Genomic DNA, 57,671 nt, shown 5'->3' on the forward strand with positions numbered 1-57,671 from the left:
CAATGCCTGGGTGCGACCGCCTTGGCGATCTCCATCAAAAGCTGACTCTGCTGATACGGCTTGCGCAGTCTCGGCAGATTCGCTTCCGCGCCTTCCGGCAATTCTGCATAGCCTGTCGCCAGAATGACGGGCAGCATGGGCCTGAGCGTGCGCGCGGCGGTGGCCAGTTCGAGGCCGGTCATTCTCGGCATTGAAAAATCAGTGAGCAGGACATCGACTTCGCGGCCGCTTCGCAAAATCTCGAGCGCGGCTTCACCGGAGTTCGCTTCGATGACCTCTTGTCCGAGATCCTGCAAAAGATACGAAGTGCTGGACGCGATGAGCGGGTCGTCATCGACCACCAGAATGGTCGCGCGTACCGGCGGCGTTTCGGTGGAAATGTTGTCCGCTGGTCTGATCGGCATCTCCGCTTCGGTCACTGCGCTCTCGGAAACCGGAAGCCAAAGCGATGCACACGTGCCTTGTCCCACCATGCTTTCGAGACGCAGCGCCCCTTGTAACTGCCGCGCGAGACCGTGAATCATCGAGAGGCCAAGCCCCGTGCCCTTGCCCACTTCCTTGGTCGTGAAGAACGGTTCCGTGGCTTTCGCGAGCGTCGCGGCGTCCATGCCTGTGCCGGTGTCGCTCACCGTGACCCGGACATAATCGCCCTCGGTCAGTTCACCATCGCCCGATGAATGGGCGAGCGCCACGCTGATGACGATCACGCCGCCATCGGGCATCGCGTCGCGCGCATTGACGACGAGGTTCAGGATCGCGAGTTCGACCTGATTTACATCGACGAGCGTGAACGGAATTTCGTCCGCGGTATTGATCGTCAATTCGATCATCGAACTGATCGAGCGTTCGAGCAGGTCCGACATGCCGTGCACCAGCGCCGGCATCCTGACGGGTTCGACCTTGAGAACCTGCTGTCGTGCGAACGCGAGCAATCGCTGGGTGAGCGCCGCGCCGCGTTGCGCGCCCTTGAGCGCACCTTCCACCAGACGTCCCGCCTTCTCGCCCGGCGGCACCTCCTTTCGCACGAGCTCCAGGTTCGCCATGATCGCCATCAGGAGATTGTTGAAGTCGTGAGCGATGCCGCCCGTCAACTGGCCGATCATTTCGAGCTTCTGAATTTGCCGAAGCAGATCTTCCGTGTGTTCACGCTGCCGGATTTCATCGAGGACGGCCTGGTGCGCGTGTTCCAGTTGCGCCGTGCGCTCCAGCACCTTTCCTTCGAGTGACTCGTTCAAGCGCCGCAACTGATCCTCGGCGGACTTTCGCGGCGTGATATCCGACGATACACCGACGAGTTGCGTGATCCGTCCGAGCTCGTCGCGCACGACGCGCGCCCGGATATCGACCCAATGCACGGTGCCGTTCGGCCAGACATTGCGATATTCGATGGCATAGTCGCAGCCCGTTTCGATGCTGCGCATGACGGCCGCCTGCATGCGCTCCCGATCTTCCGGATGAACGCTCGCGCGCAGTTCCTCGTACGTGAAACTGTCGTTCTCTCCGCGCCCGAAGATCGCCTTGCAGGTCGCGGATGCCGTCAGTGTCGGCGTAGCGAGGTCAAGGGTCCATGAGCCGAGTTGCCCGGCGGTCAGCGCGGTGCGCAAACGCGCTTCGCCTTCGTGCAGTTCGCGAATCCGGGCCCGCGCATCGAACTGGCGATGCCGCCCGCGCACCGCTGTCTCGACCACGCTCACGAAGGTCGTCGGATGAAACGGCCGTTCGATGAACGTGACATTGCCGAGCGCTTGCGTGAGCCGCTCGGCCATCGGCCTGCGGTCGGCTCCGCCGCTGCGCCGCGTCAGGACGACGAACGGAAAGTCCGACCAGGGCGGCTGGGACGACACCCATCTGGAGAGCGCGGCAAGATCGACGCCGTTCAGCGCTTCGTCCGCGACGATCGCACAACAGACTTCGTCCGCCAGCTTCGAACCCAGTTGCGGCACGTCCGCGCAAGCCGCCGCGTCGATTCCGGCCGCCGCCAGGAGTGTCTGCGCGACGGCGAAGTCGCGCCCCGAAGGCGTGAGAAGGAGCACCGGACATCGATCGAATTCGAACATGCGCCCTTAGCCTGCCTTCGGATTAAGCAATGGCGCCGAGTTCCCGACGAACGTGGGCACACCGCGCAGCACCCCCTGAAAGTCTTCGAGAGGCGCGCCCAGCACCAGCCCTGTCTTGCCGATGCGAAACTCGCGTATCGATTCTTCGTGCGCGCCCGTGCGCTTCTTGATGACCGAAACGGCGCGCCGTACCCGGCCGAGCGCCTCGAAGTAGCGCAGCAGGATGACTGTATCGGCGAGATAGGTCACATCGACCGGCGCTTTCATGTCGCCGACGAGACCGTGCTGCGCGACCGTCAGAAACGTATTCGCGCCCTGCCGGTTCAGATACTGCAGCAACTCGTGGACATGGAGCACGAGCGCGTTCTCTTCGGGCATGGCGGCCTGATAGCCGTTGAGGCTATCGACGACGACCGTTTTCGCGTGCGCGGTATCGACGCTCGCTCGCACCCGATGCGCGAACTCGCCCGGCGACAACTCCGCGGCATCGACCTGTTCGATATGCAGACTGCCGGCGTCTCGCATCGCTTCGAGGTCGATGCCCATGACCCGGACCCGGTCGAACAGCAGTCCGAGTTCTTCGTCGAACACGAAGAGCGCGGCCTTCTCGCCTCGCCTCACGGCAGCCGCAATGAACTGCAGCGCGAAGAGGCTCTTGCCGGTGCCTGCCGGTCCGAGAATCAGGGTGCTCGATCCTTGCTCGACACCGCCGCCGAGCAATGCATCCAGTTCGGTCACATCGCTCGTCATCTGGGTACGCGCGAAGCTCGTGCGATGTTCGCCCGCGACGAGCCGCGGAAATACCGACACGCCGCCCCGCCTGATCGCGAAGTCGTGATAGCCGCCGCGAAACTGCGGCCCGCGATATTTGAGCACTTTCAGACGACGCCGCTCCGCCCCGTACTGCGGCGACAATTCCTCCAGCTTGATGACGCCATGCGCCACGCTATGAACCGTCTTGTCGGCTGCTTCCGAAGTCAGATCGTCGAGCAGCAGCACGGTAGCGTCGCGCCCCGCGAAGTAATGCTTAAACGCGAGAATCTGCCGGCGGTAACGCAAGGAGCTTTGCGCAAGCAAGCGGATTTCGGAGAGGCTGTCGATCACGACGCGCTTCGGCCTGACCCGCTCGAATTCGCCGAGTATCAGCCGCGTCGTCTCACCGAGTTCGAGATCCGAGGAATAGAGCAGCGTTTGCTGCTGATCCGGATCGAGCAGATTTTCAGAGGGACTCACTTCGAAGATACTGATGTCGTCGCCGAGGCGCCAGCCGTGTGACAAAGCGCCATTGCGCAGCTCCGATGCCGTTTCGGAGAGCGTGATGTAGAGACATGGCTCGCCCGCTTCCGCACCGTCCATCAGAAAGCTGAGTGCGATGGTTGTCTTGCCGGTGCCGGGACTGCCTTCCAGCAGGAACACGTTCCCTCTGCTCAGACCGCCGACAAGGATGTCGTCGAGTCCGGATACGCCCGTTCGGGCATATTGCGGCGGTGCGATATTAGCGTTCATCGGTTGCTCCGAGCTGCTTCATCGCCAGGCGAGAAAGCCGATATCTTGGAATGTGCGGCAGTGCGTCCGCGAGCGATGCGCGAGCGTCGCGCAGATCATGGGTGCATTGCAATTGAAGCCAGAACAAGGCCGAGATTCCGCAGAGCGCCTCCAGCCGCACGGCCATCTCGGGGGTGAGACTCGCGCTGGCGTCGAAGATCCGGTGCAGCGTCTGACGAGACACGCCCAAGTCCCGCGCCGCCTGGCTCACGGAGAGACCAAGACGCGGCAGCACGAAGTCCTTGAGAAGAACGCCAGGGTGGCGAATCTCGCGGGGTTGTTCAGCAATATGGGAAATCGCTGCAACGGTCATGTCGGGTGTAACCTCCTGCGTGACACCCTGCGGAGCATATCACGAGGCTCGGGGCCGACAGCGCGAGCGTGCTTTTCCGTGCGGTTCCGATTCGATGGAGCCGCTCCACGAAGAACTGCGCGGTGTCGGGGGCACGCATTTTGCCTCAGGGACAGGATCACTGAAAATGCGGAGACACTGCCGTGACCATGGACGATACCCGCCGCGCCGTGGAGCGCGAATCAGTAGCCGAAGCGAACTTCGCCACCTACGCCGATCCGCTGGTGCACGAGGCCATCGAGGAAGCGTCAGCGCTCAAAGAGACAGCCGACGCCGAGAAACTGCACAAGCTGCGCGTCGCCTTGCGCCGGCTGCGCACGCTGCTGTGGGCGTACCGCCCCATCCTCGACGAGCAGTTCGACAACGAGCAGCGCGCCGTTTTGAAATTTCTCGCGAGCGCGGCGGGGAACACGCGCGACTGGGACATCCTGATCAGTCTCGTCGGAAAAAAGAGCGACGAAGAACTGTTGAGCGCATTCAAACAAAACAGAGCGCAAACCGCGGACCAAAGTCGCGAGACGCTTCTGAACTCGGATTTGACGAAGCTGCTGCGCGCAGCAATCAGCGAAGCGAACCGTGAGTTGAACACCTCCCCGGCGCGTACGCCCTTGACCAAATTCGCGCGTAAGCGCGTATCCACGGCGCAGAAGCGGCTCAAGAAGCGGATGCGGCACGCGTCGAAAGCGGGCCGCTCGGATTACGACTCGTATCACGACGTCCGCAAGGCCGGGAAAAAGGTCCGCTATCTCATCGAATTCTTCGAACCGCTCTTGCAGAAAAGTCAGCGCAAGGGGCTGAAGGATCTGAAGCGGATACAGAAGCGCTTCGGCGGCTTGAACGACGTCGTCGCCAGCCGCGCGCTACTGACGGCGCATCGAGCCTCATTGCCTGAAGGAACGAGCGCCGACGCAGCGCTTCGGTTGCTCAAGAAGGAACAGAAGCGGCGCCTGAAGGCGGCGTCCAGGCTGCTGTAGGACGGGTATCGCCCTGACACGATCGACGAAAGGATTTCGATGACGCTTTTATGTCACACAGTCAAATTCAAATTGGTCGCTGGTTAATTTATCGTTGGCGAATAGGGCTGCTTTTGTAATAGCATTGGCGCACGCTGCGCGTGTCAAGGTTCAGGCTTCGGTTCTCTCGATCGACGCCGGGCTGCGCGCAGCCGGAGACTTCCAGCAATCGACACCAGAATAAAACGCGGAGTTCAAGTCTTGAAGAAACGCGCCACCGTCATCTGTCGAAAAGGCAAACGAATCCTGCTCGTCGCGAGAGAGTCAAAATGGGCTCTGCCGGGTGGCATGCTCAAACGTGGCGAGCATCTGTCCGACGCGGCGCTTCGTGAGCTCAAGGAAGAAACGCAGCTCTCCGGCAAGTCGGCGAAATATCTCTTCGACTTCAAAAGCAAGCAGAAACATCATCACGTCTTCTATTGCGATATCCCGAGCCGGGCGAAGCCGCGTCCGAACAATGAAATCTCCAAATGCCGCTGGGTGCAGCTCGAAGAACTTCGACGGCTCATGACCAGCGCGCCGACCGGCGATATCGTGAAGCTGGCCAGTCAAAAGAGAAAGAAGTAACCCTCCCGCCGCGAGAGGTGCGCGCCGGAACATCCCCGTTCTAAGATCAGCCCAGCGCACTTCCCAACACATCAGGCATCGATCAGCGATCGCTCGCGGCGCTCACGCCGATCTCGAGTCGTTTCCGCGCATCCGCCTCGACTCCTTCTGACGGTCGAATCGATGCCACCGGAGAAACACATTGAGCTATACCGCCCCATTGAAGGACATGTTGTTCGTGATCGACGAACTCGCCGACGTCGCGAGCGTTGCCGCGCTGCCGGGCTTCGAAGACGCCACGCTCGAAACCGCGCAGGCCGTGCTCGACGAAGCCGCGAAGTTCAACGGCGAAGTGCTTGCGCCGCTCAACGCCGAAGGCGACAAACATCCGAGCGAATGGCATGACGGCAAGGTCACGACGACGCCCGGCTTCAAGGAAGCATTCCGGCAATACGGGGAAGGCGGCTGGCAGGGCGTCGTGCATCCGGCCGATTTCGGTGGACAGGGGCTGCCGAAGCTCATCGCGACGCCGTGCATCGAAATGCTGAACGCCGCGAACATGTCGTTTGCGCTCTGCCCGCTCCTGACCGACGGCGCGATCGAAGCGCTGCTCACCGCAGGCTCCGACGAACTGAAGCAGCGCTACCTGCCGAAGCTCATCTCGGGCGAATGGACTGGCACGATGAACCTCACGGAGCCGCAGGCAGGCTCCGATCTGGCGCTGGTGCGCACCCGCGCCGAGCCGCAAGGCGACGGCACCTACAAGGTCTTCGGCACCAAGATCTTCATCACGTACGGCGAGCACGACATGGCGGAGAACATCGTCCACCTCGTGCTTGCGCGCACGCCGGGCGCGCCCGAAGGCGTCAAGGGCATCTCGCTCTTTCTCGTGCCGAAATTCCTCGTTGACGAAGACGGCTCGCTCGGCGCGCGCAACGACGTGCATTGCGTGTCGATCGAACACAAGCTCGGCATCAAGGCGAGCCCGACGGCCGTGCTGCAATATGGCGATCATGGCGGCGCGACCGGCTATCTGATCGGCGAGGAAAATCGCGGCGTCGAATACATGTTCATCATGATGAACGCGGCGCGCTTCGCGGTGGGCGTGCAGGGCATCGCGGTGTCCGATCGCGCGTACCAGCAGGCCGCCGCGTATGCGAAGGATCGTGTGCAGAGCCGTCCCGTCGATGGTTCCGCGAAACAGTCCGTCGCCATCATCGGGCACCCCGACGTGCGCCGCATGCTCTCGACGATGCGCGCCCTCACCGAAGGCGCCCGCGCGCTGGCCTATGTCGCGGCTGCGCACTCCGACTTCGCGCATCACGCCGCCGACGCCGACACGCGTGCGTTTCATTCCGCGATCTACGAATACCTCGTGCCGATCGTGAAGGGCTGGAGCACGGAAATGTCGATCGACGTCACGAGCCTCGGCGTGCAGGTGCATGGCGGCATGGGTTTCATCGAAGAAACCGGCGCGGCGCAGCATCTTCGCGACGCGCGCATCCTGACGATCTACGAAGGCACCACCGCGATTCAGGCCAACGACCTGATCGGTCGCAAGACGGTCCGCGACGGCGGCGCGGCGGCCCGCGCGATCCTCGCGCAGATCGACGAGACGCTCGCCGCGCTCGAACAGCACGACGGCGCGGCGTTCGACGCGATGCATCGGCGGCTCTCGGCCGGACGCGCCGCGCTTGCGAGCACCGTCGATTTCGTGCTGCGCCAAGCGAAAGACGATCCCAATGCCGTGTTCGCGGGCGGCGTGGCTTATCTGAAGCTCGCGGGCATCGTGCTGTCGGGCTGGCAGATGGCGCGCGCGCTGATCGTGGCGAATGCCCGGCGCACCGACGATCCCGCGTTTTACGGCGCAAAGATCGCGACGGCGCATTTCTTCGCCGATCACGTGCTGCCGCAGGCCGTCGCGCTGGAAGCGTCGATCGTGAGCGCCAAGGGTGATCAGGGCATGTTCGCGCTCGCCGAAGACCAGTTCTGAGCGAGCGGCGGGGATCGGGCGGTGCGCTTTGCCGCCCGATCCTCGCCCTTGATGACTACCCCGCCAGCAGAAAGTCTCGCACCAACGGACCCACCACACTCGTCTGCGTGATGAGAAAGAGATGGCCGTCCTCGATGACGTGCAGCGTCGCCTGACGAATGCGGCTGGCGATGATCTTCGCGTTGACGAGCGGGACGATCGGATCGTCGTCGCCATGCATGACGAGGGTCCGCTGACGCAGGGAGCCGAGCCAGAGCAGGCTGCTCCATCCACATGTGGCGAGTAGCTGATACACGTACCCGCGTCCGCCCGGCGCCTGAATGTGGCGGCCGTGTTCCTCCAGAAGTTCGGGATCGCGCCGGTATGCGCCGCCATAGATCTCCGCGCCGACTTCGCGCAGATAATCCGGATCGCGATAACGCCGCGAGCCGATCAGCCTCGAGAGCACGGAAAGCCGTCCGGGCACCATGATGACGCCCGGCGACGTGGCGGCCAGCACCAGCCTCCGGCAGCGGTACGGATACAGATACGCGAATTGCTGCGCGAGCGCGCCGCCCCACGATACCCCGAGCACATCCACTTGCCCGTCATAGCCGAGATGCGAGAGCAGCTTGTCGGTGAGCACCGCCAGCGTGGAAAAGCGATACGGCACGAGCGGCGCGGGAGAGCCTCCCACGCCCGGAATATCGAAAATCACGACTTCCACGTCGCCGAGTGCATCGACGAACGGCTGTACCAGTTCGAGATTGGCGCCGATGCCATTGAAGATCACAAGCGGCGGCGAAGCATCGCTGCCCCGCCAGATGCCGACGCGAAGCAGTTGACCGTCCATCGTGACGGTCTGAATGTCCATCGTGCGCACAGTTTTCATCGTTCTTTTCCATGTGGATATAAACGGAACGCCGCGCGGGCGCGCGGCGTTTTTTTTCGATGCGCTTGTCGGCTGTCGACTGCGTGTCTGGAACCGCTGATCAAGCCTCCAGAACATAGGTTCCCGGTGCGTCGGCGAGCCGCTTGTGCCGTCTGTTGCCGAGCGACTTCGGCGCCGCGCGCAGTTCGCCGGAACGCCCGGCGAGCCACTCGCGCCAGTCGCTCCACCACGACCCCGCTTCGGGCTTCGCGCCGGCGAGCCATGCGTCGGCGTCTGCGGGCAATTCATCGTTGCGGAAGAACTTCGCCTTCGGATTGCCCGGCGGATTGATCAGGCTCTGGATATGGCCGCTGGAACTCAGCACGTAGCGCGTTTTTCCGCCGAATGCGCGCGCGGTGTTGTAGACGCCTTTCCACGGCGTGATGTGATCGGTCATGCCCGCCATGACGTAGGTGTCGCAAGTGACCGCGGACAGATCGACCGGCGTGCCGAGGACCTTCAGCGCCCGCGGCGTGCTCAGCAGATTGCCCGTGAAGATATCGAGCAACTGGCCGTGCAGCTTCGCGGGCAGACGCGTCGCGTCGTTGTTCCAATACAGAACGTCGAACGCGGGCGGCGCTTCGCCGAGCAGATAGTTGTTGATCCAGAAGTTCCACACCAGATCGTTGGGTCGCATCCACGCGAACACGCGGCCCATTTCCTCGCCGGCCAGCACGCCCTTGGCCTTGCTGTTGCGCTTGGCGATCTCGACGGTCTCGGGCGTGGTGAAAAGCCCGAGTTGCGACGGCGAGGTGCTGTCCAGCACCGCCACCATCAGCGTGGCCGCATTGACCGACTTGTCGCCGCGGCTGGCCAGATGGCCGAGCAGCGCCGAGATCGTCATCGCGCCGGAGCACGCGCCGTGCAGGTTCACGTCCGGGTTGCCGGTGATGTCGCGCACCGCCTGAATCGCTTCGATGAGCGCGGCGACATACGTGTCGATGTCCCAGTCGCGATGTTCCTCGCCCGGATTGCGCCAGCTCACGGCGAATACCTGAAACTCGCTCTTCACCAGATACTCGACGATGCTCTTGTTCGCCGACAGATCGAAGACGTAGTACTTGTTGATCTGCGGCGGCACGATCAGTTGCGCACGCGCGTAGACGTTCGGCGTCGCCGGCGTGTACTGAATGAGTTCGAGCACTTCGTTGCGAAACACGACCGCGCCCGGGGTCGTGGCGAGATTGCCGCCGACCCGAAACGCGCGCTTGTCGACCTGGGACGGCATGCCCTTGTTGCCGAGCGTATCGGCGAGCATGTTTCTCATGCCCGCGACGACGCTCGCGCCGCCCGACTCCACCGCCTTGCGAAGCGCCACGGGATTGCCCGCCAGCGTGTTGGTCGGCGCGAGCGCGTCGGTCACGAGCGACATCACGAATTGCGCGCGCTCCTTGTTCCGGTCGTCCAGCGCAGAACGCTCGACGAATCCCGCAAGCGCATCGCGCCAGGCCAGATAGCCCTGCAACGTCGTGCGATACAGCGGCTGATCGCGCCATGCCGGATCGGCGAAACGTTTGTCGCTCCGTTCCGGCGTGGACGTTTCCTTGCCGCTCACCGCCGACGTCAGATCGCGCGCGAGCGCCGCGGTCTGGTCCAGCAGCAGCGCGGGATGCAGCATCGCCTGCGTGCCGATCTGCCGGGCGGCGGCGAGCATGTCGATGGCGCGCAGCCCGACGAACGGGTTGGGCCCGAGCATGCCGTCGGTTGCGCCAGCCGTGATGTCGTCGTTGCCGCTGTTCATGTTTGCTGCCATCTCGATCTCCGAACTTTCATCCTTGCTCACCCGTCACGCCAGAATCATCACGAGCGTCTGGGCGATCAGCGCGGGCTTTTCCTCGCCTTCCACCTGCAACGCGTTGTCCGCCCTGACGATGATCCGCCCGCCGCCCTTCCTTTCGACATCCGTCAGCATCACGCGGCTTCTGACGCGGGAGCCGGATCGGACCGGCGCCATGAAGCGCACCTTGTCGAGCCCGTAGTTCAGGGCCGCCGACGCATCCGCCGGGATGATGCCCACTTCGATCGCGAGCGTCGCCAGCAGCGAGAGCGTCAGGTAGCCGTGCGCGATCGTGCCGCCGAACGGACCCTCGCGCTTCGCGCGTTCCTCGTTCATGTGTATCCACTGCGTATCGCCGGTGCAATGCGCGAATGCGTCGATGCGTGCCTGGTCGACGACGACCCATTCCGACACACCCAGTTCACGGCCGACGAACTCATCGATCGTCGCCATGCTGTATCCAGTCTTGCTCATGCTTTAACTTTCCTTCGAGCGATCACGCGAACTGTTCGCGCAGCCGCTTCTTGTTCAATTTGCCGACGCTCGTCTTTTCGAGCTGATCGACGATCCTCACGACCTGCGGCACGGCGTACTTCGAAATCCGTCCGGATTCGCTGAACCCGAGCACGTGATTCCGGATGTCCTCTTCCGACACGGGCGGCGTGAACTGCGGCTTGCGCACGATCAGCGCCACGGGCCGTTCGCCCCACTTCTCGTCCTTCACGCCGATCACGGCCACTTCGGAGACGCCCGGATGCAGCGAGATCAGGTTCTCGATCTCCAGCGACGAAACCCACTCGCCGCCGGACTTGATCACGTCCTTGATGCGGTCGGTGATCTGGAGATACCCGTTCGTATCGATGTTCGCGATGTCCTGCGTATGCAGATAGCCGCCTTCCCAGAGCTTTTCCGACGCGTCGGCATCCTTCAGATAGCCTTGCGTGAGCCACGGCGCGCGCACGACGACCTCGCCGCTCGCACGGCCGTCGTGTGCGACGTCGCCGCCTTCCTCGTTCACGATGCGCAGATCGACGAGCGGCAGCGGCAGACCCGTCTTGCAGCGCAAGGGCACCTGCTCGTCGAGGCCGAGCGTCTCGCTGCCGGGCTTTAGCTGCGCGAGACTCATCAGGGGACAGCTCTCGGACATGCCATAGCCCGCGAAGATATCGATGCCGCGATCGAGCGCCGCGCGCGCGAGGCCCTGAGGCAGCGCGCCCCCGCCGATGACCACTTTCCAGCCGCTGAGATCGACGCTCTTTGCTTCGCCGCAATTGAGCAGCATGTGCATGATGGTGCCGACGCAATGCGAGAACGTGACGCCTTCATCGCGCACGAGAGCGACGAGCCGCTCGGGCACGTAGCGGCCGGGATAGACCTGCTTCACGCCCAGCACGGTGGCGATGTACGGCATGCCCCACGCGTGGACGTGGAACATCGGCGTGATCGGCATGTACACGTCGCCGCGATGAAAGCGCTGTCCCGAAACCGGGCTCGCGAGCGCGGCCATCCCCGTGATGGTGTGCAGCACGAGCTGGCGATGCGAGAAGTAGACGCCTTTGGGCAAACCGGTCGTGCCCGTCGTATAGAACGTGGTGGCGCGCGTGTTCTCGTCGAAGTCCGGGAAGTCGTAGGCGGCCTCGCTCGCGGCGAGCATGCTTTCGTATTCGTCCGCGAACGGGATTGCGTGCGCGGCGGCGGCGCTGCCTTCGTCTTCGATCAGGATGAAGGTGCGCACCGATTCGAGCTGATCCCGGATCGATTCGATGACCGGCAGGAAGTCCGTGTGGACGAGCAGGATCTGCGCGCCCGCGTGGTTGATCGTGTAGGCGATCTCCGCCGGCGAGAGCCGCACGTTGACCGTTTGCAGTACGGCGCCCATCATCGGAATGGCGAAATAGCATTCGAGATAGCGATGGCTATCCCAGTCCATCACCGCGACGGTGCTGCCCATGATCGCGCCGTGCCGCTCGAGACCGTTGGCGAGACGCCCGATGCGCTCCCGCATCGCGCGGTAGGTGAGGCGCGTTTCGCCGCGATACACGATCTCCTGATCGGGCGCGTGCGCGAGCGGTGTGTGCAAAAGTTGCTTGATGAGCAGCGGGTACGCATACGCCGACTGGGTGGGTTCGAACATGTCGTGATTCACTTGAGTTTCCTTGATGCAGGGCCGCGCGCCGCGTGGACTACTGCGCGAAATTGCGCCTGATAGCCAGTTTGTTCGTCACCGACACGACGCCGGGAACGCCTTTCGCCAGCGCGCCGACCTTCTCGATCTGCGCGGCGTCGCTCACCGTGCCGGTCAGCGTCACCGCGCCGCTCTTCACGCCGACGCCGATATCGCCGGCGTCGATGCTCTTGTCTTTCGCGAATTCGGCGTAGACGAGCTTGCGCAGCGCGCGATTTTCCTTGCGCGTGGCGACAGGCGCGCTCGCGCTCGACGCAACCGAAGGCGCGCTCGCGGCCGCGATGGTGTCGCCGGCATAAGAAGCGGCTCCGATCGACGCCAGGACGATCAACGCCGCAAAACCTGATCCGAATGGCTTGATGCTCTTCATGGACTGTTCCATTTATTGTTCACGGGATTTTCGTGTCGCGCGGCCGCGCGTCAGAAGTTGTGGCGGACGCCGACCATCGCAGCCGTCGTCGACGTTCCGGGCGCGACAGGCTGCCCGTACACGATCGTCTGGTTCATCGTTCCGTGGTTATCGACATAGCCGACCTGCGCATAGGCGAGCGTGCGCTTGGATAGGCTGTATTCCGCGCCCACCGCGAACTCGCTCGAATGATTCGTCGAGTTGTTGTTGTCCTTCAGGTAATAGAAACCGGACGTCACCTTCAGAGCGGGGGTGAATCGATAGCCGAGACCAGCTGAATACATATCGATATCGGCACGATTGCTGTTTGCCGGGTTCTTGCCATGGCCGTATGAACCGGACACCGAGAAACCGTAAAACGTGTACTGGGCGCCAGCGTAGAAAAATCGGTTGTTGGCTTGCCCTGTCGCCGGAATCGCCGGGGTGGCGGGATAGGTCGCGGGAAACGGATTGGCGTCATGTCCGTTGTAGTACGCCGCGGCGAGGTTCAGGCCGTAGTTCGAATACTTGAGCACGGCCGACTCGCGCGTGCCGCCCTGAAAATGTCCGGGGACGCCGCCGGGCGCGTACTCCAGCGCGAACGACGCGCCGTAGAACTTCGGCGACTCGTACACGAGCGCGTTGCTGTCGTACAGCGCGCCGATCGCGCCGTTCGTGTTCGTGCCCGGCCAGCCCGCGGCCTGATTCATGCCGAGCCACGCGGTCAGGATGCTGCCGAAGTACTGCGCGCCGCGCACGTCGGTGTCGTACATCGCCCAGATCATCGGGACGATCTGGCGGCCCGCGTCCAACTTGCCGAACGGCCCCGAAACGCCGACCGTCGCATACTGGTTGAACTGGGCGGTGACGCCCGGCGTGTCGCTCAGGCCGGCTCTGCCCGTGCCGCTGTCGAACGAGCTCTGCAGCTTGAAGTTGATGTGATAGCCGCCACCGATGTCCTCCGTGCCCTTGAGACCCCAGCCGCTCGAATAGATGCCGCCGTCCTTGAAGCGATAGACCTTGCCGAGATTGGGCGCGTTCGGAGCGAACGACGCCGCCGCGGTGCTCTGATAGAACAGCCCGGAATCGACTACGCCGTACAGCGTTATCGAGCTTTGCGCGTGTGCGGCTCCGGAAAAGGCCAGCAGTACCGCCGCGCTGGTTAGGCTTCGCTTCATAAGGTCTCCGTATCTTGTTGGTTTGCACGCATCCCGATGCACAAGTATGTGGTCGGGGCCGGGCAATCGGTGGGTGGGCGCTTCACAGGCCCGTCGGTCGAATGGCCGCCGAGGCGGCGAACCGGGCACAACCCGGCGGCATCGCGACAGCGTGTGAAGGCTTGTAGCAAGAATACGAAAGGAACGGGATTCCAGCCCCTCTCCCGGTGGGAGGGGCGAAGGGATGAAACCGGGCGCGCGTGAAAACCGCTTGTAAAAGTCCCCGCACCGCGCCGGGAGGGGGCGACGGGCGTGAGGCGGACCCCTCCCTACGCGAGAGGGTCGCGCAAGCCCATCCGGGACTACGATGCGTATGAGTTCACACACCAGCCGATCCGGCGTAAAAGCGCCAGGAAACAGCATCTGCCGGCCCGCATCGAAGCGGCCGGCGCTGCGACCGGGTTCCCGGCTGCGAAAAACCACTGTACACGCTGCGAGCCTGACCGCTCGGGCGCATGAATGGAGAAACTAATGGCACATGCGATTCGCTTTCACGAGACGGGCGGCCCCGAAGTCCTGCGCTGGGAAGAGGTTCCGGTCGGCATGCCCGGCCCCGGGCAGGTCAGGCTGCGTCACGAGGCCGTCGGCCTGAATTTCGCCGATACCTACTTCCGCAGCGGCCTGTATCCGGTTCCCCTGCCTGCCGGCATGGGCGTGGAAGCGGCGGGCGTGGTGGAAGCCGTCGGAGCGGGCGTCGATCAGGTGCGCGAGGGCGACCGGGTGACCTACACCGGATTCATCAACACGCTCGGCGCATACAGCACCGAGCGCCTCGCGCCTGCGGCAGCGCTCATCCGCCTGCCGGAGGGCATCGAATGCGCGACCGCCGCCGCGATGACCATGCGCGGCCTGACCGCCTCGTATCTGATGCGCCGCATCCATGCGTTCAAGCCGGGCGATTCGATCCTGCTGCACGCCGCGGCGGGCGGTGTCGGGCTGATCGTGTCGCAGTGGGCGCGCCTTTTGGGCGTGACGGTCATCGGCACGGTGTCGAGCGACGAAAAGGCGGAAATCGCCCGTGCGCACGGCTGCACGCACGTCATCAACTACAGCCACGAGGATGTCGCGAAGCGCGTGCGGGAACTGACGGACGGCGTGGGCGTGAATGTCGTGTTCGATAGCGTCGGAAAAGACACGTTCGAATCGTCGCTCGACTCGCTGCGCCGCCGTGGCCTGATGGTCTGCGTCGGCACCGCATCCGGTCCGATTCCGCCGTTCAATCCGCAGTTGCTCGCGATGAAAGGCTCGCTCTACCTGACGCGCCCCGCGCTCGCCGACTACATCGCCGATCCGGCCGAAAAGAGCGAGCTCGCAAGCGAACTCTTCGGGCACGTCGCGAGCGGGCGCATTCGCATCGAGATCAACCAGCGCTATGCGTTGCAGGATGCGGCACAGGCGCATCGCGATCTCGAATCGCGCAAGACCACCGGTTCATCCATTTTCGTCGTGTGAGGAGACACATAATGCGCGTCGAACAAATTACCTGCGCGATCGGAGCGGAACTGACCGGCGTCAGCATCGCCGATGCGGTGCACGATGACGGCCTGTTCGCGGAAATCCGCGCAACGCTGCTCAAGCATCGCGTGGTGTTCCTGCGCGATCAGGACATCACCCGCGCCGAGCACGTCGCGTTCGCCCGCCGTTTCGGCGAGCTGGAAGATCATCCGGTCGCCGGCAGCGATCCGGAGCATCCGGGTCTGGTGCGAATCTACAAGAATCCCGACCAGCCCAACGATCGCTACGAGAACGCCTGGCACACGGACGCCACCTGGCGCGCCGCGCCGCCGTTCGGCTGCGTGCTGCGCTGCGTCGAAACGCCGCCCGTCGGCGGCGACACGATCTGGGCCAATATGGTCCTCGCCTACGAGAACCTGCCCGAGCACGTCAAGGCGCAAATCGCCGACCTGCGGGCCCGCCACAGCATCGAAGCCAGCTTCGGGGCCGCGATGCCGATCGAAAAGCGGCTCGCGCTGAAAGCCCAGTTTCCGGACGCGGAACACCCCGTCGTGCGCACGCATCCGGAGACGAAGGAAGCGACCCTCTTCGTCAACGCCTTCACTACGCACTTCACGAACTATCACACGCCCGCGCGCGTGCGCTTCGGCCAGGACGCCAATCCGGGCGCGGGTCAGTTGCTGAGCTATCTGATCAGCCAGGCGTATATCCCCGAATACCAGGTCCGCTGGCGCTGGAAAAAGAACAGCATCGCGATCTGGGACAACCGCAGCACGCAGCACTACGCGGTCATGGACTATCCGCCTTGCCATCGAAAGATGGAGCGTGCCGGAATCATCGGCGACGTGCCTTATTGATATTCGCGCGGCGCAGCGCAGTACATCTCACATCGAATTCATTTTCAGCAGGAGCCAGACATGCAATTCCTCGACGATTCGCTTCACCCCGAAAACCAGGACAAGGTTGTCATCACGGTCGCGCCGTACGGTCCGGAATGGGCCCCGGCCGACTTCCCGGAAGATATTCCGGTGACGATGGACGAACAGGTCCAGAAGGCGGTCGACTGCTATAACGCCGGCGCCACCGTTCTGCATCTGCACGTGCGCGAGCTGGACGGCAAGGGCTCCAAGCGCCTGTCGAAGTTCAACGAGCTGATCGCGGGCGTGCGCGCCGCCGTTCCCGACATGATCATCCAGGTCGGCGGCTCGATCTCGTTCGCGCCGGAAGACGACGGTCAGGCAGCCAAGTGGCTCTCCGACGACACGCGCCACATGCTCGCCGAACTCGATCCGAAGCCCGATCAGGTGACCGTCGCGATCAACACGACGCAGATGAACATCATGGAGCTGCTGTATCCGGAGTATCTGGAAGGCACGTCGCTGTCGAATCCCGCGTTCATGGCCGCCTACAGCGAAATGACCGTGCCCGCAGGCCCCGCATGGGTCGAGGAGCATCTGCGCCGTCTGCAGGCTTCGGGCATCCAGCCGCACTTCCAGCTCACCGGCATCCATGCGCTCGAAACGCTCGAACGCCTCGTGCGCAAGGGCGTCTACAAGGGTCCGCTGAATCTGACGTGGATCGGTATCGGCGGTGGCTTTGACGGCCCGAACCCGTTCAACTTCTTCAACTTCGTCCATCGCGCGCCGGACGGCTGCACGCTCACGGCCGAGTCGTTGCTGAAGAACGTCCTGCCGTTCAACATGATGGCGATGTCGATGGGTCTGCATCCGCGCTGCGGCATCGAAGATACGATCATCGATCAGCACGGCAACCGTTTCACGTCGGTGCAGCAGATCGAGCAGTGCGTGCGCGTGGCCCGCGAACTGGGACGCGAGATCGCGAGCGGCAAGGAAGCGCGCGAGATCTACCGTATCGGCGTGCAGTACGAGACCGCGGACGAGACGCTTGCGGCGAACGGCATGGCGCCGAACCGCAAGCCGGGCCAGGTCAACGTTCCACTGCGCGCAGCCTGAAGCACGGCATGAAGGCGCGGCGATGGTCGCCGCGCCCATACTTCTAACCTGAAACTCCACGGCGCAGACCGGGAAGCCCGACTTCCCGGTCAGAAAAATCGACGGCACGCTGCGCGAACACGCGCACGACGAGGCCCACGCCGTACATCGGAGGAGACAATCTTGGACATCGACTGCATCGAGCCGGCCGCGCGCGACATCAACGCCGGCAAGGCCGTATCGCGCAAATACGCGTGGATCGTATTCGCGCTCACATTCGGACTACTGTTGTCGGACTACATGTCCCGACAGGTCCTCAACGCGGTTTTCCCTCTGCTGAAGCAGACCTGGGGCCTCTCCGACACGCAACTGGGCTCGCTCAGCGGCGTCGTCGCGCTGATGGTGGGTCTTCTGACCTTCCCTCTTTCCGTTCTCGCGGACCGCTGGGGCCGCGTGCGCAGCCTCGTGCTGATGGCAGCACTCTGGAGCGTCGCGACGCTCGGCTGCGCCGTCGCCACGAACTACGGCGAAATGCTGATCGCCCGGGCCTTCGTCGGTCTCGGCGAAGCGGCGTATGGCAGCGTGGGAATTGCGCTCATCCTCAGCATTTTCCCGTCGCACCTGCGCTCCACGCTCACCGGCGCCTTCATGGCCGGCGGCGCGTTCGGCTCGGTGCTCGGCATGGCGCTGGGCGGATTCGTCGCCGTGCACTTCGGCTGGCGGGCGTCTTTCGGCGCGATGGCCGGCTTCGGCCTGCTGCTCGTGATCGCCTACCGGCTGGTCGTGTCGGACAAGCGCATCGCCGCGCGTTATCCCGATGTCCCGGCTGCGAAACGGCAGAAAGACGGCGTGCGCACGAGCCTGCGCACCCTTCTGGCGGGCCTTTTCTCGACGGTTTCGGTGGTCTGCGCGTATATCGGCAGCGGCTTGCAGCTCTTCATCATGGGCGCCGTGATCGCGTGGATGCCCAGCTTCCTGAATCGCTACTATGCGCTGCCCGCCGACAAGGCAGCAGCAGGCGCAGCGGTATTCGTGCTGCTGGGCGGCGTCGGCATGGTCACGTGCGGCGTCGTCACGGACCGTATCTGCAGGAATGCGCCCTCGCGCAAGTGGATCACCGCGGTCGTCTATTGCCTGCTCTCGCTCGTGTGCCTGTCCATCGGCTTCAGGCTCGATGCCGGCCCGCTGCAACTCGTCCTGCTCGGCGTGGGGATTCTCGTCGTGGCGGGCACGTCCGGCCCGGCGGGCGCGATGGTGGCGAACCTGACTCCGGCGTCGATCCATGCTTCGGCATTCGCGACGCTGACGCTCGCGAACAATCTCATCGGTCTCGCGCCGGGTCCGCTCGTCACGGGTGCGATCGCCGACCGTATCGGTCTTCTGGGCGCGCTGCAGGTGATTCCGCTCGTGAGCGTCGCGGCGATGATCGCGTTCGCCATCGGCCGGTCGCGATATGCGCGTGACCTGAGCCGCATCGATGCTCTGCGTGAACAGGCGTCGCCCAACGAACCTGCGCAGAAGCCGCTTGCATAGCCTCTGCTCACTGCCGCGGTCTTGATCGTTCAAGACCGCGCGATCGATCCTTGTCCGCATTCGGGCATTACTTTGAAGGAGACTCAAGCATGTCCGTCGATGTACAAAACGCTTCGCCGATGAATGGCCCCGCTTCCGTCGAATCGAAATCGGATCTGGACGCAAAGCCCGCGCGACGCCAGGCTTGCGCGCACAACTGGTCGTGGGGACGACAGCACGAACCCTACGACTGGATGGATGCGCACACGCCCTGCGACGATCTGAGTGCGTGGCGTTGAGCACGACTGAGCACGACACCCATGACGCACAACATATCGATTGCCGGCGGCGCTGACCTCGCGCCCGGCTCGCGCATGCTCGCATTCGTCGAAGGGCGTAGCGTCGTGCTCTTCAACGTCGAAGGCGTCGTTCACGCCATCGACAATTCATGTCCGCACAGCGGCGCTTCGCTCGCGAACGGCCGTCTCGATGGTCACGTCCTGCAATGCCCCGCGCACGGCCTGCGCTTCGATATCAGGTCGGGCTGCATGGTCGGCGCGAAGGGCTTGTGTCTGACGAAGCTCCCCGTCGAAACGATCGACGGAGAACTGATGATGCGAACCGGCGATTGATCGCCGTTCGCTACGGCTTGACGAATTTGAGCGTCATGCGATCCGACTCGCCGATCGCGGCATAGCGCGAACGGTCGACGTCGCCGCCCCTGTATGTGGGCGGCAGCGACCACACGCCGTGCGGATAGTCCTTCGTATCCTTCGCGTTCGCATTGACCTCGCTGCGCGCGACCAGCACGAAACCGGCCGCCTGTGCGTGTTCTATGACGAACGCTTCGGTCACGTAGCCGGAATCGATCATTTGCTGCACGGTCGTGCCGGGTTGCGCGCGATGCTCTTCGACACCGAGCACACCGCCCTGCTTCAGCGCGTCGTGGAACGCGCGCAGGTTGGCATCGATTTGTCCGTCCTTGATCCAGTTATGGATGTTGCGAAACGTGAGCACGCGGTCGAATCGCTCATGCGCGTCGAAGCCGATGAACCGGCCCGCGTGCAAGGTGCCGACGACGACGTTGCCATACACCGCCGGAGCGGCCGCGAGCTTGCGTCGATAGGCGGCATCGGTATCGCTGTCCTCGGCGGCGAGATCGGCGGACGTGCTGAGATACTGCGCCTCATAAAGCTGGCCTGCGTCGTGCAGATAGGGCGCGAGAATGTCGGTATACCATCCGCCGCCGGGAGCGATCTCCAGCACCGCCTGGTTCGGACCGAGGTCGAAGAACTGCAACGTTTCTTTCGGGTGACGATAGATGTCGCGCGCACGGGCCTTGTCGGTGCGTTGCGATCCAGCTATGGCGGCGTCAAGCGATCCGGAACTCGCTGCCTGCGATTGCGAGTTCAGCGACGAGGACGCGCACCCGGTCAGCGTGAGCGCGAAAGCGGTGGCGGCGATGATGATCGCGCGCAACGGGTCGAGGCGGATAGTGTTCATGGAACGGATGAGGTCGTGGATACGCGACACGATACGCGTTTCTTCCATTCTCTGCGGCCAGAGTGAGCCGAGGCCAGCGCGCTGAATTCCTGTTGAATGATTCGGCATGTTGCCTACACTGTGTTGAATTCGCCGGGGCGATATCGCGCGAACTACACCGTCTGGAGCTCGAACCATGAAATACGATCCGGCCGACACGGCCGTAGTGTTCATCGATCCGCAAGTCGACGTGCTCAGCCCGCTCGGGAAAAACTGGGGCGCAGTGGGAGCCAGCGTGACGGAGAACCGAACCGTCGAGAACATGCTGCAGATCTTCAAGGCCGCGAAAGCGGCGAAGTTCGCCGTTTTCATTTCGCCGCATTATTTTTATCCGACCGATCGTGCATGGAAGTTCAATGGCCCGCTCGAAGCGGACGAGTTCGCAAGCGGCACGTTCGCGCGCGCGGGAGCGCTGAATCTGAGCGGCTTCGAGAAATCCGGCGCTGACTGGCTCGACGAATTCAAGCCGTATATCGAGGACGGCGATACCGTCGTCGTAAGTCCGCACAAGGTATTCGGTCCTCAGACGAATGACCTAACGCTGCAACTGCGAAAGCGAAATGTGCGCAAGGTCGTGCTGGGCGGAATGCTCGCCAACATGTGTGTCGAGTCGCACTTGCGCGACCTGATCGAGCAGGGCTTCGAAGTGTATGTCGTCGCCGATGCCACGGCGGGGCCGCGTCATCCGACCTGGGGCGACGGCTACAAGGCCGCGATGGTCAACTACGCGTTTCTCGCGCATGCCGTCGTCAAGACGCAGGACGTAGTCGGGGCGATGACGCAGCGATAGCCGCGACATCGGAGGCCTTCTTCGCCGTCACGCCTGGATGCGTGCCTGCGCCCAGTCCGCCTCGCGCGCCAGCGCGATGAACGCCGCGAGGTAATCGATCGACCGATCGGCCTCGCGCACGCCGAGGTAAATCTTCTTCGCGATGCCCTTCTTGCCGAGCTTGACCGGCGTGATGGGCATGCGGTCCGCGTATTCTTCCGCGAGCCAGCGCGGCAACGCCGCCACGCCGCGCCCGCTCGCGACCATCTGCATCATGATGTCCGTGGTTTCGATCACCTTGTGACGTCTCGGCACCACGTTGGCCGGCGTCAGAAACCGCGTGTAGATGTCCAGCCTGTCCGTCTCGACCGGATAGGTGATGAGCACTTCGGATGCAAGCTGCTCGGGCGTGACATAAGCCGCGGAAGCCAGCGCATGGTTTTCGGCGACGACCAGCACCTGCTCGTAATCGAACACGGGTTCGAATCGCAGTCCGTCCTTCCTGAGCGGATCGGGCGTGACGAGCACGTCGATGTCGAAGCCGAAAAGCGCGCCGATGCCGCCGAACTGGAACCGCTGCTTCACGTCCACATCGACGTCCGGCCAGCGTGCGAGATAGGGCGACACGACCTTGAGCAGCCACTGGTAACACGGATGGCACTCCATACCGATGCGCAAGGTGCCGCGCTCGCCCTGCGCATACTGCTTCATGCGCACTTCCGCCTGCTCGAACTGCGGCAGCATGCGGTTCGCCAGGCCCAGCAGATAATGCCCGGCCTGCGTGAGCCGCATGCTGCGTCCCTCGCGCGTCCATACCGGCGTCCCCAGTTGCTGCTCCAGCTTCCTGACCGTATGACTCAGGGCGGACTGCGTGAGATTCAGCACGTCGGCGGCGGCGGTCAGCGAGCCCTGCTTTTCGACTTCCCGCACGACCATCAGATGACTGCGTTCCAGCATCGCCCGCTCCATGAAAAAAGTTAATCGATGCATGAAAATAATCCATTTTTATTCATGCATCAAAAATTCTATCATCGTCCACGACCTATTCTCTACGGACGACATCGCACGATGGCTACGGCACACAACCTCGGATTCCCGCGCATCGGCGCGAAGCGTGAACTGAAATTCGCGCTCGAAAAATACTGGAAAGGCGAATCGTCGCGTGACGCGCTCAAAGCGACCGGCGCCGAACTTCGATCGCGCCACTGGAAAGAGCAGGCGCATCTGGACTATGTGCCCGTCGGCGATTTCGCGTTTTATGACCAGGTGCTCGACATGAGCTTCACGCTCGGCAACCCGCCCGAGCGCGTGCGCGGCTTTCACGGCGATGCGCTGGACAACTATTTCCGCGTCGCGCGTGGCCGTTCGGCGCAGGGCGCGGACGATCACGCCGCGTGCTGCTGCGGCGGCGTCGCGGCCGGCGAAATGACGAAGTGGTTCGACACGAACTACCACTACATCGTGCCGGAGTTCGAAGCGGACACGCAGTTCAGGCTCGATGCTTCGCGTCTCATCGAACAACTCGGCGAAGCGCGCGCGCAGGGCGTGAACGCGAAGCCCGTCATCATCGGCCCGGTGACGTATCTGTGGCTCGGCAAGGCGAAGGACGACTCCGAGAGGCTCGCCCTGCTGCCGCGCCTTCTGCCGGTGTACGCGGCGCTTCTGGACCATTTCGCGGCGCTGGGCGTGGACTGGGTGCAGATCGACGAACCGGCGCTCGTGACCGAGCTCGATCCGGCATGGCGCGATGCATTCGTCACCGCCTACGATGCACTGTCGGCGCGCCGCGTGCGACTGCTGCTCGCAACCTACTTCGGGCCGTTGCAGGACAACCTCGCGCTCGCGTGCAAGTTGCCGGTCGACGGCCTGCATATCGATGCGATCAACGCGCGTGACGAAATCGAGGATGCCGTGGCGCACTTGCCCGAGACCGCGGTCGTGTCCGTGGGCGCGATCAACGGGCGCAACATCTGGAAAAGCGATCTCGAAGCGACGCTCGCATGGCTGGAGCCGCTGCATCGGCGACTCGGAGATCGTCTCTGGATCGCGCCGTCCTGCTCCCTGCTGCATGTTCCCGTCGATCTGAACAGCGAAACCGAGCTCGATGCCGAAATCAAATCGTGGCTCGCGTTCGCGCTGCAAAAGCTCGACGAACTTAACGTGCTGGCGGGCGCGTTGAACCAAGGTCGCGCCTTCGTCGCCGATGCGCTCGCCGCGAACGCGGCCGCGATCGAAAGCCGCCGCCGGTCGCCGCGCGTGAACAATCCCACGGTCAAGGTCGCCATCGCGAAGATCGACGCGGCGCTCGGCCAGCGTCAGAGCGCCTACGAGCACCGCGCGAAGAAGCAGGCCGCGATTCTCGGTCTGCCGGCATTCCCGACGACGACCATCGGTTCGTTCCCGCAGACGGGCGAGATCCGTCACGCACGCAGCCAGTTCAAGGCCGGCGCGCTCGATCACGCAGGCTACAAGGCCGCGATGGAGCGTGAGATCACACGCGCCGTGAAGGAGCAGGAAGCGCTCGGTCTCGACGTGCTCGTGCATGGCGAAGCCGAACGCAACGACATGGTCGAATATTTCGGCGAACAGCTCGATGGTTATGCGTTCAGCCGGTTCGGCTGGGTGCAGTCGTACGGTTCGCGCTGCGTGAAGCCGCCGATTCTTTTCGGCGACATCAGCCGTCCCGAGGCGATGACGGTCGAGTGGACCAGGTACGCCGCATCGCAAACGGACAAGCCCATGAAGGGCATGCTCACGGGTCCGGTGACGATCCTGAACTGGTCGTTCGTGCGCGACGATCAACCGCGTTCGGTGTCGTGCCATCAGCTCGCGCTCGCGATCCGCGAGGAAGTGCTCGATCTGGAAAAAGCCGGCGTGCGCGTGATCCAGATCGACGAAGCGGCGCTGCGCGAAGGCCTGCCGCTGCGCCGCTCGCAGTGGAAGGCCTATCTGCGCTGGGCGGTCGAATCGTTCCGCATCACGGCCAACGGCGTGCGTGACGAGACGCAGATCCACACGCACATGTGCTATTCGGAGTTCAACGACATCATCGCGTCGATCGCGGATATGGATGCCGATGTCATCACCATCGAAACGTCGCGCTCCGACATGGAACTGCTCGACGCGTTCGATGACTTCGACTATCCGAACCAGATCGGGCCGGGCGTGTACGACATTCACTCGCCGAACATCCCGAGCCAGGAGCACATCGTCAATCTGATGAGGAAAGCGGCGGAGCGCATTCCCGCCGAGCGGCTTTGGGTGAACCCGGATTGCGGCCTGAAGACGCGTCAATGGGATGAGGTCATCCCGGCGCTGAAGAACATGGTCGCGGCGGCACGGACGCTCCGGCAACTGGCCTGATCGCCGGACGCGGATCGCACTTCACTGCCATCTTCGGATGGCAGTTTTGCTTCTCAGGCTTTCGGCTGCGTGCGGCGCTTGAGGAGATACGTGTCCATGATCCAGCCGTTGCGCTCGCGTGCTTCGGCGCGTACCCGCTCGATATCGTCCATCACTTCACGCAGCTTGCCGGCCATGAGGATTTCGTCGTCGGTGCCCACATAGGCGCCCCAGAATATATCGACATCCTCATCCGCGACCTGCCGGAACGCGTTCTGTGCGTCGAGCATCACGACAACGCTGTCCACGTTCTTCGGAAAGCCTTCCGCGATGCCTCTGCCGTTCGTGATCTCGACCGCGCGACCGATCGTGTTGAGCGCGACCCGATGCTTCGCCGCGAGCGCCTGAACGCTGCTGATGCCCGGAATCACTTCATACTCGAACTCGTGCCGTCCGCTCCGGTCGATGGCTTCGATGATGCGCATCGTGCTGTCGTAGAGCGACGGATCGCCCCACACGAGAAATGCGCCGCATTCGCCATCATGCAGTTCTTCCGCGATCAGACGCTCGAACACGGCCTGCTTCTCGTGATTCAGCGTTTCGACTGCATCGAGATAGCTCGCGACGTCTCGCCGACGCTCCGGGCTCGTCGCCTCGACGATCCGATAGTCGCGGTCCTTCACGTATCGCTCGACGATCTCCTTGCGCAACTCGACGAGCTTAACTTTCGATGCGCCCTTGTCCATCACGAAGAAAACGTCGACCTGGTTCATCGCGTTGATCGCCTGAACGGTGACGTATTCCGGATTGCCCGCGCCGATCCCGATGATGAGGATTTTCTTCACTGATTGCTCCAGATTGCCGTGTATCCGCAAGATACTATCCTCGCGTCATCGTGAGATGAAAAAAACAGGGGAGCCGTTCGGAACGGCTCCCCTGCTGCGTCATCTCATGAACGCGCTCAGAACTGCAACGTCGCGCTCGCCACCGCGGTCCGTGTCGCCGACGGGCTCACGTAGTAGCCCCACGCCGTCGTCCAGTAGCGGCGATTGAACAGGTTGTTCACGCCGGCGCGGAACGTCACCTCCTTACCGGCGATACGCGTCTCATACTTTCCGCTCAAATCGTAGATGGCATATGCCGGAACGAATTGCGTGTTGGCGGCGTTCACGGCCATGTCGCTGACATAGCGGCCGCCGAACGCGAGCGTGAGCCGGCGCATGAACGACGGGTTGTATTCGACGCGCCCCGTCACCGTCCATCGCGGCGCACCGTAGATGCGCTTGCCATCGATGGCGGGATCGTCGATATCGACAGCCTTCGTGTCGAGCCACATCACGCCGCCCATCACGCGCCAGTCCTGAGCGAGCTGGAGCCAGCCGCTCGCATCGACGCCCGTATAGCGCTTGGTGCCATCCTGCACGAAGACGTTTGCCGTGTTCGTGTAGAAATAGCCCTGATCGACGCGGAACAACGCGAGATTGGCGCCCCACTTCGAGTGGTCCGTCTTGAAGCCGACTTCATACTGCTTGCTGCGCAGCGGACCGAACGTCGCCGGGAAATTGACATTGGTATTCGCCGCCGAGCCGCCCTGCTCCAGTGACTGGACATAGCTTGCATAGAGCGTCGAATACGGGTCGGTCTTGTACATCAACGCCACGGTCGGCGTGACCGGCGATGCGCTGTAGTTCGCGGTCGTCAGGCCGGTCGGATCGTAGGTGAACTGGTGAAACTGCGTATAGCGCACGCCGAGCAGCGCGGAGATGCGCGACGTGAACTGCACCGTGTCGCTCGCGTAGATGGCCGCCTGCGTGGTCCGCGATTGCTGATACAGATTCTCGCCGATGTGTACATCGGCGTTCGTCAGCAACGTGCTGCTATAGATGTTGCCGGTACCGAGCGGATAGCCCACGTTCCAGCCTTCGCTGTTGTCGTACTCGGTGGTCTGCGACTGGAATCCCGCGCCGATCACGACATCGTGCTTCACGCTGCCCGTATTGAACTTGCCCTCCACCATCGCATCGACGTTCTGATAGAAGTAGCGCGTCATCGCGGCGTACAGCGTGTTCGAATAATCGCCGGCGTCATTGAAGACGTAGATGAGGCTATCGGAGTTCGTGCGGTTTTCCTTCGCGAATCGATACTTGAAGCTCGCGTGCCAGTTCTCGGACAGCCGATAATCGAGACCCGTGCCGAACGACGCCATCTCGACCTGATAGTAGTTCTGCGGTTGCGACAGATCACGCGTGACGGTGCTCGCGTCCGGAATGCCGTCCGTGCCGAACATCAGGCCGAAGATCGTGCCTTCCTGTTTGCGCTTCTGGTAGAACGCGTCGAGTGACCAGGTCAGATCGGGCGTGATACGGAAATCGAGCGCCGCCGACGCCACCTGGCGACGAATATGGCCATTCGCCTCGGCTGTATTGCCGTCTTCGTTGACGAGATTGAAGCGATAGCCGAAGCGATCGTCCTTGCCGAAGCGGCCGCCGACATCGAGCTTTTCGCTGAACACGCCCGCCGACTGATAGCCGATGGAGACACTACGGTAAGGCGTGTCGGTCGGACGTTTGAGCACGTAGTTGACGATGCCGCCCGGCGCGCCGAAGCCATACATGAAGCCGGAAAGGCCCTTCAGCAGTTCGACCTGCTCGAACGGTTCGAGCGAGAGATCGGTGTCCCAGGACGGAAAGCTTTGACCATCGACCTTGATGCTGTTCAGTGTGTCGATCGGCATGCCGCGCACGTTGAACATCGAGTTCTCGGACACCGCGTTCGAACTCGTGATCGATACGGCCGGGTCATACTGAAAAAGATCGTTGGCGGTGTTCGCAAACAGGTCCTGACCTTCCTCGTTCGTCACGACGTGAGTCGAAAAAGGTGTGTCGACTTGCTTGTGCGTGCCGAGTGCGCCGGCGTTGATCTTGTCGGCTTGTGCCGTTGCGCTGTCGGCCGATGCCTTGACAGTGATAGCCGGCAATGAGGTGACGTCCGGGTTCGCGTCCTGCGCCCACGCATGCGACGGCATGGTCGATAGCGCAAGGCCGGCGCTTGCAAGAAGCGCGGCGCCGAGGATGGAGGTGTGACGACGGGAACGATAAGCAAACGATGCACTACTGATGGTCTTGGAAATCTTCATTCGTTGTTATTGAAAAGGCTCAGGCGCGTGCTTCTGCGACAAACGCTTTGCGTGGCAGGTGTGGAAATCGCCCCGCATCGTATTGCAAATGATTCGCAATTACAAGGGTGATGGCGCGGTTCGTCGCTGGCGCGCGACACTTGCCGGCGCGGTCGTTCGCCGCAAGCGCGACGACTTCGGGCGAACTGTTTCCAAGCGATGTAACCGCGCGCCCGATGTCGTCGCCAAGACAAAAAAAGGCGCCGCAGGCTGAATTGCCTGCGGCGCCCTTGCCCTTCACTACGACGATAACAACACGTCGTAGCTCAATAGCACACTTACATCTTCACTGTGTCGGCCACTTCCCTGAAGTCTTCGATCTGATCGAAGTTCATGTACTTGTAGATCTTGTCGCCGTCAGCTTCCAGCACGCCCATGTCGGCCATGTACTCCGCTTTGCTCGGAATCTTGCCCAGACGCGAGCAGATCGCGGCCAGTTCCGCCGAGCCGAGGTACACGTTCGTATTCTTGCCCAGACGATTCGGGAAGTTGCGAGTCGAGGTCGACATGACTGTCGCGCCTTCGCGGACCTGTGCCTGATTGCCCATGCACAGCGAGCAGCCCGGCATTTCGGTACGGGCGCCGGCTGTACCGAACACGCCGTAGTGGCCTTCCTCGGTCAGTTGCTTCTGGTCCATCTTGGTCGGCGGGGCCACCCACAGCTTCACCGGGATGTCGCGCTTGCCTTCCAGCAGCTTCGACGCGGCACGGAAGTGGCCGATGTTCGTCATGCACGAGCCGATGAACACTTCGTCGATCTTGGCGCCGGCCACGTCGGACAGCGTCTTCACGTCGTCCGGATCGTTCGGGCACGCCACGATCGGCTCGTGGATGTCGGCGAGATCGATCTCGATGACAGCCGCGTACTCGGCGTCCGCATCCGGCGACAGCAATTGCGGGTCTGCGAGCCACTGCTCCATGCCCGTGATACGGCGCTGGAGGCTGCGCGGGTCCTGATAGCCCTGGGCGATCATCCACTTCAGCAGCGTGATGTTGCTGTTGAGGTATTCGATGATCGGTTCCTTGTTCAGGTGCACCGTGCAACCGGCGGCCGAGCGCTCGGCGGAAGCATCGGACAACTCGAACGCCTGCTCGACCTTCAACTCGGGCAGACCTTCGATTTCAAGGATGCGGCCCGAGAAAATGTTCTTCTTGCCTTGCTTCGCGACCGTCAGCATGCCTTGCTTGATGGCATAGAGCGGGATCGCGTTGACCAGATCGCGCAGGGTCACGCCCGGCTGCATCTTGCCCTTGAAGCGGACCAGCACCGATTCCGGCATGTCGAGCGGCATCGTGCCGGTAGCGGCGGCAAAAGCGACGAGGCCCGAGCCGGCCGGGAAGCTGATGCCGATCGGAAAGCGCGTATGCGAGTCGCCGCCGGTGCCGACGGTGTCGGGCAGCAGCATGCGGTTCAGCCACGAGTGGATCACGCCGTCGCCGGGGCGCAGCGCGATGCCGCCACGGGTGCTGATGAAGTTCGGCAGGGTCTGGTGCGTCTTGACGTCCACCGGCTTCGGATAGGCCGCCGTGTGGCAGAACGACTGCATGACGAGATCGGCCGAGAAGCCGAGGCACGCCAGATCCTTCAGTTCGTCACGGGTCATGGGGCCCGTGGTGTCCTGCGAGCCGACCGAAGTCATCTTCGGTTCGCAGTAGGTGCCCGGGCGCACGCCCTGGCCTTCCGGCAAACCGCAGGCGCGGCCGACCATCTTCTGGGCCAGCGAGAAGCCCTTGCCGCTGTCGACCGGCTGCTGCGGCAGGCGGAACAGCGTCGATGCGGGCAGACCCAGCGCTTCGCGTGCCTTGGCGGTCAGTCCGCGACCGATGATCAGCGGAATGCGGCCGCCGGCGCGCACTTCATCGAACAGGACGTCGGACTTGACCTGGAACTCGGCGATCACTTCGCCATTCTTCAGCGCACGGCCTTCGTAAGGGCGCAGTTCGACCACGTCGCCCATTTCCATCTTCGACACGTCGAGTTCGATCGGCAGGGCGCCGGCGTCTTCCATCGTGTTGTAGAAGATCGGCGCGATCTTGCCGCCCAGGCACACGCCGCCGAAGCGCTTGTTGGGAACGAAGGGGATGTCCTCACCCGTGAACCACAGCACCGAATTGGTGGCCGACTTGCGCGAGGAACCGGTGCCGACCACGTCGCCCACATACGCGACCAGATGACCCTTTTCCTTCAGCGACTCGATGAATTTGACCGGGCCGCGCTTGCCGTCTTCTTCCGGCGTGATGCCGGGACGCGCGTTCTTCAGCATCGCGAGCGCGTGCATGGGAATGTCCGGGCGGGTGGTCGCGTCCGGAGCAGGCGAGAGGTCGTCGGTATTGGTTTCGCCCGTCACCTTGAACACGGTGATGGTCAGGCTTTGCGGCACTTCCGGGCGGCTCGTGAACCACTCGGCGTCGGCCCAGCTTTGAATCACGGCGCGGGCGTTCGCGTTGCCCTTGTCGGCCAGTTCCTTGACGTCGTGGAACTGATCGAACATCAGGAGGGTTTTCTTCAGCGCATCGGCGGCGACGGTGCCGACTTCGGCGTCCGACAGCAGTTCGATCAGCGGCTCGATGTTGTAGCCGCCCAGCATCGTGCCGAGCAGTTCGGTGGCGCGGGCGCGCGAAATCAGCGCACAGGCGGTCTGGCCTTTCGCGACGGCGGCCAGGAAGCCCGCCTTCACACGGGCGGCTTCGTCCACGCCGGCAGGCACGCGATGGGTGATGAGGTCGAGCAGGATCTGCTCTTCGCCGGCGGGCGGATTCGTCAGCAATTCGACCAGTTCGGCGGTCTGCTGAGCCGTCAGCGGCAGGGGAGGAATGCCGAGCGCGGCGCGTGCGGCTACGTGAGCACGAAAATTTTCAAGCATGGGGGACCGTTGGTATTGCGTTTCAGGGAAAGGCTTTTCAGCCACACCGAGGCTGTTCCGGGCGCTGCTTTTATCGCCATTGTAATCGAGATGGTTTACCTCGTCAAATGTCTTATGTCTTATGTCTTATACAAGACCTAGGTCGCTCAGGTCTGCGCTGAGTCGGTAGACGCCTTGTCAGAGTACGGAACGTCCGCGCCCGGCGCATTGCCGCATCCCGCAGCGGCGCGTTATACATCGTGACAAATCGAATCCGGAAACACGCCGCGACAATTCACGCGCGTTCACCTAACTAATCGTAGTTAATAGAGGTGGCGCCGAAGCCGCAAATCATGCAAGGCAAAAGAATGGAGACTTCGATATGACCAGATTCACGCCGCAGGGAGTCGAGGACCCGATGGCGACGCTGTGCCGGATGGCGCTGGAGACGCAGTACGCCGACCTGCCGGCCGACGTGATCCGTCACGTCAAACACACCCTGCTCGATGCGATGGGCGTGACCATCGGTGGATCCGCGATGGAGGGCATTCCCGCTGTCGTGTCGCTCGTGAAAGAGCGCGGCGGCAATCCGCAAACGCCGCTGCCCTTCTACGGCGGCCGCGTGCCGGCCAGCGAAGCCGCACTGGCGATGGGCCCGATGCCGCGCGCGATGGACTGCGGCGATCTGCACGAAGAGGCCGGCCACATCACCGAATACGTGGTGCCGACGCTGCTCGCCGCGACCGGTCTTTGCGGCCCGGTGTCGGGCAAGGCGTTTTTGGCGGCGATGGCCGTCGGTCAGGAAACGCTCGTGCGGCTTGGCACGGCCTACAAGGTCATCAATCGCGCGATCAAGCATCATGAATGCGGCGGCCATTACATCTTCGGCGCCGTGGCCGCGGTCGGCAAACTCATAGGGCTGACGCAGGAAGAACTGGAAAACGCGCAGGGCATCGCACGCACCATGACGCAACCCAACACGATGGGCATCTACTCGCCCGCCACGCTGATGGTGCGCATACATCACGGGCTGGTGAGCCAGGCGGCGATTAACTGTTGTCAGTTGGCTCAACGCGGCATCACCGGGCCGCGTGCCGAGGTGCTTCTCGGTCCCAAGGGCTATTTCTCCACGGCGCGCTGGGAGACCGATCCCGACTTCATCCTCAAGGATCTGGGCGAACATTGGGAGATGGAAAACATCATCACCAAGGGCTATAGCGCGTGCTATTTCTCGCATTCGTCCATCGACGCCATCCGCGGGTTGATGAAGGAAGGTAAGTTAGGCGCGCGCGATATCGCGAGCATTCACATCGAGATTTCCACGCCGTGCTGGCGCGCCGTGTGCGAGCCGCAGGAGAAGAAATGGAATCCGGTCACGGTGCCCGAGTGCCAGTTCAGCCTGCCCTATGTCGCCGCCATTGCCGCATTCGACGACAAGGTGTTCCTCGAGTCGTACAGCGACGAGGCACGTTCCCGTCCCGAAGTGCGCGAGCTGATGACGCGCATCACCGCCGAAGAGAACCCCGACGTATCCGACTGGGGCGCACGTCTGACCATCAGGCTGCGCGACGGGCGCGAGCTGATGAAAGAATGCATCTACGTGAAGGGACATCCCAGGAATCCGTTCACTACAGAAGATTTCATCGCCAAGTTCAGGCTATGCGTGCCTTATTCGGCGATACCGCTTGCCCGGCAAACCGTGGACAACATGATCCGCGACATTCTTCAATTCGACGAAGTGGACGACGTGGTCAAAGTTCTTCTCGACCCGCTGACACCGAACCCGACCTGACTTCGACCGGCGCCTGCACGGCCAACTCGAACCTGCTTTCATAACTTCCAAGGAGACACAGCCATGACCGACACACAGCAAGCACGATCCTCGGTGCCATCCAATTGCCCTCCGCTGGAACAGGCGTTGGTGCAGTTCATCCAGGACCTGAAATACGAGCACATCGACGCGCACGCGCACGCCGGCATCAACCGGCTGATGCGCGACCAGCTCGCGGTGCAGATCGGCATTTCGAAGATGCCGTGGTCCGGGCAATTGCTGAAGTACGCGACGAGCCAGCAGCGACCGGGCACGAGCCGCGTGAGCGCCTCGACGTTGACGATGAGCGCCATGGACGCCGCCTTCGTCAACGGTTCCTACGGTCATGGATTCGAATACGACGACGCCCACGGTCCCAGCTACAGTCATCCGGGCAGTTGCGTGATCCCGGCTGCATTGGCCATCGGCGAGGAACTTGGGTCGTCAATGGAGGAAGTGATCACCGCGATGGTCGCGGGCTACGAAGTCTACGCGCGCATCGGCTTGCTGGCCTCGCCGGATCTGCTGCAACGCGGCTTTCATCCGCACGGCACGCTGTCGAACTTCGGCGCCGCCGCGGTCGCCGCCAAACTTCGCGGCTGCGATGCCGAAACGACGCTGCAAGCGCTGGCGATTGCGCTGAGCCATGTCTCCGGCACGACCGAATACACCTCCACCGGCGGCTCCATCAAGCGCATCCACGCAGGCATCGGCACGCGCAACGGCATCGTCGCCGCCGACATGGCCCAGGCCGGCATCACGGGACCGCGCGCGTTCCTCAGCGGAAACAAGGGCTTCTTCCACACCTTCCTGCAACGTCCGGCAGGCGATGGCTCCGAACAGCGCTTCGCTTTGAATCGGCCTTTCGAGATCGCTACCGTCTGGCTCAAGGCCTATTGCGCGTGCTACTGCACACATGCCTACATCGACGCGTTGCGTCCGTTTTCAGCGCGTCGTGACGAGATTGCCGATGTGCATCTGAAGATCTCGCCTCATTTCAACGTCGTCGTCGGCACGGCCAACGCCAATGCGTACGAGCCGAGGAACATCGAGCATGTGCAGTTCAGCTTGCCGATTCAGGCTGCCTTCACGCTGCTCGGCAATGGCAATGGCTATCCGGTCCATCGCGACTACCTCGCAGGCAAGGTCGACATGACGCCCGTGATCGACATGGCGCGCAGCATCCGCATCACCCAGGAACCGGCGCTGGAGCGAGATTATCCGGGCAAGTTCGTCGCGGATGTGACGGTCACTTTCAGGAACGGCGACTCCGAGCATGTATTCGTGGAAGACCCGATCGGCACCGACAAGAATCCGATGCCCGAGCAGGAGCAGGACGCGAAGTTCATGGAACTCACCGTCGATGTGCTGGGCGCGGATCGAGCTGGAAAGCTGCTCGCCGCATTGCGTACGATGGACCCGCGCATGAAAGCCGCGGAGCTGATGAGCATGTGCGCCACGGAGCGTTGAGGAGAGCCGGCGCGACGCATGAGGCGTCGCGCTGGCTGCATGCATCAGTTCCCGACGTTGCCGCCGAAACCATGCACCCCCGCCTCCAGCGACGGCGACTGCGTGCGATAGCAATGCTGCATCCAGCGTTCGTAGCGCAGGCCGTCGGAGAGCGGCAGTTCCATCGCGCGGCGCGCCATCTGCTTCATCGAAGTCAGCGCGAGCGCGTCGGCCTGAGCGATTTCCTGCGCCAGTTGCAGCGTGGCGCTCTCCAGTTGCAGAGATGGAACGGCCAACGCGGCAAGACCCATGTCCGCAGCCTCGCGGCCCGTCATGCGCCGGCCCGTGACCAGGTAGTACATGGCCCGCTGCAAGCCCAGCTTGCGCGGCAGCCGCTGAGAGCTGCCGCCGCTCGGAAGCAGACTGCGGCGGATATGTTCGTCGCCGAGTTGTGCGGCTTCATCGGCGATCATCAGGTCGCAGGCGAGCGCCAGTTCGAAGCCGCCCGCGAGCGCATAGCCGTTGATGCTGGCCAGCACGATCTGCGGTGCCGACTCCAGGCGCTCATAGGTGTCCTGCATCAGGTCCTGATGACGCATATGCGCGGCGCGGTCGGCCAGCACGCCGCTTGCGAGCCATTTGAGGTCGTTGCCCGCGCAGAACGCGCGGCCGCTGCCCCGGATCACGAGCACCTTGATCTCGCCGGCTGCCGCGATACAGTCGCGCACCGCGTCGTTGAGATGCTGCAAGGTAGGCCCGTCGAGCGCGTTCATGCGCTCGGCGCGATTCAGGGTGATGCGGCGCACGTGCGGCGCGGGGTGGTCGATCAGCAATTCCACGAGGTTCCCCTTTTCCATTCGCTCAGGCGAAGCGCACGAGATCGTCGACGCCCGCGCGTGTGGTGCGAAACTGGTTGACGGGATGCCCGGTCTGCGCGAAGCCGAACGAGATGCCGCAAATCATGTGCTGCGTGTCGGGAATGCCGAAATACTCGCGCACGAAATGCGCGTGGCGTGCGAGCGCCCCTTGCGGCGTCGTGGCCACGCCGTGAGCGTAGGCTGCGAGCAGAAACGAGGAAACGAAGCCGCCCGCATCCACGAGCGCATACGGACCCAGCTCGGCAGGCACGGTGATGATGGCCACATGCGGCGCATCGAACATGCGGAAATTGCGGAATGCCTGCTGCGCACTGCGTTCGGCATCCTTGGGGCCGATGCCGAGCGACGTATAGAGCGCGATGCCCGCCCCGCGCCGACGTTCGCCATAAATGCCCTTGTAGCGGGGCGGAAACGGCAGATCGGACTCGGTTTCCGGATGGCTGAACGCGCGCTCCATCAGCGCCTCGCGGAAGCGCTCCGTGCTTTCCAGCGTTTCGGTGATGACCAGTTGCCACGGTTGCACGTTGCACCACGAGGCCGAGCGGCTCGCCATGCCGACGATGCTGCGTATCAACTCGGCATCCAGCGCCTTGTGCTCGTATGCGCGGCACGTTGAGCGGCCGCTCGTGAGTCGATCCAGAGCGGTGAGATCGGAAGTATGCGATGTCATGTCGATAAGCCTGTTGCCTGTTCCCAAGCCCTCAGATAAAGGTGTCGCGCGCGCGCAATGCGTCGATGCGGTCATCGGGCAGCCAGCCGCGCAGCGCGTCGATGGCGTTGTCCGTGCTCGATGCCGCCGGCGGCTCGGGCGGCGCGGCGGGCGTGCGCGAAAAGCGCGGGCCGGGCGCCGGGTGCATCACGCCGTCGAGGTCGATGAACGTGCCGCGCGCCTGAATGTGCGGATGACTCGGTGCTTCGTCGAAGTCGAGCACCGGCGCGAGGCAGACGTCCGTTTCGCCGAACCGCCGCGCCCACTCGTCGCGCGTATGTTCCCTGAACCTCGCGGCCAGCACCTCTTTGGCCGCCGGCCATTGCGCACGATCCATCTGCTCTTGCAGCAGCGGATGATCCTGTAGCTCCAGCTTTTCGAGCAGCAGCCTGTAGAACTTGCCTTCGATCGGCGCGACGCTGACGTACTTTCCATCGGCGCATTCATACACCTCGTAGAAGTGCGCGCCGGTATCGAGCAGATTGGTGCCGCGTTCCTTGCCGAGCATGCCTGCCGCGTGCAGACCCATCGTCACCGTCATGATGGAGGCCACGCCGTCCACCATCGCGGCGTCCACGACCTGGCCTTCGCCGGAACCGCGAGCCTCGATGATGCCCGCGAGCAGTCCGAACGCCAGATACAACGAGCCGCCCGCATAGTCGCCCAGCACGTTGAGCGGCGGCGTGGGCGCCTGCCCCGCGCGTCCCATCGCATGCAGCGCGCCGGTGATGGAGATGTAGTTCAGATCGTGCCCGGCCACCTGCGAAAGAGGGCCGTCCTGCCCCCAGCCGGTCACGCGGCCATAGACGAGACGCGGATTGCGCGCGAGACACGTATCGGGGCCCAGACCCAGCCGCTCCATCACGCCGGGGCGAAAGCCTTCGATCAATGCATCGGCCTGATCGATCAGTTCGAGCACCATCTCGACGGCGTCCGGGTCTTTCAGATCGACGCGAATGGACTTGCGGTTGCGCAGCCCCAGATCGAACTGCACGGGACGCGGCGCGCCGAGGCCCGAAGGCTCCTTGCGATCCACACGGATCACCGTGGCGCCGAGATCGGCCAGAAACATCGCGGCCAGCGGACCGGGACCAATGCCCGCGATCTCGACGACCCTGACGCCCGCGAGCGGTCCTCCCCGGGAAGATGCGGCGGACATGATCAGATCACTCCTTCGTCGCGCAATTGCCGCAGACGATCATCCGGCAGCTTCAGCAAATCCCGATAGATCGCTTCGTTGGATGCGCCCAGTTCCTGTGCCGGCTGATCGAACTGCACCGGCGTTTGCGAGAACCGGATAGGCAGGCCCATGCCCATGGCGTCGACATCGGCGAGGCCCGGATGCTCCAGCTTCACAACCGCGCCGCGCGCCTGCAACACGGGGTCCTTGAGCACATCGAGCGGCGAACGCACGGGGGCCGCGGGCACGCCGCGCTTTTCCTGAAGTTCGCGGATCACTTCTTCCGTGCTGTGCTGCCGCGTCCATTCCTCGATCGTCGCGTTGATTTCGGTCGCGTGCTTCATGCGCGGACCGCGCGTCGCGTAGCGTGGATCGACGGCCATTTCGGGCTTGCCGATGGCCTCCATGAGATTGCGGAACCAGTCGGGCTGGAACGCCACCATGGCCACGTGGCCGTCGCGCGTGCCGTACACGCCGAACGGCACGAGGCGATCCTGAAAGTTGCCCGAGCGCTTCGCATAGCCGTTCGCGAAGAACACGTCGAAGTGCTCCTCGGCCACCATCGAGGACAGGCAGTCGAGCATCGAAACCTGCACCAGTTGCCCCTCGCCCGTTCTGCCGCGATGGATGAGCGCCGCGAGGATGCCATTGACCGCGTAGAGCGGCGCGACGAGATCGGCGATAGGCAGGCCCCAGCGCGTGGGCGGGCCATCGGCGACGCCGGTTACGTCCATGATGCCGGAGAGCGCCTGCACGATGATGTCCATCCCCTTGAGATTGGGGTAAGGGCTCGGTTCACCGAATGCCTTGATCGATGCATAGACGATTTTCGGATTGGCCTTGCGCACGCTTTCATAGTCGACGCCCAGGCGCGCCGTCACGCCCTCGCTGGCGTTTTCGATGACCACGTCGCATTCCTTCACCAGTTCCATGAATAGCGCGAGGCCCTGCTCCGACTTCAAATCGAGCGTAATGCTCTTCTTGTTGCGCGCGCGATTGAGGATGGTCAGCGACACATCTTCCTCGTGCCTGACACCGAAGTGGACGCCTTCCCTGCCCACATAGGGCGGATTATTGCGCGCGATATCGCCGCCGCCGGGCGACTCCACGCGAATGACTTCGGCGCCCAGACCACCCAGCAACAGCGATCCGTAGGGCCCGGCCAGCGCCACGGTCAGATCGAGAACGCGAATACCCTGCAAGGGTCTTGTAGCTGACATGCTTGTCTCCTGAAGCAGCCGTCGATCCAGCCTTTGACGGCCGCCAGTCGTATTGAACCGCCGTGCCTAGTAAGACTTCGGCAAGTCGAGCTTACGCTCCGCGATATTCGACAGGATAAGCTGCGGCGTGACCGGCGCGATGTAGCCGATCCACGCTTCCCGCATGAATCGCTCGACGTGATACTCCTTCGCATAGCCGAATCCTCCATGCGTGAGCATCGAGGTCTGACATGCGTTCATGCACGCCTCGGATGCCAGCAGCTTCGCCGCGTTCGCCTCGGAGCCGCAGGAAAGTCCCTTGTCGTAGAGATCCGCGGCGGCAAAGATCATGTGATTCGCCGCTTCCAGTTCCGCCCAGTTGCGCGCCAGCGGATGTTGAACGCCCTGGTTCTTGCCGATGGGCCGGCCGAACACCACACGTTCCTTCGCGTATTGCGTCGCGAGCTTGAGCACCGCGCGGCCGATGCCGATCTGCTCGGCGGCAACCAAAACGCGCTCGGCGTTCATGCCGTGGAATATGTAGCTCAGACCCTTGCCTTCCTCACCGATCAGCGCGTCCTTCGACACCGGCAGATTGTCGATGAAGAGTTCGTTCGTATCGACGGCGGCGCGGCCGAGCTTGTCGATCTCCCGAATATCGACGTAATCGCGGTCGAGCTTCGTGTAGAACAGGCTCAGCCCTTCGCTGTGCTTCTTCACCTGTTCGATCGGCGTGGTGCGCGCGAGGATCAACATGTGATCGGCGACCTGCGCGGTCGAAATGAATACCTTCTTGCCCGAGATGAGATAGTTCCCGTCGGCCTGCTTCTTCGCCGTCACTTTGAGCTTGGTGGTATCGAGACCCGTATCAGGCTCGGTCACGGCGAAACACGCCTTGTTCTCGCCACGCGCGAAAGGCGGAAGCCACGCTTTCTTCTGCGCTTCCGTGCCGAAATGCACGACGGGCTGCAAGCCGAAGATGTTCATGTGGATGGTGGACGCGGCAGCCTGCCCGCCGCACTCGGCGACCGCGCGCATGAAGAGCGCCGCTTCCGTCACGCCCAGATTCGCGCCGCCCACATCCTCCGGCATGCAGATGCCGAGCCACCCGCCGCTCGCGACGGCGTCGAAGAACTCGTGCGGAAACTCGTGATTCTTGTCCTTGTTGCGCCAGTATTCGAGCGGAAAGTCCGTGCAGATCTTCTGGGCTGCATCGACGATGGCATGCTGATCCGCGCTGAGTTGGTAGTCCATGGCCTAGTCCTTCTTTAAGTATGAAATCAGGCCTTGTCGGCGGGACCCAGCATCATCAGGCCGGTGCGCAGAGCCGTGCAAACGATCTCGTCGCGCTGATTCCGGGCAATGTGCCTGAAGGTCACGATGCCCGAGTCCTTGCGGCTTTTCGACAGACGCGTCTCGACGATCTCCGTCTCGACGCGGACCGTGTCGCCATGAAAAGTAGGCTTGGGAAAGGCGATTTCGCCGAAGCCAAGATTGCCGAGCGTGGTCCCCAGCGTGGTTTCGTACACGGTGATGCCCGCCACCAGCGCCAGCAGAAACATGCTGTTCACCAGACGCTGGCCGTACATGGTGTTCTTGCTGTATTCGGCATCGATATGCAGCGGCGCGCAGTTGTATGTCATGGCCGAGAACAGGATGTTGTCGGTCTCGGTCACGGTGCGGCGGATGGCATGTTCGATCACCATGCCGGGCTTGAATTGTTCGAAGTAAAGGCCAGCCATTTATCTGTCTCCTGAGATTCGGTGAGCAATCAGCCGTTGAACGACTGTGCGAGTTCGATGATTTCCCGCGCCGTCTTGGCATGAGCAATGTCGATGTGTTCACCGTCGTAGATGCACGATGCGCGGCCTTCGGCCTGGGCTTTGTCCAGCGCGTCGATCATCCCTCGATAGAACGCCACCTCTTCCTCGGCAGGGCTATAGGTCCGGTTGACGATCTCGACGTTGGAGGGATGCAGCACCAGTTCTCCGCTCATGCCCAGTTGCCGGTCGTTGGCCGACGACAACTTGAGTCCATCGAGATCGTGCACCTGTTGCCAGACGCCGCCGATCGGCAGTTTGCCCGCCGCTCGCGCGGCCATGACAATGCGTGACTTGAGGTATTGGGTCTCGCGGCCATCCAGCGACCAGACGGTCTTGAGCGCACGGGCCACGTCGGCATTCTTGGCGGTTGCGCCCACGATGGCAGGCACGCGCTCATGCTGGGCGATCTCGTACGCCAGTTGCAGCGAGCGCGCCGTTTCCAGCAGCGGGATCACCTTCGTATGACCGACTTCCACGCCAGCACGGAACTCGGCCTCGGCCAGCATCGATGAAACGGTATGAATGTCTTCCGGGCCGCAAGGCTTGGAGATCACGATGCCTTCGACCACGGGACTGACGATAGCCAGGATGTCCTCGAAGTCGTACAGATGCGCGCTGCGGTTGATGCGCACCCACACACGCTGTTTCTGCTCCGCCAGCCATGTCAGCTTCGACCTGACGATCTCGCGCGCTTCGGCTTTCTGCGCGGGCGGCACGCTGTCCTCCAGATCCAGGATCAGCGCATCGGCTCTGGAATTGATGGACTTTTCGATCCACGTCGGCTTGTTGCCCGGAACGAAGAGGAAGGAGCGTATGGGTTTCATCTGGGTGGTCATCACTGTCCCGGTCTGTAGAGTTACCTAACGATTGATAGTTAGTTTCCTCCTCGCGGCGCGATGATGTCATCTGGGGTTTACACCGACATCGCTCGGCGCACTGCGCCAAGCCACCAACCCTCATGGATAACACTCATGGAACATCCTCAAAACACCGCACAAACTATCTAACATTAATTAGATAAACATCGAATGCTCAGCACATCGCCTTGCAGAACTCACGACTTTTGAATGCTCTTACTGGAGGAGAAATGAGAAACGCCATGAATGACATGCCGTCCGACGCCGCCGGCGCCACCGCGCAAACGCCGCTACATCTATCTCGCGATCACGTGATTCATGACAGCGGACGAGCGTGGTATGTGCTCGTGATGCTGACGCTCGCGTATTCCCTCGCATACATCGATCGACAGCTTCTGAATCTGCTGGTCGAACCGATCAAGCGCTCGCTCGTCATCTCCGACACACAGTTGAGCCTCGTTCAGGGCGTCGCTTTCATTGCCGCGTATCTGGCCGCATCGCCGCTGTTCGGGCGGCTCGTCGATGTGACCAATCGGCGCAATCTTCTCTTGGTCTCCATCTGTCTGTGGTGCGCCTTCACCGCGCTGTGCGGCAATGCGGATACGTATCGAGGGTTGTTCCTCGCGCGGCTGGGCGTCGGCGCCAGCGAAGCGTGCGTATTCCCGCTCGCGCTATCGGTGATCGCCGACTGCTTCTCGGCGAAGAAAATGCCGCGCGCGATGAGCATCTTCATTCTCGGCCCGATGCTCGGCGGCGGGCTCTCGCTCGTCGCGGGCGGCTTCGTGATCGAATTCGCACGCGCTTTTCATGAGCACTTTCCGATCCTCACGCAGTTCCAGACCTGGCAACTCGCGTTCGTCATCATCGGGCTGCCGGGGATGCTTTTTGCGTTGCTGGTGCTGCTCACCGTGCGCGAACCGGCACGCAGCAGCGTGATGAGCGCGCGCGAAGACGAGCGGCAATTCTCGACCGGCGCTTCAGCGAGCTATCTCTGGCAGCGACGCGGGTTCTACGCGCGGATTCTGCTCGGCGTCGGCATGCTTGCGATCGTCGTGCTCGGCATGCCCGCATGGATGCCCACGTATCTGATTCGCACGCATGGCATGCCGGCCTCGCTGGTCGGATTTCGCTTCGGCGGGCTGGTCGTGGTCTTCGGCATTGCCGGCGCGCTGACCGGGCCGTGGGTCGCGCGTCAGCTTGAAAAGCGTGGCTATGAAGATGCACCGCTGCGAACCGCGGCGATCTCCATGATCCCGATGATGCTCTGCTGCGCGAGCATTCCCTTCGTACCGGGAACGAACGGTGCGCTGGCCGCCGCGGCCGGCATCGTGTTCTTCTTCAGCCTGCCCACCGGATGCATGGCCGCGGCATTGCAGCTCGTTGCGCCGAGCCGGATGCGTGGCACCGTCGGCGCGATTTATTCGTTCGTCGCTCAACTCGTTGGCTTCGGCGCGGGCCCGACGCTGATTGCGCTCATCACCGATCGTGTATTCCAGAATCCGAAGATGGTCGGACATTCGATCGCCATCGTGTGCGCGATTGCGTCGGCGATCGCGGCGTGGCTGCTGATTACCGCGCTGCCGCACTATCGGCGCTTGCTGGCCGAGGAGCGGGCGGCTCAGAACTAAGCAGCCACCTCCTTCTTGCGCGCGCGCCGCCGCGGCTTGCCCGTCGGCTGCGCGCCCTCGAAGAACATCGTGATGAACTGATCGACGATTTTTTCGAGCGATCCCTTCTTCGGATCGAACCAGGTCTGAACCGAATTGATGAAGCCGAGGACATAGATTCGGCTCAGCGCGATATCGATGTCCTCGCGCAAAAAACCTTCCGCGCGCAGATCGTCGAACACGGTGGTCCACAACCGCTGATGCCGCTCGCGCCGCTTGATCTGGCGCTCGCGCACCTGATCCGGCAACTGGCTCAGCAAGCGGCCATGTGCGAGCGCGTAATCGCCGAACTTGATCAGCGCACTCATCTGACCGATGACCGCCGCCCTGAAGCGGTCTTCGGCGTTCGCGTTTTCGGGCAGCGCGCCGAAGTGCTCGTTGATGTGCTGCACGATGCTGTCCGCGCCGTGCTCCATCACCACATCGACGAGCTCTTCCTTCGACGAAAAGTGATAGTAGATGCTGGCGGCCTCGATGCCGGCCTGATCCGCAATCGAGCGCATCGTCGTTGCCGTGTAGCCTTGGGTCGCAAACGAGCGTGCCGCCAGCCGAAGCAAGGTCTCTCGGGTATCCGCGCTGGGATTTACATTTTTCTTTCGCACGTCTGTTCCTACGTCTCTGTCCAGTTTCCACACCGACTCGCGGGCGCTCATGACGACCTAATGTTCGTTTGAGAGATTACCGCATTTCTTTTGGACGAGCCAGCGCGTTCACAGTACGGAACGCGCCGCTGCAAGAGACTGGAACACAGACGCATCTTCGGCGGAGTGCGGCTTTACACCCTCCCTTTCCACGGCACCATCGCCTTCTCCAGATACCGCATCAGCATATCGAAGCACAGCGCGAAGAAGCCGATGACGATGATCCCCATGATCACGACATCGCTTGCCAGAAACTCCGCCGCGTTCAGCACCATGAAGCCGAGGCCGCGCGTCGATGCGACCATTTCCGCCGCGACGAGCGTCGTCCAGCCCACGCCGATGCCGATACGCATCCCCGTGAAAATCTCCGGCAGCGCCGACTTGAGAATCACGTGGATGACGACCTGCGTGCGTGTCGCGCCCATCGAATAGGCTGCGTGAATCTGCTCGATCGATACCGAGCGCACGCCCGCGCGCGCGGCGATCGCGAGCGGTGCGAAGATCGCGAGATAGATCAGAAAGACTTTCGAGAACTCGCCGATGCCGAACCAGATGATGATGAGCGGCAGATACGCGAGCGGCGGCAGCGGCCGGTAGAACTCGATCGGCGGATCGAACACGCCGCGCGCGTGGCGCGACACGCCCATCATCACACCGACGGGAATCGCCGTGACGCAGGCGAGCGCGAACGCGCCGAACACGCGCAACAGGCTCGCGACGATATGTTCGGCGAGCGTCGAGTTGGCGAAGCCTTCGCTCGCCACCGAGATGAACTTCGCGAACACCGCTTGCGGCGACGGCAGAAAGAGCGGCTTGATCCAGTGCATGCCGGTGATCAGAAACCAGGCGGCCAGCAGCACGGCGACCGTCGCGATGCTCATCGCGAGGCTGCTGCCGTAGCCCGGCACGCCGAAGGTGTCGCCCGGTTTCACCGGCTTTTTCTTCGACTGCCGCGCGGGTCTGCCGGGCGGACGCCGCGATGCGCCTAATTCCCGTTCGATCGCGGGACCGGCCACGGTCATCGATGCTCGCTTATCCATGATGAAGCTCCTCGGCGGCGTGATGCGCGGCGCGTTCGTCGCCGTAGATGATGCCGAGCACGCGCTCGCGCATGTCGATGAAATCGGGACTCGACTTGATCGCGCGCGCATCGCGGGTGGCGAGGAAGCGGCGGTTGAAATCGAGATCGTAGCTATGCGTGATGCGGCCGGGACGCGGCGACATCACGATCAGCCGGCTCGCCAGGAATAGCGCTTCCTCCACGCTGTGCGTGATGAAGAACAGCATCTTCTGCGTGCGCTGCCACACATCGAGCAGCAGTTCCTGAATGGTCTCGCGCGTGAGGGCGTCGAGCGCGGCCATCGGCTCGTCCATCAGCAGCATCGCGGGATCGCAGGTCAGCGCGCGGGCGATGCCCACACGCTGCTGCATGCCGCCCGACAACTGATAGATCATGTGCCTGTGGAAGTCCTGAAGGCCGACCAGCGCGAGGTTGCGTTTCGCGATCTCCTCGCGCTGCGCCTTCGGCACGCCCTGCAGCTTCAGGCCGAAGGTGGCGTTGTCGAGCACGTTGAGCCAGGGCAACAGCGCATGCTTCTGAAACACGACGCCGCGATCGGCGCCCGGTCCTTCCACCGGCCGGCCGTTGAGCAGCATCTCGCCCGACGATGGCGCGATGAAGCCCGCCATCAGCGACAGCAGCGTCGTCTTGCCGCAACCCGACGCACCGAGCGCGACGACGAATTCGCCATCGCCGATGGTGAGATCGATGCCATCGAGCGCATGCACGCGCTCGCCCGGGCGTCGTCCGGGAAACATCACATTGACGTTCTTCACCTGCATGCAACCCATATGTCCTCCCGGACTCGGATGTGGCAAGGGCAACCGGCGCGTGCCCGGGTCAGGCTCATTTCAGCTTTTCGGCGGCTTCGACGTATTCGGCGGTCACGTACTTCGAATAGTCCGGCAGCACTGCGTTGACCCGCTTCTGCTGCTTCAGGAAGTCCGCCGTGTCCTTCAGCGCGAAAGCCGCGCGGCTCGATGCGCCGCCGCCGAGCCACTGCTTCGACGCCTGCTCCTGCGCCGACGGATAGCCATACAGCGCGAGAGATTCCGGCACCTCGGCGGGCGTTCCGCCGATCGTCTTGGCGATTGCGGAAGCCTGTTGCGACTGCGCGCTCCACTTCGACGGATCGCTGCGATATTGCTGGTCGATATCGGAAATCGCCTTGACGAACTTCGCCATGAAGTCCTTGTGCGCCTCGCCCCACGCGCGATCCACCGCGATACCATCGAAGGTCGGTTTGCCGAGCTTCGAGAGATCGCCGGACGTGATCAGCACCTTGCCGCTTTTCTTCAGTTGCGAGAGCGCCGGGTCCCACACGTAGGCGGCGTCGATGTCGCCGCGCTCCCATGCGGCCGCGATCTGGTTCGGCTGCATGTTGAGAATCTTCACGGAAGACGGATCGATGCCCCAGTGCTGCAGCGCAAACATCGTGTGATAGTGCGTCGTCGAGACGAACGGCACGCCGATGGTCTTGCCCTTCAGATCGGCCGGCTTCTCGACGCCCGAGCCATTGCGCACGATCATCGCCTCGGCCTCGTTGATGTTGTCGAGAATCCAGAAGAGTTGCGCATCCACGCCCTGGCTGACGGCGGCGGCGAGCGGACTGGAGCCGATCACGCCGATCTTGACGTCGCCCGAGGCCATCGCGGTCGCCACTTTCGCGCCCGATTCGAACTGGCGCCAGTTGATCTTGTAGCCGGTGGCCTTCGCGATCGAGCCATCCGCGATACCGACGACCCACGGATCGACGATCTGCTGGTATGCGATCGTCACTTCCTTGTCCTCGGCATGCGCGGTCTGTGCGACGCCCCACGCGCACGCGGCGATCGCAAGCGAGGCCAGCGCGCGCGCCGGCGCGAACGTTCGAAGCAGCTTGCCGGACAGGCGTTTCAAGCCGGAGACGCGGATCGTTTTCATGAGCTTTCCTGGAGAGGTGGAGAATCGGGAACGCCTGCGCGCGACGTTCCCTTTTCCGGTGCAGGCTCGTTGCGCGTGCAGCGAACCGATGCCCGAGTATCCACAGCGAAAAATCCGGAAAGTTAGTGCCAGACGGAACCAATCGTTGGGTCCACATCGACGCGCGTTTGCCGGCGCGCCGCCGCCGCGCTTCATTTATGTTGGCGGATCATACATAGCCTTATACGCGTCGCGCCGCTCAAAGCAGCCTGCGACTTCGCTTGTCCTACCTATAATTTTGACGGGCTGTCTCCGCGCGATGGCCTGGTCGAACTTCACATTCTTGGCACTTATCGTCAGGACAAGATTCTTCGAGAATTGCCTCACGCAATGGGACAGGGGCGAGCGCCTTCACGCAAGGCCGCCCTCGCCCGGCTCCTCGCATATCCCTCATTTTTCTTCGGGAGATTAGCCATGAAGATCGTCGTAATGGGTGGGTCCGGCCTGATCGGATCGCGTGTCGTGACCTTGCTCAAGGAGGCGGGCCACGAGGCGCTCGCCGCGTCGCCGCGCAGTGGCGTCAACGCCGTTACCGGCGAAGGACTCAGCGATGCATTCGCGGGAGCCGATGTCGTCGTGGATGTGACGAACGCGCCCTCATGGGAACCGCAAGCGGTGCTCGATTTTTTCAGCACATCGGCGCGCAACCTCGCGGCGGCCGAAAAGGCGGCGGGCGTACGCCATCACGTCGCGCTCTCCATCGTCGGATGCGACCGCACGCCGGAGAATGCGTATTTCGTCGCCAAGGTCGCGCAGGAAAAGCTCATCGAAGCATCGGGCGTGCCGTATTCGATCGCGCGCGCGACCCAGTTCATGGAGTTCATCGGCGGTATCGCCGATTTCAGCACGGTCGATGGAACGGTGCGACTCGGCGATGGCCTGTTTCAGCCGATCGCCGCCGACGATGTCGCCGGGTTCCTCGCGCAGATCGCGTGCGCCTCGCCGCTGAACGGCATGACCGATATCGCCGGCCCGGACCGTGCTCCCTTCGCGGACATCGTCGGACGTTATCTGAAGTCGGTGGGCGATACGCGCCCGGTTGTCACGGACAGCGAGGCGCGCTATTACGGCGGCCGTGTCGAGGAACAATCGCTCGTGCCGCTCGGCGACGCGCGGATCGGCCGCGTCAGTCTCGAGCAGTGGCTGGCGCAGGCCAGGAAGGTCTGATACCGGGTTCGTGAACCGTATTTTTTTGAGTAGAGCATGAGCACAACACAGAAGGTCGTCGTCGTTACCGGCGCATCGCAGGAAGCTGGATTATCGAGGGGCGTTGAGAGAGGTCGTTGCTGACCGCGGTCTTATGGACCGCCCTCGGCAAGATATCGAAATAACATCGACCGCCACGCGATCACGCGCCGCGGCCGATGTCCACTCCGCAATTTACTTGCTGACCGACAAGCCCGAAGTCAGCGCGAGATTGTCCGACGCGTTCCCGACCATCACCTGAATCTGCCCGTTCGCCGTCTTCCACTGTTGCGACGCGGTATCCCACGTGGCGAGCGGATGACTCGCCGAGTTCGGATCGATGATGATCTGCACGGTCCTTTTCTCGCCCGGCGCGAGCATCACCTTCTGGAAGCCGACGAGACGCTTCGGCGGCTGCCCGAGACCGGCCGGCAACGACACATACACCTGCGGCACTTCGGCGCCCGCCACCTTGCCGCTATTCTCTACATCGACGGACACGGTAATCGGCTTCGTGCCGTCCGACGCCTGCGGGCTCACCTGCAGCGACGACAGTTTGAAGCTCGCGTACGACAAGCCGTGCCCGAACGCGAAGAGCGGCTTGACGTTCTGCGCGTCATACCACCGATAGCCGATCTGCAGCCCTTCCGAGTAGGTGACCGTCGGCACGCCGTTTACGTTGACGCCGGGATACTGCGCGGGCGTGCTGGCAGGCCAGTCGCCGGACTTCTTCGGGAACGTGACCGGCAGCTTGCCCGACGGATTCGCCACGCCGAACACAAGATTCGCCATGATGTTGCCGTCTTCCTGACCGGGGAACCATGTCTCCAGCACGGCGGGCACCTGATCGATCCACGGCATCAGCGCGGACGCGTTGTCCTTCATCACGAGCGCCGTGCGCGGATTGGCTGCCGCCACCGCCGAGATCATCGCGTCCTGATTGTTCGACAACTCGATGCTCGTCCGGTCCGCGCCTTCCTCAGCGATCGTTCCCGCCAGCATGATCACGACATCGGCCTGCTTCGCCGCATCGACCGCCGCCGCGAGATTGCTGTTGTCGTCCGCGACGATCGTGAGCGTCGCCGTCGCGCTCGAACCCAGTTGCTTCAACACGCTCTGCACGCCTTCGAGCGGCGTGACCGTGTAGAGCGGGATCACGTCCGAGCTTCCGCCGCAGCATCCCGAGACGGCCTTGTTCGCATACGCGCCCTGACCGATCATCGCGACGGAGCGAACCGATTTTGCATCGAAGGGAAGCAGGTTGTTCGCGTTCTTCAGCAGCACCGCCGACTGCTCGCCGATCGCACGCGCGATGGCGCCGTCGCCGGCCTGGTCGATCGCCGTCTGCGCAACGGGCCGGTCGAAGATGCCGAGCTTGAACATCTGCGTATAGCGGCGGCCGAGCGCCGTGTCGATATTCGACTGGCTGATCTGCCCCGCCGTCAGCGCCGCATTGATCTTCGCCGGCGTCCACCATGTCGTGAGCGGCGCGATATCGATGCCTGGCATCTCGTTGTCGAGGCCCGCGAGCATCGTGTTGGCGGTGCTGTGCGCCGCGAAGAAATCGGACTGCACATAGCCGGTGAAGCCCCATTGCCCGCGCAGGACATCGGTGAGAATGTGCTTGTTCTCGCACATCGACGCGCCGTTCACCGAGTTGTACGAGCACATGACCGACGCCACGCCGCCATCCTTCACGGCCATCTCGAAGGGCACCATGTAGAGCTCGTGCAGCGTTTTATCGTCGATGTTCTCGTTGATCGTCATGCGATTCGTTTCCTGCTCGTTCGCGACGAGGTGCTTGGCCATCGCGATCACGCCGTGCGACTGGATCGCCTTGATCTCGGCGACGCCCATCGTGCCGCTCAGGATCGGGTCTTCGCCGAAGTATTCGAAGTTGCGGCCGAGCGTCGGATTGCGCGCGAGGTTCATGCCGGGGCCTTCGAGCACGTGCAGCGCGAGGTTGCGCGACTCGCGCCCGATCACGTCGCCGAACTGGCTCGCCACGGCCGTATCGAACGATGCCGCCACCGCCATGCCCGAAGGCAGCGCGGTCGCCTTCGCCGACGCCGGGCTCGACAGCGACGAAAGCGGCAGTCCCGGCAGATCGGGCGACACGCAATCGTTCTGCCCAACGCCGACCGGCCCGTTGGTCACGCGCAGCGTCGGCACCTGCAACTCCGGTATGCCCGTGATGTGACGGCTTCCGTAGCACGACGGAATCTCCGGCACGACGCCGGGCGAGCCGGTCAGTTGCGCGATCTTCTGCTGCGGCGTCATGGCCGCGAGCAGCAGCGCCGTGCGCTGTTCCGGCGGCAGCGACGTGTTCATCCAGGCATGTGCATTGGTCGCGGACGGTGTGCCGCCGTTGTCGTCATGTCCGCCTCCGCAGCCGGCTGCAACGAACATCGCGATCACGGCGCTCAGAATCGTACTTTTCTTCATCATTGCCCTCCTCCATTTGATTTCAGAGACATACATCGGAATTAATTTCGTCATCCTTATCGAATGATCGTCTTCATCGGAATGCCGGGGCCGAACGACTTCAGCCCGCCCGATCGCTATTTCCAGGAATTGCCTGCCCGACGTCGTACACTCGATGCATCGGCGTGCACGTTCCTACTTAAACGTTTTCCACATGAAAAAGCCTTCGGCAACCATTCGCGACGTCGCCGCGCTCTCGGGCGTCTCCGTTGCGACCGTGTCCAAATTCATCAACGGCACCAAGCGCTTCACCGAACCGGTGGAAGCAAAGCTCAAGGCAGCGATCGAAGAACTCGGCTATCAGTCCAACCCGCTGGCACGCTCGATGGTCACCAAGCAGACGCGCACCATCGGCCTCACGATTCTCGACATCAGCAATCCGCATTTCACCAATGTCGTGAAGGGCGCGAACCGCGTGGCGCTGCGGCATGACTACACGCTTCTGCTCGTCGACGTCGACGAGAATCAGGCGCGTGAGCGGCCGCTCGTCGAAGCGCTCGCGCGCCGTGTCGACGGGCTGATCCTCAGTTCGCGCCTGCCCGAGGAAGAGTCGCAATGGCTGCTCGACCTCGACAAGCCGGTCGTGCTCCTGCGCCGCAGCGACAAGCTGCCGATCTCAAGCGTGGGCATCGACAACCGGCTCGCCACGTTCATGCTCACCCGGCATCTGCTGGACCTCGGTCATCGCAACTTCGCGTATCTCGGCTTCGAACAGGCGCGCATCAACGACGAGCGCATCGCCGGCGTGCGCGACTGTCTCGCCGAAGCCGGACTCGAACTCGACGTACACGATGTCCACGCGCCGACCACCCGCGCCGGCGAACACGCCTGCTCGCGCGTGATGCTCGGCCCGCGCCGCCCGCAGGCGGTCATCTGCTACAACGATCTCATCGCGCTCGGCTTCATCAAGGCAGCGACCGCGCTCGGCATCAACGTGCCCCGGGACGTCGCCGTGACCGGCATCGACAACGTGCCCTACGGCGAAATCTCCGCGCCGTCGCTCACGAGCGTGGATACGCAAAGCGAGACGATGGGCGAGATCGCGATGCAGAAGCTCATCGATACGTTATCGGGCAAGGACGAGATCGAGCATGTGACCATCGAACCGTGTCTGGTCGTGCGTGAATCGACACACGCTGCGTAAGGCTTCGAGTCGTGCTTCGTGCTGCAGGCATGAGCGTCTCCGCACGCCTTGCGCGGATCGCAAGGCATGTGTCGTTGATCGAAAGGGGATTCCCAATATATGTTTGGGAAAACGGTTACCCAGATTAACGACTTTTGAGCAGGCTTACCATTTCTTTCTTCTCGGGGGTTTCCCTAGCAAGGACGTTTGGCGATCGACATGACAGTGCGCGAATTTTGCGAAGCTAGAATGGGACGTCGCGCCATCCGACGCCACGCCGTCGGGTGGCGTTCCTCTCTCGTGGGGCATCCACATGACAGCACCGATTTCCCTCGTCCTGTTCGATATGGAAGGCGTCCTGTCCCACTACGACCGCGCGGTGCGCGTCGATCATCTGGCGGCGCTGTGCGAAAGACCGTCCGAGGCGGTGCGCGAAGCGATCTGGGGCTCCGGTCTCGAAGCTCGCGCGGATAGCGGCGAAATCGGCGAAGACGCGTATCTCGCGATGCTCGGCGATCTGCTCGACTGCCCGATCAGCCGCGACATGTGGCTGGCATCGCGCCGCGCATCGATCACGCCCAATCTCGATACCATCGATCTGGCGGCGAGCGTCGCGCAAAACCATGCGATCGCGGTGCTGACCAACAACTGCCGTCTGGTTTCCGATCACATCGCTTACCTGAATCCGCCGGTCGCGCGGGTGTTCGGACCTCACGTCTATGCGACGGCGTCGTTCGGTTCGGCGAAGCCCTCGGCGCAGGCTTATCTTCGATGTCTCGAACTGCTCGGCGCGCGGGCTTCGGAGCCGTTCTTCATCGACGATTCGGATGCGAACGTAAGCGGCGCGCTCGATGCGGGACTGATCGCGTACAAGTTCGTCGATGCCGCCGCTCTCGCGGACGAGTTCAAGCTAAGGAAGCTGATTTAGGACACGGCATTTCACGTCTTCATCAAGCAAGCCGAAAGCCACAAGGCACCCACCCGAAAGCTTGCGCGCGAAACCACACAAAAGACGTGCCATCTGGGCTTCATTTGCACCAACTGTGTTGACTTCCCTCAAGAAGCGCGCCTACAATTTTTTCATCTTCACGAAGGGGCTGATGCCTTGGACAGCAGCAGTAGTCGATCATCGAATAGATTCGCCGCCTAACCGGCCGGACGTCAGCGCAGCCTTTCCCAAGCCGCCGTCCCGCCAGTAGCGGACGGTGCGCGTCGCAGTACTTTTCCCCGTGCACCTCTCTTAAGCGCCTCACAGGCGACGCTCATGCGCGCCCGTCTGGTCATTCGCCGCGTCCACGCGCGGCGGCGTGCGCGCGCCCGCTGCAAGCGCGCGTGAACGTGTGCGCAGTCCCAGATTACGGATAACAATAATGTCCACGCCATCGAACATTTCATCGCCAGGCAGCGCCGCGGCCGAACGCAGCGCCGTCCTCGATTCGGCCCATCTCGGCGACATCAAGGGCGCGTTCGGCACCATCGCGCATCACGACACAGCGCCCCGCCGCAACTGGTGGGCGCGCGTGCGGACCTTGCTCGCAATCATCGGCCCCGGTCTCATCGTGATGGTCGGCGATAACGACGCCGGAGCGTTCGGCACCTATACGCAGGCGGGACAGAACTACGGCACCACGCTGCTCTGGACCTTGCTGCTGCTCGTCCCCGTTCTCTTCGTCAATCAGGAGATGGTGCTGCGTCTGGGCGCGGTGACGGGCGTCGGCCACGCCCGGCTGATCTTCGAGCGTTTCGGCAAGTTCTGGGGTGCGTTCAGCGTCATCGATCTGTTCATCCTCAACGCGCTGACCATCGTCACGGAGTTCATCGGCATCACGTTCGCGCTCGATTTTCTGGGCGTCTCGAAGATGGCGGGTGTCTGTATCGCGGCGGCGCTCATCATGGCCGCGGTCAGCACCGGCAACTTCAGGCGTTTCGAGCGCTTCGCTCTCGTGCTTTGCCTGTTGAGCCTGCTGCTGGTTCCCGTGCTCGTGTCCGTGCATCCGCCCGTCGGCCAGATGTCGCGCGACTTCTTCGTGCCCAACTGGCCGGCCCACGCAAAGCTCTCCGACGTGATGCTGCTCGTCATCGGCATCGTCGGGACGACCGTCGCGCCGTGGCAGTTGTTCTTCCAGCAGAGCTATGTCGTCGACAAGCGGATCACGCCGCGTTTCATGCAGTACGAGAAGGCCGACTTGTGGATCGGCATCGCCTTCGTGCTGATCGGCGCGGTCGCGATGATCTCGTTCAGCGCCGCGCTGTTCGCCGGCCATCCGGAGTCCGGACAGTTCACCGACGCCGGCGGCGTGATCGCGGGGCTGGAGAAGTATGTCGGCCGCACGTCCGCGACCATCTTCGCCGTCGCGCTGCTCGACGCCTGCATCATCGGCGCGGCCGCCGTGTCGCTTTCGACTGCATACGCGATCGGCGACGTCTTCAAGATTCGTCATTCGCTGCATCGCGGCGTGTCCGATGCAAAGGGATTCTATTTCGTCTATTTCGGGATCATCGCGGCGGCGGCGGCGCTCGTTCTTATCCCGGGCAGTCCGCTGGGCCTGCTCACGGAAGCGGTGCAAACGCTCGCCGGCGTGCTGCTCCCGAGCGCGACGGTCTTCCTGCTGCTCCTGTGCAACGACCGCGCCGTGCTCGGTCCCTGGGTCAACTCCGGCGCGCTCAATGTCTTCACCGGCGCGGTGGTGTGGGTGCTGGTGATGCTGTCCATCGTCCTGACGGCGTCGGTCGTGTACCCGGACATCAGCGGCGAAACCATCGGCATGATTCTCGCGGGCGGTACGGTTATCGCGCTTGCCGGTTATGCGATGATCCTGCTGCTCCGTGCACGCAAAGGCCGGCACGGAGCGTTCGGCTTCGAGTCGAACGCGCAACTGCGGCACTTGCGCGATACGTGGCGCATGCCGCCACTCGATCAGTTGGAGAGACCTCGGCTCACGTTGTCGAGCCGGATCTGGATGACCGCCTTGCGTGGTTACCTCGTCATCGCCGTGGGACTCGTCGTCGTCAAGGTCGTGCAGATGATGCTGATGAAGTGACGCGCCGCAATTTCGATAACAGAAAGGAAACCATGAGAGCACTCGTTCATCGAGCCTGCGGTCGTCGCGACAAAAAGCTCGCGCGGATATCGGCGGGCGCGGCCTTGCTGATCGCCGCGCTATCGACCAGCGCGCGCGCCGACGATGCGCAGGATTGCCGTGCGGCCGGCGGCTCGCTGCTGACCGGTCGCGCGGTGTCGCCTCCGACGTTCAAGGACGGCATGTTCCGTCACGGCGTGGAGCTATCGCATACGCATCTGCGGATCAAGGGCGATGCCGACGGCAAAACATACGATATCGCTATCGACAACGTATTCGCGTCGGGCTATCAGAAGAACACCAAGGGCGTGCCCGCTCCGCTGAACACGATCAAGGTCGGCGACAAGATCGAAGCGTGCGGCATTCCGTACAGCGGCGGCATCCATTGGGTACACACCAATTGCGGCGACACGCCCACGGCCTCCGACCCGAACGGCTGGCTCAAGATCGTTCAGGCGGATGGCAGCGTCGGACCGAACCTGGAGGATAGCCAGAAGTATTGCAGCCTCTGGCCGCATCGCTGAAGCGCTTAGTTCAGCGAGGCTCTTCGATGAACGCTTCGAACGCCGCCTTGTAATCCGGATGCCAGCGCGACAAGGCAGGCCGGTTTTCCACGACATCCCCGATGGCCCACAACATGCGGCGCTCGTCGAGCGAACGCGGCACATCGTTATCCGGACACAGGATGTAGAAGTCGCCTGCATCCAGACGCTGCAACATGAAGTCGACGGTCTGCTCGGGCGTCCATGCCGCAGCCGGCTTTTCGGTCCGATCCCTGCGCGTCAACTCCGTGAACACGAAACCGGGAATCAGCAAATGCGCGCTGATGTTGCACCCGGCGGTATTGCGCAGTTCGTATTGCAGCGCTTCAGTGAACGCCTTCAGTCCGGCCTTCGAAACGTTGTACGCCGGATCGCCGGGCGGTGTCGTGATGCCTTGCTTCGAGCCGGTATTGATCACGAGCCCCGGACGTCCGCGCCGGATCATGTCGGGAACGAAAACCTGCGTCCCGTGAATGGCGCCCCACAGATTCACGCCCAGCACGCGCGTCCAGTTCTCGACGGGACCGAAAATATTGCTGCCCGGCTGAATCCCGGCGTTGTTCATCAGTACGTCGACGCCGCCGAATCGTTCGACAACAGCCGCGTGCAGGCGACGGACATCATCGATGACGCCGACATCGGTTTCGAATCCGAAGACGTTTTGTGCGCCGCCCGCGCTCGCTTGGGCGATGTGCTCCACGGCTTGCGCGATTCGACCGGCATCGCGGTCCGCAATGCAGATACGGAGTCCGAGCCCGGCGAACCGCTTCGCCGCAGCGAGACCGATACCCGACGCGCCACCCGTGATGACGGCAACCGCGTCCTTGGTCAGAGCAGAATGAGACATGTGACGATATCCCTGTTATGCGCGGGCGCTGGCACGCGCGCCGCGGCGATTCCGGTGAAAACAAGGGTAGCACGCGAACGCGCGGCACACCGCGGGTGCGTCGGCTTTCTGTATGGCGCCATCGGTGGCATCATTGCCGTATCGGCGGACACGCAATGCATCGCCGATGACAACCCGTTCGCGCGGCACTGGCTCGGAGGTCGCACATGTCCGTCTTTCTCGAAGTCGAGCACGTCACAACCTATCGCTACCGCAAGCCTGTCGAGTTCTCTCCGCATCGCGTGATGTTCCGGCCACGCGCCGCGCACGACATCCGCGTGCTGTCGGCAACGCTCGCGGTATCGCCGCACAGCGCGCAGCACTGGATTCACGACGTATTCTCCAATTCGGTCGCGGTCGTCGAACCCCGCGTGCCCGCCGATGAGTTGCAGCTTCGCGCGCGCTTCGTGATCGAGCATTTCGGCGTCAAGAATCTGGAGTTGCCGGTCGTCCCCGAAGCCGAGAATTACCCGTTCCAGTACAACGACGAGGACCGGCTCGATCTCGCGTCCTTTCTGCCGCCGCAATATCCGGACGATCAGCCGATGCTGCGCGACTGGGTGACGCAGTTTCTCCCCAGGCGCGGCACCATCCACACACGCGACATCCTCGCGAACATCAATTCCGCCATTCGTGGCGACTTCCAGTACCAGTCGCGCGACGCGATGGGCACGCAGCGTCCATCCGAGACGCTGAACCGGCGCAGCGGCACCTGCCGCGATTTCGCGTTGCTGATGATCGAGGTGGTGCGCGGACTGGGACTGGCCGCGCGCTTCGTGTCGGGTTATCTGTACGACCGGACGCTCGACACGCCCGCGCCGCCCGCAGTGCGCAACACCGGATTGCAGCAGGGCGCGCGACAGGTCGAAAGCCGCGACGAACCGCTCGTCGTCGGCGCGGGCGCGACGCATGCATGGCTGCACGTCTTCCTGCCCGGCGCGGGCTGGGTGCCGTACGATCCGACGAACTCGCTCGTCGGCGGAACCGATCTGATCCGCGTGGCGTACACGCGCAAGCCCGAACAGGCCGCGCCCGTGTCGGGTTCCTGGTTCGGCGACGCGGCGGATTTCATCGGCATGGACGTGAGCGTCGGCGTGCGGCAGATCGAGCGGCCGGCAGAACCGGCGTCGATCGGCGAAAGCGTCTCGAACCAGGCCTGAGGCTCGCGGCTGGTTGCGTCAGCGCCCGGCCCGCGCGCGCATCGATTCGCCGACCGCATCGCGCACACACGCCGCCATCCATTCCGATGCACGCGTGCGCGCCGCCCGCGCGGGTCTCGCGATCACCAGCGGCTGAATCACCGTCGACTCCTGAATCCGGCATTCGACCACGAGCGGCGATTGCGTCGCCGCTGGGCTTTGCGTGATCAGCAGCGACACGCCGAGCCCGCTCGCGACCATCGCTCTGACCAGTTCGATCGACGCGGCACGATGCACCACGTTCGGCGACAACCCGCATTGCCAGAACGGCGTCATCAGAAAATCGCGGCTCTGCGGCAGGTCGATCAGGATGAAAGGCTCCGCCGCGAGGTCGCGAAGCGAGATGGCCCGCTTGCGCTTCGCGAGCCGTGAACCGGCGGGCACGAGCCCGTAGGGCCGCAATTGCGCAAGACAGTCGCGCTCGATGTCATCGCCCAGCCCGACGTCGTACATCAACGCGAAATCGATCTGTCTCTTGCGCAGCCACGATTCGAGCTGCGGCAAATCTCCTTCGACGAAGCGAATCCGCAGCCGCGGATGACGCTCTCGCGCAAGCGCCAGCGCGCGCGGCAGATAGACCGGCGCGATGGTGCGAAAGACGCCGATCTGCACCTCGCCGCCTTCCTCATCGCCGACATCGTCGGTCGAGAACGCCGCCGCCGATGCCAGCAGTTGCCGCGCTTCCGCGAGCTTGCGCTCGCCGAATTGCGTGAGCGTCATGCGCGTGCCGGCCCCGCGCGTGAACAGCGGATCGTCGAACAGCGCTTCGAGCTCGCGGATCGCAACCGAGATGGACGGCTGCGACACGCTCATCTGATTCGCCGCCGCGGTCGTGCTGCCGAGTTCCGCGGCGGCGACGAAATAGCGAAGCAGCCTCAGTGACAAAGCCATATAAAAATCGTATAGGCGTTAATTTATTCCGATATTTTATCTAATTACCCGGCGCGACCAGAATCATGACACCGGCCGGCTTTGGCCGGACCTTCAGGAGACGATGTCGTGACTGTGTCCAGGCTGCCGCTCGACGGCATACGCGTGATCGATTTTTCCCGGGTGCTGGCGGGGCCGCTGTGTTCGGCGCTGCTCGGCGATCTCGGCGCCGACGTCATCAAGATAGAGCCGCCGGGCGGCGACGACTATCGCGCGATCGGTCCGTTCGCGCACGGCGAGAGCGGCCTGTTCAGTGCGATGAATCGCAACAAGCGCAGCGTCGTCATCGATCTGAAGACCGAAGACGGGCAGATGCTCGCCCAATCGCTGTGCGCACAGGCGGATGTCGTCGTGGAGAACTTCCGTCCCGGCGTCGCGGGGCGGCTCGGCATCGGCTACGAAACCTTGTCGGCGCGCAATCCGGCGCTCGTCTA

50 protein-coding genes (2 of these 50 cut by a window edge) are annotated in these 57,671 nt (G+C 63.0%); 22 read left to right on the forward strand and 28 right to left on the reverse strand.

The window, feature by feature from the left end; all coding sequences use genetic code 11:
• The 3 genes in view from QCE73_RS16980 to QCE73_RS16990 are tightly spaced (at most 6 nt apart) and all read right to left on the reverse strand, a layout consistent with a single transcriptional unit that may run on beyond the window.
• A protein-coding gene (locus tag QCE73_RS16980) for a PAS domain-containing protein (RefSeq protein WP_309882499.1) crosses the window boundary here: on the reverse strand, positions 1–2,057 show its 5' portion. It extends 1 nt beyond the left edge of the window; 2,057 of the gene's 2,058 nt are visible here — the first part of the coding sequence; it begins with the start codon at positions 2,055–2,057; its stop codon straddles the left edge of the window (only 2 of its three bases are visible, at positions 1–2).
• A gap of 6 nt (positions 2,058–2,063) precedes the next feature.
• Positions 2,064–3,563: an ATPase domain-containing protein gene (locus QCE73_RS16985; protein ID WP_309882500.1), complete on the reverse strand. Its 1,500-nt coding sequence runs from the start codon at positions 3,561–3,563 to the stop codon at positions 2,064–2,066.
• The gene (locus tag QCE73_RS16990; protein ID WP_051626690.1) at positions 3,553–3,915 is read right to left on the reverse strand and encodes a HigA family addiction module antitoxin; all 363 of its coding nucleotides are present in this window, start codon (positions 3,913–3,915) and stop codon (positions 3,553–3,555) included. Before QCE73_RS16990 ends, QCE73_RS16985 begins: the two co-directional genes overlap by 11 nt.
• Positions 3,916–4,103: 188 nt before the next feature.
• Here QCE73_RS16990 and QCE73_RS16995 point away from each other — a divergent pair, with 188 nt between their 5' ends.
• The 3 genes from QCE73_RS16995 (at position 4,104) to QCE73_RS17005 (ending at position 7,506) form a co-directional block, all read left to right on the forward strand.
• Positions 4,104–4,928 (forward strand): CHAD domain-containing protein, encoded by an 825-nt coding sequence (locus QCE73_RS16995; protein WP_309883138.1) that lies wholly within the window; start codon positions 4,104–4,106, stop codon positions 4,926–4,928.
• 240 nt (positions 4,929–5,168) lie between these two features.
• Positions 5,169–5,534 (forward strand): NUDIX hydrolase, encoded by a 366-nt coding sequence (locus tag QCE73_RS17000; RefSeq protein ID WP_035499026.1) that lies wholly within the window; start codon positions 5,169–5,171, stop codon positions 5,532–5,534.
• Positions 5,535–5,715: 181 nt separating this feature from the next.
• Positions 5,716–7,506 (forward strand): acyl-CoA dehydrogenase, encoded by a 1,791-nt coding sequence (locus tag QCE73_RS17005; protein WP_309882502.1) that lies wholly within the window; start codon positions 5,716–5,718, stop codon positions 7,504–7,506.
• A gap of 55 nt (positions 7,507–7,561) precedes the next feature.
• Here QCE73_RS17005 and phaZ read toward each other — a convergent pair whose 3' ends face one another.
• The 6 genes from phaZ to QCE73_RS17035 all read right to left on the reverse strand — a co-directional run bounded on the left by phaZ (position 7,562) and on the right by QCE73_RS17035 (position 13,944).
• Entirely contained in the window at positions 7,562–8,377 is an 816-nt protein-coding gene (gene phaZ, locus QCE73_RS17010; protein ID WP_309882504.1) for a poly(3-hydroxyalkanoate) depolymerase, read from the reverse strand.
• Positions 8,378–8,477: 100 nt separating this feature from the next.
• On the reverse strand, positions 8,478–10,169 hold the full coding sequence (locus QCE73_RS17015) for an alpha/beta fold hydrolase (RefSeq protein ID WP_309882505.1): 1,692 nt from the start codon (positions 10,167–10,169) through the stop codon (positions 8,478–8,480).
• Positions 10,170–10,202: 33 nt separating this feature from the next.
• A complete protein-coding gene (locus QCE73_RS17020) occupies positions 10,203–10,667 on the reverse strand; it encodes a MaoC family dehydratase (protein ID WP_035499029.1) in 465 nt (154 codons plus the stop codon).
• Between the two features lie 22 nt (positions 10,668–10,689).
• Positions 10,690–12,327, reverse strand: a complete 1,638-nt coding sequence (locus QCE73_RS17025) for a fatty acid--CoA ligase (RefSeq protein ID WP_309883139.1) — start codon at positions 12,325–12,327, stop codon at positions 10,690–10,692.
• Between the two features lie 49 nt (positions 12,328–12,376).
• Positions 12,377–12,748, reverse strand: a complete 372-nt coding sequence (locus QCE73_RS17030) for a BON domain-containing protein (protein ID WP_035499169.1) — start codon at positions 12,746–12,748, stop codon at positions 12,377–12,379.
• A 50-nt stretch (positions 12,749–12,798) separates the two neighbouring features.
• A complete protein-coding gene (locus tag QCE73_RS17035) occupies positions 12,799–13,944 on the reverse strand; it encodes a porin (protein ID WP_035499031.1) in 1,146 nt (381 codons plus the stop codon).
• A 510-nt stretch (positions 13,945–14,454) separates the two neighbouring features.
• On the opposite strand from QCE73_RS17035, the gene QCE73_RS17040 reads away from it, so the two are divergent.
• The 6 genes from QCE73_RS17040 to QCE73_RS17065 all read left to right on the forward strand — a co-directional run bounded on the left by QCE73_RS17040 (position 14,455) and on the right by QCE73_RS17065 (position 19,534).
• On the forward strand, positions 14,455–15,435 hold the full coding sequence (locus QCE73_RS17040; RefSeq protein ID WP_238289409.1) for a quinone oxidoreductase: 981 nt from the start codon (positions 14,455–14,457) through the stop codon (positions 15,433–15,435).
• Between the two features lie 11 nt (positions 15,436–15,446).
• A complete protein-coding gene (locus tag QCE73_RS17045; RefSeq protein ID WP_035499033.1) occupies positions 15,447–16,295 on the forward strand; it encodes a TauD/TfdA family dioxygenase in 849 nt (282 codons plus the stop codon).
• 60 nt (positions 16,296–16,355) lie between these two features.
• The gene (locus tag QCE73_RS17050; protein ID WP_035499034.1) at positions 16,356–17,411 is read left to right on the forward strand and encodes a 3-keto-5-aminohexanoate cleavage protein; all 1,056 of its coding nucleotides are present in this window, start codon (positions 16,356–16,358) and stop codon (positions 17,409–17,411) included.
• A gap of 162 nt (positions 17,412–17,573) precedes the next feature.
• Positions 17,574–18,923: an MFS transporter gene (locus tag QCE73_RS17055; protein ID WP_035499035.1), complete on the forward strand. Its 1,350-nt coding sequence runs from the start codon at positions 17,574–17,576 to the stop codon at positions 18,921–18,923.
• 89 nt (positions 18,924–19,012) lie between these two features.
• Positions 19,013–19,201: a hypothetical protein gene (locus QCE73_RS17060; RefSeq protein WP_035499036.1), complete on the forward strand. Its 189-nt coding sequence runs from the start codon at positions 19,013–19,015 to the stop codon at positions 19,199–19,201.
• Between the two features lie 21 nt (positions 19,202–19,222).
• Entirely contained in the window at positions 19,223–19,534 is a 312-nt protein-coding gene (locus QCE73_RS17065) for a Rieske 2Fe-2S domain-containing protein (protein WP_309882508.1), read from the forward strand.
• 10 nt (positions 19,535–19,544) lie between these two features.
• Here the strand turns inward: QCE73_RS17065 and QCE73_RS17070 are convergent, their stop codons facing one another.
• The gene (locus QCE73_RS17070) at positions 19,545–20,405 is read right to left on the reverse strand and encodes a methyltransferase (RefSeq protein WP_309882509.1); all 861 of its coding nucleotides are present in this window, start codon (positions 20,403–20,405) and stop codon (positions 19,545–19,547) included.
• 175 nt (positions 20,406–20,580) lie between these two features.
• Here QCE73_RS17070 and QCE73_RS17075 point away from each other — a divergent pair, with 175 nt between their 5' ends.
• Complete coding sequence (locus QCE73_RS17075; protein ID WP_309882510.1) at positions 20,581–21,234, forward strand: isochorismatase family protein; 654 nt, start codon at positions 20,581–20,583, stop codon at positions 21,232–21,234.
• A 27-nt stretch (positions 21,235–21,261) separates the two neighbouring features.
• Here the strand turns inward: QCE73_RS17075 and QCE73_RS17080 are convergent, their stop codons facing one another.
• Positions 21,262–22,170, reverse strand: a complete 909-nt coding sequence (locus QCE73_RS17080) for a LysR family transcriptional regulator (RefSeq protein WP_309883142.1) — start codon at positions 22,168–22,170, stop codon at positions 21,262–21,264.
• Between the two features lie 111 nt (positions 22,171–22,281).
• Here QCE73_RS17080 and metE point away from each other — a divergent pair, with 111 nt between their 5' ends.
• A complete protein-coding gene (gene metE, locus QCE73_RS17085; RefSeq protein WP_309882512.1) occupies positions 22,282–24,576 on the forward strand; it encodes a 5-methyltetrahydropteroyltriglutamate--homocysteine S-methyltransferase in 2,295 nt (764 codons plus the stop codon).
• Between the two features lie 53 nt (positions 24,577–24,629).
• On the opposite strand, the gene cobF is transcribed toward metE, so the two are convergent.
• Together cobF and QCE73_RS17095 are read right to left on the reverse strand one after the other, a co-directional pair.
• Positions 24,630–25,400, reverse strand: coding sequence for a precorrin-6A synthase (deacetylating) (cobF, locus tag QCE73_RS17090; RefSeq protein ID WP_309882513.1), 771 nt, complete (start codon positions 25,398–25,400; stop codon positions 24,630–24,632).
• Between the two features lie 116 nt (positions 25,401–25,516).
• Positions 25,517–27,691 (reverse strand): TonB-dependent receptor, encoded by a 2,175-nt coding sequence (locus tag QCE73_RS17095; protein ID WP_309882514.1) that lies wholly within the window; start codon positions 27,689–27,691, stop codon positions 25,517–25,519.
• A gap of 88 nt (positions 27,692–27,779) precedes the next feature.
• Here QCE73_RS17095 and QCE73_RS17100 point away from each other — a divergent pair, with 88 nt between their 5' ends.
• Entirely contained in the window at positions 27,780–27,944 is a 165-nt protein-coding gene (locus tag QCE73_RS17100) for a hypothetical protein (protein WP_309882515.1), read from the forward strand.
• A 64-nt stretch (positions 27,945–28,008) separates the two neighbouring features.
• On the opposite strand, the gene acnB is transcribed toward QCE73_RS17100, so the two are convergent.
• A complete protein-coding gene (acnB, locus tag QCE73_RS17105) occupies positions 28,009–30,594 on the reverse strand; it encodes a bifunctional aconitate hydratase 2/2-methylisocitrate dehydratase (RefSeq protein ID WP_309882516.1) in 2,586 nt (861 codons plus the stop codon).
• A gap of 361 nt (positions 30,595–30,955) precedes the next feature.
• Between acnB and QCE73_RS17110 the strand changes: the two genes are divergently transcribed.
• The gene (locus QCE73_RS17110) at positions 30,956–32,365 is read left to right on the forward strand and encodes an MmgE/PrpD family protein (protein WP_309882517.1); all 1,410 of its coding nucleotides are present in this window, start codon (positions 30,956–30,958) and stop codon (positions 32,363–32,365) included.
• 63 nt (positions 32,366–32,428) lie between these two features.
• Entirely contained in the window at positions 32,429–33,853 is a 1,425-nt protein-coding gene (locus tag QCE73_RS17115; RefSeq protein WP_309882518.1) for an MmgE/PrpD family protein, read from the forward strand.
• A 44-nt stretch (positions 33,854–33,897) separates the two neighbouring features.
• On the opposite strand, the gene QCE73_RS17120 is transcribed toward QCE73_RS17115, so the two are convergent.
• From QCE73_RS17120 to QCE73_RS17150, 7 genes are all read right to left on the reverse strand, one after another.
• On the reverse strand, positions 33,898–34,671 hold the full coding sequence (locus QCE73_RS17120; protein WP_309882520.1) for an enoyl-CoA hydratase/isomerase family protein: 774 nt from the start codon (positions 34,669–34,671) through the stop codon (positions 33,898–33,900).
• Positions 34,672–34,693: 22 nt separating this feature from the next.
• A complete protein-coding gene (locus tag QCE73_RS17125; protein WP_309882522.1) occupies positions 34,694–35,380 on the reverse strand; it encodes a nitroreductase family protein in 687 nt (228 codons plus the stop codon).
• Between the two features lie 31 nt (positions 35,381–35,411).
• Positions 35,412–36,578: a CaiB/BaiF CoA-transferase family protein gene (locus QCE73_RS17130; protein WP_309882523.1), complete on the reverse strand. Its 1,167-nt coding sequence runs from the start codon at positions 36,576–36,578 to the stop codon at positions 35,412–35,414.
• Positions 36,579–36,580: 2 nt separating this feature from the next.
• The gene (locus QCE73_RS17135; protein ID WP_309882526.1) at positions 36,581–37,819 is read right to left on the reverse strand and encodes a CaiB/BaiF CoA-transferase family protein; all 1,239 of its coding nucleotides are present in this window, start codon (positions 37,817–37,819) and stop codon (positions 36,581–36,583) included.
• A 66-nt stretch (positions 37,820–37,885) separates the two neighbouring features.
• The gene (locus tag QCE73_RS17140; protein WP_309882528.1) at positions 37,886–39,052 is read right to left on the reverse strand and encodes an acyl-CoA dehydrogenase family protein; all 1,167 of its coding nucleotides are present in this window, start codon (positions 39,050–39,052) and stop codon (positions 37,886–37,888) included.
• A gap of 26 nt (positions 39,053–39,078) precedes the next feature.
• Complete coding sequence (locus QCE73_RS17145) at positions 39,079–39,540, reverse strand: MaoC family dehydratase (RefSeq protein WP_309882529.1); 462 nt, start codon at positions 39,538–39,540, stop codon at positions 39,079–39,081.
• A 29-nt stretch (positions 39,541–39,569) separates the two neighbouring features.
• The gene (locus QCE73_RS17150; RefSeq protein ID WP_309882530.1) at positions 39,570–40,457 is read right to left on the reverse strand and encodes a CoA ester lyase; all 888 of its coding nucleotides are present in this window, start codon (positions 40,455–40,457) and stop codon (positions 39,570–39,572) included.
• Positions 40,458–40,720: 263 nt separating this feature from the next.
• Between QCE73_RS17150 and QCE73_RS17155 the strand changes: the two genes are divergently transcribed.
• Complete coding sequence (locus QCE73_RS17155) at positions 40,721–42,106, forward strand: MFS transporter (protein ID WP_309882531.1); 1,386 nt, start codon at positions 40,721–40,723, stop codon at positions 42,104–42,106.
• On the opposite strand, the gene QCE73_RS17160 is transcribed toward QCE73_RS17155, so the two are convergent.
• The 4 genes from QCE73_RS17160 to tauA all read right to left on the reverse strand — a co-directional run bounded on the left by QCE73_RS17160 (position 42,103) and on the right by tauA (position 45,769).
• Positions 42,103–42,702, reverse strand: a complete 600-nt coding sequence (locus QCE73_RS17160) for a TetR/AcrR family transcriptional regulator (RefSeq protein WP_309882532.1) — start codon at positions 42,700–42,702, stop codon at positions 42,103–42,105. The genes QCE73_RS17155 and QCE73_RS17160 overlap by 4 nt on opposite strands.
• 218 nt (positions 42,703–42,920) lie before the next feature.
• The gene (locus tag QCE73_RS17165; RefSeq protein WP_404989780.1) at positions 42,921–43,826 is read right to left on the reverse strand and encodes an ABC transporter permease subunit; all 906 of its coding nucleotides are present in this window, start codon (positions 43,824–43,826) and stop codon (positions 42,921–42,923) included.
• Positions 43,819–44,637 (reverse strand): taurine ABC transporter ATP-binding protein, encoded by an 819-nt coding sequence (locus QCE73_RS17170; protein WP_035499051.1) that lies wholly within the window; start codon positions 44,635–44,637, stop codon positions 43,819–43,821. The genes QCE73_RS17165 and QCE73_RS17170 overlap by 8 nt, the downstream gene beginning before the upstream one ends.
• A 55-nt stretch (positions 44,638–44,692) precedes the next feature.
• Positions 44,693–45,769: a taurine ABC transporter substrate-binding protein gene (gene tauA, locus QCE73_RS17175; RefSeq protein WP_187603655.1), complete on the reverse strand. Its 1,077-nt coding sequence runs from the start codon at positions 45,767–45,769 to the stop codon at positions 44,693–44,695.
• A gap of 453 nt (positions 45,770–46,222) precedes the next feature.
• Between tauA and QCE73_RS17180 the strand changes: the two genes are divergently transcribed.
• Entirely contained in the window at positions 46,223–46,975 is a 753-nt protein-coding gene (locus QCE73_RS17180) for an SDR family oxidoreductase (protein ID WP_309882535.1), read from the forward strand.
• A gap of 213 nt (positions 46,976–47,188) precedes the next feature.
• On the opposite strand, the gene QCE73_RS17185 is transcribed toward QCE73_RS17180, so the two are convergent.
• Positions 47,189–49,441, reverse strand: a complete 2,253-nt coding sequence (locus QCE73_RS17185; protein WP_309882537.1) for a glycoside hydrolase family 3 C-terminal domain-containing protein — start codon at positions 49,439–49,441, stop codon at positions 47,189–47,191.
• A 190-nt stretch (positions 49,442–49,631) separates the two neighbouring features.
• On the opposite strand from QCE73_RS17185, the gene QCE73_RS17190 reads away from it, so the two are divergent.
• The 4 genes from QCE73_RS17190 (at position 49,632) to QCE73_RS17205 (ending at position 54,204) form a co-directional block, all read left to right on the forward strand.
• Complete coding sequence (locus QCE73_RS17190; protein WP_035499053.1) at positions 49,632–50,621, forward strand: LacI family DNA-binding transcriptional regulator; 990 nt, start codon at positions 49,632–49,634, stop codon at positions 50,619–50,621.
• Between the two features lie 292 nt (positions 50,622–50,913).
• Positions 50,914–51,528, forward strand: coding sequence for an HAD family hydrolase (locus tag QCE73_RS17195; protein WP_309882539.1), 615 nt, complete (start codon positions 50,914–50,916; stop codon positions 51,526–51,528).
• A 442-nt stretch (positions 51,529–51,970) separates the two neighbouring features.
• Positions 51,971–53,641: a divalent metal cation transporter gene (locus QCE73_RS17200; protein WP_309882540.1), complete on the forward strand. Its 1,671-nt coding sequence runs from the start codon at positions 51,971–51,973 to the stop codon at positions 53,639–53,641.
• 32 nt (positions 53,642–53,673) lie between these two features.
• A complete protein-coding gene (locus QCE73_RS17205) occupies positions 53,674–54,204 on the forward strand; it encodes a hypothetical protein (RefSeq protein WP_309882541.1) in 531 nt (176 codons plus the stop codon).
• A 10-nt stretch (positions 54,205–54,214) separates the two neighbouring features.
• Here the strand turns inward: QCE73_RS17205 and QCE73_RS17210 are convergent, their stop codons facing one another.
• Complete coding sequence (locus QCE73_RS17210) at positions 54,215–55,069, reverse strand: SDR family NAD(P)-dependent oxidoreductase (protein ID WP_309882542.1); 855 nt, start codon at positions 55,067–55,069, stop codon at positions 54,215–54,217.
• A 206-nt stretch (positions 55,070–55,275) separates the two neighbouring features.
• Between QCE73_RS17210 and QCE73_RS17215 the strand changes: the two genes are divergently transcribed.
• The gene (locus QCE73_RS17215; RefSeq protein WP_035499057.1) at positions 55,276–56,268 is read left to right on the forward strand and encodes a transglutaminase family protein; all 993 of its coding nucleotides are present in this window, start codon (positions 55,276–55,278) and stop codon (positions 56,266–56,268) included.
• An 18-nt stretch (positions 56,269–56,286) separates the two neighbouring features.
• On the opposite strand, the gene QCE73_RS17220 is transcribed toward QCE73_RS17215, so the two are convergent.
• On the reverse strand, positions 56,287–57,198 hold the full coding sequence (locus QCE73_RS17220) for a LysR substrate-binding domain-containing protein (RefSeq protein ID WP_309882550.1): 912 nt from the start codon (positions 57,196–57,198) through the stop codon (positions 56,287–56,289).
• A 108-nt stretch (positions 57,199–57,306) separates the two neighbouring features.
• Between QCE73_RS17220 and QCE73_RS17225 the strand changes: the two genes are divergently transcribed.
• On the forward strand, positions 57,307–57,671 hold the 5' end (the start) of the coding sequence (locus tag QCE73_RS17225; protein WP_309882552.1) for a CoA transferase. Its footprint extends 871 nt past the window's final position; the window shows 365 of its 1,236 coding nt (coding positions 1–365); the start codon lies at positions 57,307–57,309; the stop codon falls past the right edge of the window.

It is taken from the genome of Caballeronia sp. LZ029, assembly GCF_031451275.1.
Taxonomy (GTDB): Bacteria; Pseudomonadota; Gammaproteobacteria; order Burkholderiales; family Burkholderiaceae; genus Caballeronia; species Caballeronia jiangsuensis.

Coding starts and splice junctions, on each gene's coding strand:
- QCE73_RS16985 (WP_309882500.1), bottom strand. CDS start 3,563: ATGAACGCTAATATCGCACCGCCGCAATATGCCCGAACGGGCGTATCC.
- QCE73_RS16990 (WP_051626690.1), bottom strand. CDS start 3,915: ATGACCGTTGCAGCGATTTCCCATATTGCTGAACAACCCCGCGAGATT.
- QCE73_RS16995 (WP_309883138.1), top strand. CDS start 4,104: ATGGACGATACCCGCCGCGCCGTGGAGCGCGAATCAGTAGCCGAAGCG.
- phaZ (WP_309882504.1), bottom strand. CDS start 8,377: ATGAAAACTGTGCGCACGATGGACATTCAGACCGTCACGATGGACGGT.
- QCE73_RS17015 (WP_309882505.1), bottom strand. CDS start 10,169: ATGGCAGCAAACATGAACAGCGGCAACGACGACATCACGGCTGGCGCA.
- QCE73_RS17020 (WP_035499029.1), bottom strand. CDS start 10,667: ATGAGCAAGACTGGATACAGCATGGCGACGATCGATGAGTTCGTCGGC.
- QCE73_RS17025 (WP_309883139.1), bottom strand. CDS start 12,327: ATGTTCGAACCCACCCAGTCGGCGTATGCGTACCCGCTGCTCATCAAG.
- QCE73_RS17030 (WP_035499169.1), bottom strand. CDS start 12,748: ATGAAGAGCATCAAGCCATTCGGATCAGGTTTTGCGGCGTTGATCGTC.
- QCE73_RS17035 (WP_035499031.1), bottom strand. CDS start 13,944: ATGAAGCGAAGCCTAACCAGCGCGGCGGTACTGCTGGCCTTTTCCGGA.
- QCE73_RS17040 (WP_238289409.1), top strand. CDS start 14,455: ATGGCACATGCGATTCGCTTTCACGAGACGGGCGGCCCCGAAGTCCTG.
- QCE73_RS17045 (WP_035499033.1), top strand. CDS start 15,447: ATGCGCGTCGAACAAATTACCTGCGCGATCGGAGCGGAACTGACCGGC.
- QCE73_RS17050 (WP_035499034.1), top strand. CDS start 16,356: ATGCAATTCCTCGACGATTCGCTTCACCCCGAAAACCAGGACAAGGTT.
- QCE73_RS17060 (WP_035499036.1), top strand. CDS start 19,013: ATGTCCGTCGATGTACAAAACGCTTCGCCGATGAATGGCCCCGCTTCC.
- QCE73_RS17065 (WP_309882508.1), top strand. CDS start 19,223: ATGACGCACAACATATCGATTGCCGGCGGCGCTGACCTCGCGCCCGGC.
- QCE73_RS17070 (WP_309882509.1), bottom strand. CDS start 20,405: ATGAACACTATCCGCCTCGACCCGTTGCGCGCGATCATCATCGCCGCC.
- QCE73_RS17075 (WP_309882510.1), top strand. CDS start 20,581: ATGAAATACGATCCGGCCGACACGGCCGTAGTGTTCATCGATCCGCAA.
- QCE73_RS17080 (WP_309883142.1), bottom strand. CDS start 22,170: ATGCTGGAACGCAGTCATCTGATGGTCGTGCGGGAAGTCGAAAAGCAG.
- metE (WP_309882512.1), top strand. CDS start 22,282: ATGGCTACGGCACACAACCTCGGATTCCCGCGCATCGGCGCGAAGCGT.
- QCE73_RS17095 (WP_309882514.1), bottom strand. CDS start 27,691: ATGAAGATTTCCAAGACCATCAGTAGTGCATCGTTTGCTTATCGTTCC.
- QCE73_RS17100 (WP_309882515.1), top strand. CDS start 27,780: ATGATTCGCAATTACAAGGGTGATGGCGCGGTTCGTCGCTGGCGCGCG.
- acnB (WP_309882516.1), bottom strand. CDS start 30,594: ATGCTTGAAAATTTTCGTGCTCACGTAGCCGCACGCGCCGCGCTCGGC.
- QCE73_RS17110 (WP_309882517.1), top strand. CDS start 30,956: ATGACCAGATTCACGCCGCAGGGAGTCGAGGACCCGATGGCGACGCTG.
- QCE73_RS17115 (WP_309882518.1), top strand. CDS start 32,429: ATGACCGACACACAGCAAGCACGATCCTCGGTGCCATCCAATTGCCCT.
- QCE73_RS17125 (WP_309882522.1), bottom strand. CDS start 35,380: ATGACATCGCATACTTCCGATCTCACCGCTCTGGATCGACTCACGAGC.
- QCE73_RS17130 (WP_309882523.1), bottom strand. CDS start 36,578: ATGTCCGCCGCATCTTCCCGGGGAGGACCGCTCGCGGGCGTCAGGGTC.
- QCE73_RS17135 (WP_309882526.1), bottom strand. CDS start 37,819: ATGTCAGCTACAAGACCCTTGCAGGGTATTCGCGTTCTCGATCTGACC.
- QCE73_RS17140 (WP_309882528.1), bottom strand. CDS start 39,052: ATGGACTACCAACTCAGCGCGGATCAGCATGCCATCGTCGATGCAGCC.
- QCE73_RS17145 (WP_309882529.1), bottom strand. CDS start 39,540: ATGGCTGGCCTTTACTTCGAACAATTCAAGCCCGGCATGGTGATCGAA.
- QCE73_RS17150 (WP_309882530.1), bottom strand. CDS start 40,457: ATGACCACCCAGATGAAACCCATACGCTCCTTCCTCTTCGTTCCGGGC.
- QCE73_RS17155 (WP_309882531.1), top strand. CDS start 40,721: ATGAATGACATGCCGTCCGACGCCGCCGGCGCCACCGCGCAAACGCCG.
- QCE73_RS17165 (WP_404989780.1), bottom strand. CDS start 43,826: ATGGATAAGCGAGCATCGATGACCGTGGCCGGTCCCGCGATCGAACGG.
- QCE73_RS17170 (WP_035499051.1), bottom strand. CDS start 44,637: ATGGGTTGCATGCAGGTGAAGAACGTCAATGTGATGTTTCCCGGACGA.
- tauA (WP_187603655.1), bottom strand. CDS start 45,769: ATGAAAACGATCCGCGTCTCCGGCTTGAAACGCCTGTCCGGCAAGCTG.
- QCE73_RS17180 (WP_309882535.1), top strand. CDS start 46,223: ATGAAGATCGTCGTAATGGGTGGGTCCGGCCTGATCGGATCGCGTGTC.
- QCE73_RS17185 (WP_309882537.1), bottom strand. CDS start 49,441: ATGATGAAGAAAAGTACGATTCTGAGCGCCGTGATCGCGATGTTCGTT.
- QCE73_RS17190 (WP_035499053.1), top strand. CDS start 49,632: ATGAAAAAGCCTTCGGCAACCATTCGCGACGTCGCCGCGCTCTCGGGC.
- QCE73_RS17195 (WP_309882539.1), top strand. CDS start 50,914: ATGACAGCACCGATTTCCCTCGTCCTGTTCGATATGGAAGGCGTCCTG.
- QCE73_RS17200 (WP_309882540.1), top strand. CDS start 51,971: ATGTCCACGCCATCGAACATTTCATCGCCAGGCAGCGCCGCGGCCGAA.
- QCE73_RS17205 (WP_309882541.1), top strand. CDS start 53,674: ATGAGAGCACTCGTTCATCGAGCCTGCGGTCGTCGCGACAAAAAGCTC.
- QCE73_RS17210 (WP_309882542.1), bottom strand. CDS start 55,069: ATGTCTCATTCTGCTCTGACCAAGGACGCGGTTGCCGTCATCACGGGT.
- QCE73_RS17215 (WP_035499057.1), top strand. CDS start 55,276: ATGTCCGTCTTTCTCGAAGTCGAGCACGTCACAACCTATCGCTACCGC.
- QCE73_RS17220 (WP_309882550.1), bottom strand. CDS start 57,198: ATGGCTTTGTCACTGAGGCTGCTTCGCTATTTCGTCGCCGCCGCGGAA.